Genomic DNA, 55,471 nt, shown 5'->3' on the forward strand with positions numbered 1-55,471 from the left:
GGGAGCGGTGGCGGCCCCAGCCAGGACGGCACGGAGGGCAGGGAGCAGCCATCAGCGGTGAGGACCACCGACACGGCGTCGCCGGGCGCGGGACAGCGCCCGGCGACCGGGGCAGTAGATCCACGCCATGCGTGGATGCAGTTCAGTAGATCCACGCCATGCGTGGATGCAGTTCAGTAGATCCACGCCATGCGTGGATGCAGTTCAGTAGATCCACGCCATGCGTGGATGCTCCTCTCAGAGCGCCAACACCCGCCGGTAACTCAACGGCCCGCGTCCATCACGCAACCCCAACCGCAACTCCAGACCGGTCGCCGGCAATACCTCGCCCTGGCTCGGCAGCATCGCCCAACCCACCCCCGGCTGCCATGCGCGCACCTCGAAGCGCTGTACATCACGCGCCACCAGCAGCCCGCGCGTCGGCTCAGGCGCAGGCAGCGGATAATGATCGGACGGCGCACCGCTGGCACGCCACAACGTGCTGCCTTGCCGCCACCAGCGAACGCGCTGCCACTGCAGCCCATCACTGCCGACACTGCGGGTGATCTCCAGGGTGAAGCCACCATCGGGGTGGCGCTCACTGGTCAACGACGGCGGCAGCAGCCGCGCGGGTTGATCGGCCGGGCGCACCGCACCGTTCATCAGCGCATCGTCGGCCCGCATCTCGATATCGCGCTGGAACTGCTGCAGCACCCGCATCGCCGTACTGGTCTCGGCATCGGCCTGGCGCAGGCGCTGGTCAGTGTTGGCCACGCTGTCCAGTGCGCGCCAGCAGATCACCGCCAGCACGCCCATGATGGTGATGGCGATCATCACTTCGATCAGGGTGAAGCCCCGCGCAGCGCGTTTCATGGCGCCGCCGTCCATGGCAGCTGCAGGCGCGCCAGCGACTGCTTCGGTGCATCTTCGGCCACCACGCCCAACTCCAGCTGCGGTTGCCCGTCGGCGCCGCTGCCCAGGTGCTGCTGCACCAGGAAACGGGTGCGCCCCTGCAGGCACAGCAGGCGTGCATCGCCGGGTGGTTGCGCGGCCAGGCGCAGCTCCTGCCAGCGGTCCTGCGCGCACAGCAGGGCCAGCCGACGGTCACGCAGACGCGACTGGTCATCGGTCGCCACCGCCACCGAGCGCATCACCGCTGCCAAGGCGATGGCCACGATGGCCAAGGCGATCAGCACCTCGATCAACGTGAATCCGTGTTGCGTCCGCTTCACTGCATGACCTGCAATTGTCCGCTGCCATCATCACGAAGACGCAGTCGACGGCCGTCCAGCGACAACGCCAGCTCCCACGGCACGCCGATCCATTCGGGGCTCAACTCGATGGCAGCCTTTGGTTGCACTTCAATGCCGCGGGTCTGCCATTGCTGGGGGCGCAGCAGGTCATCGCGCCGCAGCTCGACCCAGCCCTCGCTGTCGCGGCGGCTGAAGCGATAGCCTTCTGCGCTGGCCTGCCAGCGGATCGGCCGACCATCGATGCGTGCTTCATCGCGCGCGACCTGCAGGCGCTGCGCCAACCGCTCCGATTCCTGGCGCAGCTGCCGCGCAGGGTCGAGCAGGCTGCCAAGGCCAAGGCCGATACCCGCCGTGCAGATGCCGATGATGACCAGTACTACCATCAGTTCAATCAGGGTGAAGCCGCGTGGCCTGCGTTGCATCGGACATCGCCTCCCGTCCTTGCCGATACCTGCCAGCGTAGGTGCGGATGATGAAACAAAAGCGTCAGCGACAGCTGCTAGCGTGGCCGCACAGGACCCTGGCGAAGGTGCGGAACATGGACGGCAGGCGTTGGGATCGCAATCGCACGTTGACCCTGCTGGCGGCCATGCTGCTGCTGGCCGTGGCGGGATACTGGGGCATGGCCCTGTTCATGGCGCCGGCTCGCGTGGCCGCGGCCGCGGTGCAGGTTACCGTACCCGCTGCCCCGGCCGTCGACGACGCTGCCAGCGCACCGCTGGTGCGGCTGCTCTCGCCCGGCGCGGTGCAGACCGATGTGAGCGTGCTGGGCGTAATGGCTGGGCGGCAGGCGCCGCTGGCGCTGCTGTCGGTGGATGGGGCGCCTGCGCAGGCCTATGCTCCAGGCCAGCGGCTGGGTCCATCTACCGTACTGGCAGCGATCAGCGCCAACGCGGTTGAACTGCAGCAGGCAGGACAGCCGCGCTCGCTGCCCGTGCCCGAACTGCCGCCCCTGCCCACCGATGGCATCGTTCCCGCCGCGCTGGGGCGGCACTGAACACGGCTCAGCGCGCCGGGCGCTGTGGCACCACCGAACGCCCGAACGCATCGCCCATGCGTTGCCGCGTGCCTTCCAGGTTGTACTGCAGCATCTGGTTGCCGGGCTTGCGCATCACGCGTTCGGCTTCGGGAAGAGCAGGGCGGGCGGCTGCGCTCTCCGTCGGCGCCAGCTTGCGTTGCAGGCAGTCCCAGGCGGGGATGCGCTCGCCATTGACCTGTACTTCGATGCATGGCGCTGCGTCTGCCTGTTTGGCGGCCTGGTCGGCCCGCGCCCAAGGCGAAGCCAGCCCCAGGACCAACGCCATACAGAGGGCACGGCGGTTCGGCGTAAGCAGGGTGGCGTGCATCTTGAATCTCCCGAGGCAGCAGGCGCTCTGCAATGAAGACGTGCACCAGGCGAAGTGTCCGCCTGCGCCTGTTTCAGCATCGTCAACAGATGACAGTGCTGTCACAAAACTGTTGGCGGTTTTGACGCGGCCTGCACGTCCTGTTGGTAGACCCACGCGCCGCTCCCTGGCCATTCCCTTCGATACGACGCGATGCCTTCGATGACTCCCGTTCCGTGCCGTGCCGTTCGCCTTCCGCTGCGCCTGCATCCTTTGTTGCTGGCCCTGGCGTCGTTGCCCTTTTCAGTGCTCGCGCAGGACGCCGCGCCAGCGCCCACGGTGAACATCAACGAGTACATCGTGCGCGGCAACACCGTGCTCGATGCGCGCCAGATCGAACGCGCGGTCGAACCGTTCCTCGGCCCCGGAAAAACGCTCGCCGATGTCGAGAAGGCGCGTGATGCAGTCAACGCGCTGTACCAGCAGGCCGGCTACCAATCGGTCTATGTGGAGCTGCCCGAACAGCAGGTCAACGCGGGCGTGGTGCTGCTGAAGGTGCAGCAAACGCCCATTGGCCAGCTGCGCGTGGTCGGTGCCCGCCATGACTCACCCGAACGCATCCGCGAGCGGGTACCGGCGTTGGCTGAGGGGCGGGTGCCGGACTTCGACCAGGCGCAGAAGGAACTGACTGCGCTGAACGAAGGTGGTCGTCGCCAGGTGCTGCCGCTGGTGCGCGAAGGCCAGGTGCCGGGCACCATGGATGTGGACCTGCAGGTGGAAGAGAAGTCGCCGTGGCGCGCGAGCGCGGCACTCAACAACGATCACAGTGCCGACACCGAGAAGCTACGGCTTAGTGCATCGCTGGCCCACGACAACCTGTGGCGGCGTGGACACAGCGCGAGCATCGGCGTGTTCATCGCGCCGGAAGACACCGACCAGGCAAAGGTGTTCTCTGCGTCCTACACGGTCCCCTTCGAGGGCACGCCGTGGAGCCTGGAGGCATCGGGCTACAAGTCCGACAGCCGCGTACTGAATGCAGGCGGGCAGGTCGGTACCGGCACCGGCACCAACGTGATCGGCAACGGTCATTCCATTGGTCTCAAGCTCAACTACCGCCTGGCCGGCAGCAGCCAGTGGTGGCGCCAGCTCAGCCTCGGCGTGGACTTCAAGGACACCGAAGAAGACACGCAGATGGGCAAGGACAGCCTGAAGACGCCGTTGAAGTACGCGCCGATCACCCTGGCCTTCGTCGGTGTGCGCCAGGGCGAGAACGATCAGCTGAGCATCAACACGCAGCTGGTGGCGGGAACCCGGCGCCTGTTCGGTTATGGCAGCAACGCCACCGATTTCGGTCAGAAACGCTACTGGGCCGACCCGAGCTTCGTGGCGTTCAAGGCGGATGTCTCCAATACGCACACCTTCGGCAACGACTGGCAGTGGTATGCGCGTGGCTCGCTGCAGGCGACCGATGCACCGCTGGTCTCGGCCGAGCAGTTCGCCGCCGGTGGCATGTACACCGTGCGTGGCTACCTCTCGGCCGAAGCGATCGGCGACTACGGTGGCCTGGCCAACCTGGAATGGCGCACCCCGGCGTGGTCGCTGTGGAGCGGTACCGACCTGCGCCTGTACAGCTTCGCTGACGCGGCCTACCTGCGCCTGCGTCAGCCGCTGCCGGAACAGCGCGACAAGTACAACCTGGCCTCGGTCGGGCTGGGCGCGCAGCTGCGCCTGGGCGAACACCTCCAGTTGCGCCTGGACTACGCCTGGCCCTACGCCGATGGCCCGGTCACGCGCAAGGACGACCCGCGCCTGCATTTCAACATCAGCACCAGCTACTGACCCTTCCCTTGAGATGCGTTCTCCGGAGACCTTTTGCATGGACCGTCTGCTTTCCCGAATGTTGCTGCTGCTGGCTGCGCTGATCGCGCTGCCCGCCGCCGCGGCCGATGCCAACTGGTGGCAGGCCGAATGGAAGTACCGCAAGCCGATCACCGTCGACGCCGGCCCACAGGGCGCGGCGTTGGCCGGTAATCCCGGGCGTACCCCGCTGCTGCTGCGCCTGCATACCGGCAATTTCGGTTTTGATGGCACCCAGGAGGGTGGCAACGACCTGCGCTTCGTTGCTGCCGACGGGCGCACCGTGTTGGCCCATCAGATCGAGCAGTTCGACCCGAACCTGGGCCTGGCACTGGTCTGGGTGGACGTTCCAGCACTGACCGCCAGCGCGCCGCAGACGATCTGGATGTACTACGGCAACGCGAAGGCACCGGCCAGCGGCAATGGCCAGCAGGTGTTCGATCCGGACTACACGCTGGTCTACCACTTTGCCGAAGCCAATGCGCCGGCGCGTGATACCACGGCCTACGGCAACACGGCCGGTGCAGTAGTGCCTGCGGCGGAAAGCACGGTGATCGGGCGTGGCGTGCAGCTGGGCGCGGGTCCGCTGCCGCTGCCGGCCAGCGCTTCGCTGGCACAGGAAGCGGGCGCGCCGCTCACCGTTTCGGCCTGGATCAAACCGGGCGCGCAGACCACCGCGCAGGCGATCTACGCCCGGCGCGATGGCAGCGCCGAGCTGGTGGTGGGCATCGACAACCGCGTGCCGTTCGTGCAGCTCAACGGTCAACGCAGCACGCCGGCACAACCGATCCCGGAAGGACAGTGGGCGCATCTCGCGCTTACCGCCGAGAAGGGGTCGCTGCAGCTGTATCTGAACGGTCGCGTGGTGGCCCAGCTCAGTGGTGAACTGCCGGCACTGAGCACCGCTGCGGTGGTAGGTGCCGATGCACCGGGCGCGACGCAGCCGCTGGCCAACTTCGATGGTGCGCTGGATGAACTGCGGATCTCACGCGTGGCGCGCCCGGCGGCGCTGCTGCTGGCCGATGCCACCGCACAGGGCGCCGACTCGCGCCTGATCAGCTACGGCGCCGACGAGCAGTCGGCCGGGCAGAGCCACTTCGCCTTCATCCTCAAGGCGATGCCGTTCGACGCCTGGGTGGTGGTCGCCATCCTCGGCCTGATGATGCTGTTGTCATGGGCGATCATGATCGCCAAGAGCCGTCATTTCGGCCGCACCAGCAAGGCCAATGCAGTGTTCACCGAGAGCTTCAGCAAGCTCTCCGGCGTGCCGCTGCGCACCTTGTCCGAGATGGACCGGCAGGGCAAGGTGCCGACGGCGATGCACGACGGCTCGCTGTGGCGCATCTACCAGGTGGCCATCGATGAAATGCAGCAGCGCCATCAGCGCGACGGCAACTCCGGCTATCTGAGCGCGGCCACCATCGCCGCCATCCGCGCGTCGATGGACGCGGTGATGGTGCGCGAACAGGAGGCGATGGCGCGACGCATGAACTGGCTGTCGACCACCATCGAGGGTGCACCGTATGTGGGTCTGTTCGGCACCGTGATCGGCATCATGCTGGTGTTCGTGGTGGCGGCGATGGCCGGTGCGGTGGACATCAACTCGGTGGCCCCGGGCATGGCGGCAGCGCTGCTGTGTACCGCCGCCGGCCTGGGCGTCGCGATTCCGGCGCTGTTCGGCTACAACTGGCTGGGGGCACGCGCCGAAGCGATCGGCGCCGACATGGCGGTGTTCATCGACGAGTTCGCCGCCCGCCTGGCCGAAGAGCAGGACGGACGCGGCCCGGCCGCGGTCCAGGGCTGAGGGACCGGCCATGGCCTATAAGGCGAAGTTCGGCATCAAGAAACGCGAGAAGGGCATCAACGTGACGCCCTTCGTCGACGTGCTGCTGGTGGTGCTGGTGATCTTCATCCTGACCAGCAACGCCTCCATTCCCGGCATCGAGGTCAACCTGCCGAAGGCCAGCAACAGCACCGCACTTGAGAAGCCCAAGACCAAGGCGATCACCATCGACCCCAGCGGCCAGGTATTCCTGGATGCCTACCCGGTGACGATGGCCGAGCTGGAGGACCGCCTGCGTACCGAACGCGCAACCTCGCCGGATTTCCCGGTGATCGTGCGCGGTGATGCGCAGGTGCAGTACGCGCGCGTGGTCGAGGTGCTGGACCTGCTGCGGCGGCTGGAGCTGGCCCAGGTCGGCCTGGTCACCGGCAAGGCGCAGGGCTGAGGCATGGCCGGCCATCGACCACCCCTGCAGGAGCCTGGTACGCGCGGACGCCAGTTGCTGGTGACGATCGCGCTGGTACTGGCGGCGCTGCTGGTACTGGGTATTGCCCTGTGGTGGCTGCTGTTCAAGGACACCGCCAGCACCCGCCGGCCGGTGGTGCAGCCGCCGATGCTGGCGTTGCCACCACCGCCACCACCACCGCCGCCACCGGAAAAACCGCCCGAGCCGGAGACGCCGCCGGAAGAGACCGTGCCTGAGCCGGAACCGCTGGACCAGCCAACGCCGGCCGAAGAGCCGACGCCGACGCCGGACAACGCCGACCCGGTAACCATGGACGCCGATGCGCAGGCCGGCGGCGACAGCTTCGGCATCCAGTCGGGCAGCGGCGGGGGTTCGTCCGGTGTCGGCCGTGGCGGTGCCGGCAATGCCAGCTATGGCCGCTACCTGGGCTATCTGATGCAACAGGCGATCTCGCGCGATGCGCGGGTCAAGCGCCTGGCCTTCCAGCTGCAGGTGAATGTGTGGCTGGCGCCGGATGGCCGGCTGGAGAAGGTCGAGCTGGTGCGTGGCAGCGGCAACGAGGAGGCCGACGTGGCCGTGCTCGATGCGCTGCGGCAGATCGGCAAAGTCGACCAGATGCCACCGGCGTCGCTGGATTTCCCCGCGCGCGTGCTGATCCAGGGGCGCCGCCCCGGCGCTTGACCGATGACTTCCGTGATTTCCCTTCTTTCGATGAGAACCGTGATGAACGACCACGACCGCGCTCGAACCGCATCCCGCCGCCCGCGGCCGGCCCGACGGGCGCTGCTGTGCTGCGCCGTACTGCTCAGCCTGGCCGTGCCGGCCAGTGCAATGGCTGCCGAAACCACCATGGTCAAGCTGATCAAGGGGTTGATTGCCAGTGGCGCGCTCAAGCCCGAAGACGGCCAGGCGCTGCTGGTACAGGCGGAAGCAGAAGCGGCGGCTGCGCAACGTGTCACTGCGAGTGGCGCAGCCAGCAGCGGCGGTGTGGCGCTGGAAGCCGGCGACGTGCGTGTGCCGTACGTGCCGCAGAGCGTGCGTGATGGCATCCGCGATGAAGTGCGCCAGGACGTGATGGCGCAGGCCAAAGCCGAGGGCTGGGCCGCGCCGAACGAAGTGGCCGAGTGGACCAAGCGCATCAAGGTGACCGGTGACATGCGCGTGCGCAGTGAGTCGCGCTTCTACTCCGAACGCAACAGCGACATCGAAACCAACTGGGCCTCGGTGAATGCGGGCAGCGGTTTCGATACCAACAACAACACCAACCTGCAGCTGCCGCCGCTGCTCAACACCCGCCAGGACCGCCGCAACCTGTGGCGCATCCGTGCACGGCTGGGCATCGAAGCGATGATCGGCGAGCACACCACCGCAGGCGTGCGCCTGGCCAGTGGCAGCAGCAACGGGCCGGTGTCCACCACCGAACAGCTTGGCGGCGGCCTGGGCAAGAAGGACGTGTGGCTGGACCAGGCATGGCTCGCCTACAGCCCGGCCGACTGGGTGACGGTGCGCGGCGGACGCTTCGGCAATCCGTTCTGGACCAGCGACACGCTGTTCTCCAACGACCTGAACTTCGATGGCCTGGCGGCCAATCTCAGGTACGACATTGCTGAGGACGTCGGCCTGTTCGGCAACCTGGCGGTGGTGCCGTTGGAGTACACCTCCGACAGTGCTCCCAGCCAGAGCCGGGTCAAGACCCCGAACGAGAACAAGTGGCTGTCCGGTGCACAGGTGGGGGTGAACTGGCGCTTCAACGATGACAACAGCCTGCGTGCAGCGCTGGGCTACTACGATTTCAAGAACATCAGTGGCCGCCTGTCGTCGCCGTGCGCGCTGTATGCAGGCGCGGTTGGGTGCGATACCGACTGGTCGCGGCCGGCGTTCATGCAGAAGGGCAACACCCTGATGCTGATCCGCGACATCGCCCGCAATCCGCTGGATCCGGCCAACACGCCCACACCGCAGTACGTGGGCCTGGCCTCGGCATTCCGCCTGGCCACCTTCAACCTGCGCTGGGATACACAGCTCGCGCAGGACATCGGCATGCGCCTGGACGCGGACTACATCCGCAACCTGGCCTATGACAAGCAGGCCATGTTCGCCCGGGCCAACAACGGCATCGTCAACAACTACGGCGCCGGTGGCAGCGCCAGCATCGATACCTTCCGCAGCGGCGACACCGCCTGGATGCTGCAGGCCACCTTCGGCGCCACCGAGCTGAAGGAGAAGGGCCAGTGGCAGGCCCTGCTGGGCTACAAGCGGATCGAGGCCGATGCGCTGCCTGATGCTTACAACGATCCGAACTTCCACCTTGGCGGTACCAATGCGCGCGGTTACTACGTCGGCGGCGCCTATGCGCTGGATGCGCGCAGCTGGATCAGCGGCAAGTGGATGGCGGCCAAGGAAGTGTCGGGCCCGCCGTTGTCGATCGACGTGTTCCAGCTGGAGTTCAACACCGGTTTCTGATCGGACAGCGTGATCGCAGTCACGACACGTGTGGCGGGGGCGCGGCGACGCGCCCGTCTAAGGAAGGAAGACCACGCGTTGCACAAAGGAGGAGTGGATGAGCCGTCGCAAGCTGTTCGAGAGTTCCGAGCCCGCCGCACACACACTGGGCATCGGGCCGGCCTATGTCTCGGTGGAGGGGTTGCGCCAGCACCTGGCCGAATTCCTGCTGTATGCAGGGCGCCCGGTCGTCATCATGCGCGGGCGCAGCGAGGTCGGCTATTTCCTGCCGTCACGCTGCTGGCGCCAGCGCGAGGATGATCCGCTGGCTGCCGCGGCCGCCGATCAGCTGCTGGATGCCGCCGGCTTCCAGGCCGAAGACATCCAGCAGGTCGAACAGGAATTCAACGCCATGCGCCAGCGCACCGTGCTGCATTCACGGCGTTGAGGGGCCAGTAGATCCACGCCATGCGTGGATGCGCTTATGCTGCCGCCCCGCGCTCGCTGGTGATCCGTGCACCCTCGCGCATCACCAGCGTCACCGGGGTCTTCTCCACCACCTCCAACAGGCGCTGCCACTGCGCATCACTCAGTTCGCCAGTGGCATGCAGCACACGGTGCACGTGGAAGCGCCCGTCCGCATCACGTTCGGAACGCAGCTCGGCGTGGAACTCGCCCAGCTCCCAGCCCTTGCGCTGGGCATACATGCGCAGGGTGATGGCGGTACACGCGGCCAGCGAGGCCAGGTACAGGTCGAACGGGGCAAAGCCCTTGCCCTGGCCACCGAGCGAGGCCGGCTCATCGGCCGCGACGTCGAAATGGCCGTTGCTGATGTGGTGCAGGTAGTTGTCGGCGGTCGAAACAATGCGTGCGTAGGCCATGGGAATCCCCGGTTGTAGCGCCGAGCCATGCTCGGCTGCAGGAAAGGGCGGCGCCAGCCGGAGCCGGAGCCGCCACGGAATCACTCCGTACGATCGTACGAGAACTGGATGCCGGCCGTGCCACCGCGGGGCACACTGCGGCTGGCCTACCCAATCGCACTGCTGCACGTACGCATTGGCGGCATGCTGGCTGAGCGGATGTCAGTTCCCCCTCCCGGCGGAGCCCGTTGCCAGTCGTGTGCGCGCCCGTCCGCCGGGGCGGAAGGGCGGGGGGGGGCATTTATCCCCAATTTGGCCAAATTGGGTATAGTGGCCTCCTATCCTTCCGCTGGAGCCGTGCCATGACCCTCCCGCTCGACCTGCCCGGCCTCGACAAGGCCCCGGCGTCCTCGGTCAAGACCCGTGGCTGGCCCAGCCTGATGCGTACCGTGCGCGAGAAGCAGGCGCTGGTCATCACCAACCACAACCACCCCGAAGCGGTGATCGTGGACATCAAGACCTACCAGGAGCTGCTGGCCAGGGCCAGTGGCAGCGACACCGAAGAGCGCAGCGACGTGCTCTCGCGCCTGCGTACCGAGTTCGACCAGGCGCTGGCCGGGCTGCAGCAGGGTGAGGGGCTGGGCAAGGTGATGGGCAAGCCGATCCGCCGCGGCCACAAGGTCGCGCTCGGCCGTCCGCTCTGACTCATGGGGCGGATCCTGGCGTTGGCCGGCGTCAACGGCGCCGGCAAGAGTTCGCTGCTCGGTACCTGGCTGGAGGCCGACGGCCTGGGCTGGTACAACCCGGACAGCTTCACCCGACGGCTGGTGGAGGCGGGCTGGCCGTTGGCCGAAGCCAACGCTGAAGCGTGGCAGGAGGGTGCACGACGGCTGCGCCAGGCGATCGCCGACGGCAGCGATTTTGCCTTTGAAACCACCTTGGGCGGCAACACCATTCCGCGTCTGTTGCGCGAGGCCTGCAGCCAGCACGACGTGGCGATCTGGTTCTGCGGGTTGGCCACCGTCGAACTGCATGTGGCCCGCGTGGCCGCCCGCGTTGCTGGCGGCGGCCACGACATCCCGCAGGACAAGATCCGCGCACGTTTCGATTCCGCACGCGAGAACCTGCTGGCATTGATGCCGCATCTGGCCGAACTGCACGTGTATGACAACAGCGCGCCGGCCGATCGCTACGGACGTGTTGCCCCCTTGCCTGTGCTGGCGCTGGATCGCAAGGGCCTGCAGTATCCGGCGTCAGTGGTGGAACTGCTGCACACCCCGGACTGGGCCAAGCCCATCGTCATGCGCGCGATGGAACTGCATGCCGACAGCACGCCGCTCGCCGGCCCGCCTGTGCGATGATCCGACTCCGCAGATTCAGTGATCGAGGAACAGGGATGTACGAGCGGAAGCACTGGCAGGCCATCGGCCTGCGCGCGCTGGTGGCGGCCATGGCATTGACGGTGGCGGCGCCGCTGCTTGCCCAGGATGCAACGCCGGCCGACGTCAAGGACGAGGCGAAGAACGAGCCGATGAGCTACGACAAGGCACGTCGTACCGCCGAGGCGTCCCTGCGCCTGCACCCGGGCACCGACAGCCAGTATGACTACCGCCCGCTGTGGGCCGGTAATGCCGACCTCGATGGCGATGGCCGCCCGGAAATCGTTTATCTCTACACCGCGACCCAGACCGGCAGCGCAATGCAGCTCAACGAACTGGTGGTGATGACCCCGCTGGCCGAAGGCGATGCACGGGGCCAGGCCGCATCGCCGGGCAAATCCGCCTATGACGACGAAACCTACGCGTTGATCCGCGCATCCGGTTACGCCGATGACGCTGCCGTGCACATTCCCGGCGAAATGGAAACGATCACCATGGACGGCGACCGTATCCGCGTCACCTTCAACAGCACCCGCAATTCAAAGCTGTGCGTGCGTGGCAAGGTGACCTGCCCACCGGAAGGGCAGCATGCCTGGGTGTACCGCTGGGCCCCGGGCAAGCTGACCCGCGCCGAGTAACCGCATTACCGGCTGCGCCATTCACCAAGGAGAACACCATGCACGGATCTGCATTTTCCCGTTCCATCCTGTTGCCTTCCGCATTCGCATTTTGGGCGCTGGTCGGTTGTGACCCGGTATTTGCGGCATCGAAGGCATCGCCACCGAGCCTGGTACAGGCGTTCCACGCAGCCGAGGCCTCGTTGCGGCGTATCCCCGGCGATGACATCGAAAGTGATTTCCGCCCGGTGTGGACCGCCGTTGCCGACCTGGACGGTGATGGTCGTGCGGAGGTCATATATCTCTATACGTCGACCTATACCGGTGGCTCGTTCGCACAGAGCAATGTGATTGCGGTGATGACGGCGCTGGCAGCGGATGATCCACGCGGCAAGGAAAACCCCAAGAGCCTGTCGCCTGTGGAGGCAGAGGACTTCGCCGCCATCCGCGCGTCAGGTTACGGCGATGATGCGGGCGAGCAGATTCCGGGTGCCGTGCATTCCATCAGGATCGAAGGTGACCGCATCATCGTCGCGTTCAAGGTCGTTGCCGGTGCGAGCACCTGCGATGTCGTGGGCTACAAGCATGTCTGCCCGCCGGATGGCGACTATGTCTGGACCCTGCGCTGGACCCCGGGCAAGCTGACCCGCGCCGACTAGCGCTGCGCAGCCGGCAGCGCCAGGCACTGCCCGGCGCTGCCCCTGGCACTTAGGCCGGGGTCACCTGTTCCGGCTCGGCCAGGTCCGGCAACGGCGGCAGGGCGCGGTCCACCGTCACCGGCGCATCGCTCTTCAACAGCGCGGCCGCCTCCTTGTTGCAGCCCACGGCCGGCGGCGAACCGCGCAGCGGCAGGCCGGCGGTTTCCTTCACGAAGATCATCGTGATCAGGCCGATCACCGCGGCGCCCATCAGGTAGTAGGCCGGCACCAGCGGATCGCCGGTGCGCTCCACCAGCCAGGCGGTCACCAGTGGCGTGGTGCCACCGAACAGCGACACCGACACGTTGAACGCAATGGACAGCGCGCTGTAGCGCACCGGCGTATAGAACAGTGCCGGCAGCGTGGACGGCATCGAACTGGTGAAGCACACCAGCGCCAGGCCCAGCAGCATCAGCCCAAGGAAGATGAGCCAGTCGTTGCCGCTGCCCACCAGCAGCAGGCTCGGCACCGCCAGCACCAGCAGCGCGATGCAGGCGCCGATGATCATCGGGCGCCGGCCCAGCTTGTCGCTGAAAAGGCCACCGACGATGTTCAACGGCATCATCACCAGCATCACGATGATGATCAGCAGCAGGCCCTTGCTCTCGGCATAGCCCATGGTCACGCTCAGGTAGCTGGGCATGTAGGTCAGCAGCATGTAGTCGGTCACGTTGAACACCAGCACCAGGCCCATGCACACGATCAGCTGGCGACCGTGCACTCGCAGCAGCTCACCCAGGCCCGGACGTTCGTGGTCACGCTTCTCTGCTTCCTCTGCATAGGCACGGAACGCCGGCGTTTCCTCCAGCCGCATGCGCATGTACAGGCCCAGCAGGCCGAGTGGGCCGGCCACCAGGAACGGAATGCGCCAGCCCCAGTCCAGCATCTGTTCGCTGCTCAGCAGCATGTGCAGGGCGGTGACCGTACCGGCACCGGCGATGTAGCCGCCCAGCGTGCCGAACTCCAGCCAACTGCCCATCAGGCCGCGGTTGCGGTCGGTGGAGTACTCGGCGATGAACGTTGCCGCGCCGCCATACTCGCCACCGGTGGAGAAGCCCTGCACCACGCGCGCGAGCAGCAGCAGCACCGGTGCCCAGATGCCGATGCGTTCGTAAGAGGGAATCAGGCCGATGGCGAAGGTGCCCAGGGCCATCATGATCATGGTGAAGGCCAGTACCTTCTGGCGCCCGTAGCGGTCGCCCAAGGGCCCGAAGACCATGCCGCCCAGCGGGCGTACCAGGAAGGCCACGGTGAACGTGGCGAACGCAGCGATCACCTGCGCGGTGGGGTTGCTGGAGGGGAAGAACACCTGGCCAATGGTGACGGCAAGATAGCCATAGACACCGAAGTCGAACCATTCCATCGCATTGCCAAGTGCAGCGGCGCCCACGGCGCGCTTGAGCATGGGCTTGTCGACAACGGTAATCTCGTCGACCTTCAGATGGCGGCGGCGTTTGAACCAGCCGAAATGGGCATGGGCATCGGAGTTGTCCTGCATGGGGACTCCCTTGGAAGAATGGAAATGGAGTGGAATGGGCGGTACGGATGTCCCGAAAGTCGGAAACGGCGATGCTGGCGCAGCAGGCGCAGGGGCATCGAATGGAAGGCCCGGAACGGGGCGAAAGGTGTGTGCGATCAAACGCCGCGCACGCGACAAGCATTGCCCGCTGCCAGAACGCAGGACGACATGCAGGACGAACGGATGGGTCCGATTACGTGTCAGACCGCGTCAGTGCACGTGGGGTGGTGGCAGGCGCAGGGGGCAGGCGGGGCGGGGCCCGCAGGCGTCATCCGCCGGGATCCAGCGCGAGGCGATGGAAAGGCGAGGGGGATGCAATGATGGAAAGCGAAGCGCCGGTCGGCAGTGCTTCCCGCATGCCAGCAACAAGTGCTGACGCGCAGTGGGTCGTGTCGATCATGGGTTCATGATAACGGTTACAGTGTGAGCGTGCCGAGAATCGCGCTGGTACGAACGCAGCGTTCCATCTTGCCTGTTCATGCAGATGACCCACGCACATCGAATGAACATGTTGTGCTCACCTCGCTCACGCCGCGCCTTTTACGGTGGTTACGAACCAACGCAAGGAGTAACGCATGACCCGTCGCATTCCCGAAGGCACCCTGGTTATCGTCGCCGATGGTGGCTCGGCCCGCGTGTTCACCAACGTCGGCAGCGAGCAGAAGCTCACCTTGAAGCAGGAAGGCGAGCTGCGCCTGCAGGACATCAGCGAGCAGGGTGTGTCCGGACAGGGGCCGTCGGGCGCGGTGCCCAAGGATATGTCGATCTCGCAGCTGAACGAAGCGACCTTCGCCAAGCAGGTCGCCGAGCAGCTCAACGAAGACGCGCTCAACAACCGCTATGCGCATCTGGTGCTGATCGCCGATCCCACCACGCTCGGCCGCATCCGTCCGTTGCTGCATAAAGAGACGCAGGCGCGGTTGCTGGTCGATATCGCCAAGGATCTGACCAACGCGCCGCTGGAAGACATCCAGCGCACGCTGCAGGCGTAACCGCATGCCCTTCATGCGTGATCATGTAGCCGCCGAGCCGGCCCGCGCGGAGGTGGATGCGCAGACCGGTTGGCTGCTGCTGGAATTCGGCGCGCCGTGGTGCGGCCATTGCCAGGCCGCGCAACCGGCGCTGCAGGCCTTCGTGGATGCGCATGATCTGCCGCACTGGAAGATCGAAGATGGCAAGGGCAAACCGCTGGGCCGCTCGTACCAGGTGAAGCTGTGGCCGACGGTGGTCCTGTTGCGTGACGGCATGGAAGTGGCACGCGTGGTGCGGCCGGTGGATGCGGCAGATCTCGCCACACTGCAGAGCGCGCTGCCGGATTGACCGGCTCCTGTAGAGCCGAGCCCATGCTCGGCTTGCTCCATCACCAACCGTAGTGCTCGATCACACCAGAGTCGAGCATGGGCTCGGCTCTACACGCGTCAATGCAGCGTCACCCGCACATGCTGCTCGCGCAGTTCATGCAGCAACCGCCGACCATGCTGGCTCAGCGCCATCATCGCAACCGTGATCTTCTGCAGGTTGTAGCCCGGGCGCAGATGCGCCTGTGGGTCTTCCGGTTCGTTCTCGCCGATCATCATCATCGCCATGCCCTCGGCGGTGCTCAGGGCGTGCTCGATGCGGAAGAACAGGGATTCCATTTCCGGGGTCAGGATGGGCGGTTCATGCGACATGCGATGGCTCCTTGAGGGGATGTGGCCACCGCAAGGGTGGCGGGCGGTGCGGGGTTGGAACTTCGGCTGAGCTTTGGGAAAAGCCGGAGGGCCATGCGGCCGCCGCGCACCGCCCGCCGTAGTCACGGCAAGCAGCTCCCAAGGCTCATTTCGGGGTTCCACACCCGGCAGCGTGCGTTCGCGCTGCGCGGACATCCTGCACACGCAATGGCGGTCTGTTCCAATAGGGATTGCATCTCGAAGTATCCATTTATGGGCTGAGTTCTCTTCAGGAGTGCGCATTTCGACAACCGCTGGCGCGTTCGCATCGAAATGGGCCTGCCAGCCTTGGCAGCATCCATTCAATCCCAGCGCCGATCCATTCAATTGGTTGCAGAGGCACAGGTTGAAGGCGGCATCCGCACTGCAGCATGCGACACCGCCACCCCGGTGCTAGGATCTGACCACCACCTGAATCGATCCAAATGCCGATGCCCACGCTGGACCGTCGTCTCCTGATCGCTGTCGCCGCTACGGCGATGTTCGCCTCCGGCCTGGCTGCGGCTGCCCCGGCCAAGACCGCCGCCGACAAAGCCTATGCCTCGGTCGACCCGTTCATTGGTACTGGTGGTGAAGGCCACACTTACCCGGGTGCCACGGTGCCGTTCGGCATGGTCCAGCTCAGCCCCGACACGCGCATCCAGCCGCGAGAGAAGGCCTATGGCTGGGCGGCGGGCTATCGTTATGACGACAGCAGCATCGTCGGCTTCTCGCACACGCATTTTTCCGGCACCGGCCATTCAGACCTGGGCGACATCCTGCTGATGCCGTTCACCGGCAACCCGGGCCTGGAGCGCGGCGACCCCGAGAAGCCCAGGAGTGGTTACGCCTCGCGCTTCCGCCACGACGACGAGAAGGCCGAGCCGGGCTACTACGCGGTCACCCTGGACGACTACAAGGTGCGCGCCGAGCTGACCACCAGCGCCCGCGTGGGCGTGCATCGCTACGCATTCCCGAAGGGCACCGACGCCAAGGTGCTGCTGGACATGCGTACCAGCATGTATGACTACCCGGGCAAGATCCTGTGGTCGCGGGTACGCGTGCGTGGCGATGGCACCATCACCGGTTTCCGCGAGACCCGCGGTTGGGCCGCTGGCCGCCAGCTGTATTTTGCGATGCGTTTCTCGCGGCCGCTGGCCAGCCACGAACTGCACAACACCGAACAGGACATCGTCTACAAGGGCTTTGCGCCCCCGGGCGAGAAAGACCCGAAGCAGCGCGCGCAGATCGAGGGGCGGCAGCTGGTAGGTACCTTCGACTTCGGCAAGCTGGAGGCGCCGCTGGTGGTGAAGGTGGCGATCTCGCCGGTCAGCGAGGCGGGCGCCATCGCCAACCTGGATGCCGAAGTGGCCGACTTCGATTTCGACCGCGTGCGCGCGCAGGCAAAGCAGGAGTGGACGCAGGCGTTGTCGGTGCTGGATATCGACGCGCCGGAGCATGCACGTCGCAGCGCCTACACCGCGCTGTACCACACGCTGCTGGGGCCGACGCTGTTCATGGATGCCGACGGCCAGTACCGCGGCGCCGACAATGCCGTGCACCAGGCAAAGGGCTATACGAACTATTCGACGTTCTCGCTGTGGGATACCTACCGTGCCCTGCACCCGCTGCTGACCCTGGTGCAGCCGGAGAAGCGCAACAGCGATTTCGTCAATTCCATGCTGGCCCATCATGAGCACAGCCCTTACGGCATGTTGCCGGTGTGGTCGTTCCATGGCCTGGAAGACTGGTGCATGATCGGCTACCACGCGGTGCCGGTGATCGCCGATGCCTACGTGAAGGGTATCCGTGGTTTCGACGCGGACAAGGCGCTGAAGGCGATGGTGGAGACCGCCAACTACGGTCCTTACGATGGCATCGCGCAGTATCGTGAGCTGGGCTACGTGCCGATCGACGAAGAAGGCGAAGCCGCCAGCAAGACGCTGGAATACGCGTTCGACGACTGGACCATCGCGCGCATGGCGCAGGCGATGGGCAAGGCCGATGTGGCGGCAACCTTCGACAAGCGTGCCGGCAACTGGCGCAATGCCTTCGACAAGGACACCGGCTTCATGCGTGCGCGCAAGCGCGATGGCAACTTCCGCACCCCGTTCGACCCCAGCGCCAGCGGCTACGGCACCGACTACACCGAGGGCAATGCCTGGCAGTACTCGTGGTACGTGCCGCAGGACGTGGCTGGTCTGGCCGCCGCGCACGGTGGCAGCGACAAGCTGCTGGCGCGCCTGGATGAAGTGTTCAATGCCAAGGTCGATCCGGCCATCTTCGAACACATGGAAGACATCACCGGCCTGATCGGCTGGTATGCGCATGGCAACGAACCCAGCCACCACGTGGCTTACCTGTACTCGTATGCCGGCCAGCCGTGGCGCACGCAGGCACGCCTGAAGCAGATCATGGACACCCAGTACGCCGATCGCCCCGATGGCCTGGCTGGCAACGATGACGTGGGCCAGATGTCGGCGTGGTATGTGTTCACCGCGCTGGGTTTCTACCCGGTGGCGCCGGGCTCGGGCGAGTACATCCTCGGCCGGCCGTTCCTGCCGAAGACCGCAATGCGGTTGCCGAACGGAAAGACCTTCACCATCGTGGCCGAAGGCCTGGACGACAAGCACACCTATGTCGGCAGCGTGACCCTCAACGGCAAGCCGTTGCAGCGCACCTTCCTGCGCCACGATGAGATCCTGGCCGGTGGTGAGCTGCACTTCACCATGCAGGCCGAACCGAACAAGGACTGGCCGGGGCAGGGCGCGCAGCAGCCCTATTCGATGACGAGGCAGTAACGCTTGGGAAGCGCCGGCTAGCGAAGCGAGAACGGCGGGTGCCGCGGGCGTTAGGGTGTGGTGGGGAAACGTCGCCGGGCTGGGCCGGCGACGCTCCAGTGACGCGAAATCCTGTCCAGACGGTGCTATGCCGTCTCTGATTCTACTTCTGCCAGACCAGCCTCCACACGCTGCTGTTGCAACAGCCTGCCGCGTCGGCTGGATGGTTCGCTGCTGATGATTCCTGCGCATGCTTGGTCGAACTTTCTGGCCACCCACCCGTATTTCTCACTCAACAGGAACCTGCTTTCCTGGCAGAACATGATCCCGGCCGTGACCATCAACTGGAGGTCCTGGCCCTGTGCAGCCTGGAGTTCACGCTGCACTTGCTCGGTGCTCAGATTGTTCAACAGGTAGTGGTCACGACTTTCGAGAGGTCCACCTTGTACTGCCGTTCTACAGAGCTCGCGAAATGAGTGGTTGAACTGGGACCAGCGCTGATATTCGCCCACTGCTTCGTTGATTTCAGGGTCGCTGAGGGTGCCCTTGGGCCAGCGCATGGTAAATGGACGCGGTACCGGGCCATCCATGGAGGTGTTCCATTCCTTCTTGAAATGATTGATCCATGACTTTGCAATCTCTGACACGACATTGCTGAAGATCGGTTGCGCCCTGAACTGATTGACCAAGCCGTCGATATTTTCGGCATCAAGATGGTGGACGTGGGGTTTCAGGCTCTGCAGCCGGCTGAGGAACGCACTGTCGGGCTCGTCCACACACCACTGGTAGTCTCGAATGAGACGGGCCGAATCCTCAAGAGTGTTCAATCGCCGCATGTTTTCAGCGTAATGATCCAGCGCCTTCCGCAAGGGATCCATGTTGCGCGTTCGGCTGCTGATGTAAGACGCGATTCCTTCTTCAAGCTCGCTGGCGGCATGGATTTCCAGTGCGTCGAGAAGGGAGTTCCACATTGGGGCATTGGAATGCGGGACTTCATGGACATCTCCAACGATGGCCCGGCCATGTGCCAGCACATAAGCTGTAGAGGGCCCATGCGGCAACGCCCGTAGATCGATTGCACCCAGCAGAACCGCGGAGCCTACTATCCGCGTTCGTAGCTTCTGGTCCTTGGTCATCAGTTGGCCGAGCAGCGTCTCGGTGAGCCTGGTGAGTTTATGGATGACACGGATATTGATGATTCCGCAGTGCTCGATGGCCTGCCGAAGCGTCAGCAGGTCCGTCGCTGGTAGTGCTAGGGTCTGTGGCAGGACAAGTGGTTCGGCCCCACTTTTCCTACTACGCCGCGCCGCACTCTCCGCGTCCTTCTCCTCACTCGCCTTGGCCGCAGTCATGAATGCTTCGGAGGGGGTGATCGACAGCGCGATCTCCTCGTCGATGACCTTTTCCCGGAACTGCTGCCAGGCGTCTTCGTCGGCCAGGCGATCAGCGTTGAGAATGAGGACTATTCGGCAGTCCAGCGCTCGTGCGCAGTTGTCAACGAAACCGAGCAGCTCGTCTACATGCAGATCACTGTGCTTGCGTTCAATATCATCGAGAACAAGCAAGCGTCCCTCCAGCAATTTCGGCACTGCCAAGTGGGTCAACTCATCGAGGACTTCAAAGCCGGCGTGAACGCTCTTCAAGGCATCTTTCATCCAGCGCCAACTCGCAGCAACGCGTTCCCGCAGTTCCTGCGTGTCCTGTCCGGTAAGAACACTCTGCGCGATGCGAAGACCAAGCTCGCGAACGCTGGCGACGCCGAACAATGAAACAGAAACAGGCTGCTTTCCGCTGCTCTTCGAAAATTCCTTCTGCACGTCTTTCCAGAGGTGGGTCTTGCCGGTCCCCCACGGTCCAGACAGCGCTACTACCCGCACGCGCTCATCGCCGATCAGTTCTGTTAGGGCTGTTCTGCAATCCTGATAGGACACGAGTACCTTCCATTGGTTTGAGTCTCCCGAGTAATCGTATCTGGCAATGTCGTGGTACGGAACTGTCATTTATTTGGCGCAAAAGATCTGCGCCTGCGAATTGCAGTCACTCCGTCATCATGCATTACACCATCCCACCATTGGCGCGCAGCACCTGGCCATTGATCCAGCCACCATCGGCACCGGCCAGGAACGCTACCGCGCCGGCAATGTCTTCCGGCGTACCCAGCCGCTCCAACGGATTCATCTTCGCCAGCCGCTCGATCAGCTCCGGCGACTTCCCGTCCAGGAACAGATCGGTGGCGGTCGGCCCCGGTGCCACCGCGTTCACGGTGATGCCACGCCCACGCAGCTCCTTGCTGAGGATCGCCCCCATCGTCTCCGCCGCGGCCTTGCTGGCGGCATACACGCTGTAGTTTTCCAGCTTGATGCCCACCACGCTGGTGGACAGGGTGACGATGCGGCCACCGTCGCGCACGCGGCGTGCAGCCTCGCGCAGCACGTTGAATGCGCCCTTGAGGTTGATGCCGATCACGCGGTCGAACAGGGCATCATCGCTGTCGGCCAGTGCGGCCAACTGCAGCACGCCGGCACTGTTGACCACCACATCGATGCCACCGAAGCGCGCCTCGATCGCGTCGAACAGGGCATGCACGGCTTGCGGGTCGGCGACATCGGCCTGCAGGGCCACGGCCTGGCCGCCATGGGCGCTCAGTTCGGCAGCCAGGGCTTCGGCCTCGTCGCGGCGGCCGGCATAGTTGATCACCACGGCGTGGCCGTCGGCGGCCAGGCGGCGCGAGATCGCAGCGCCGATGCCACGGGAGCCGCCGGTGACCAGGGCGACAGAACGGTAAGCGGGGGAGGTCATGGCACATTCCAGGAAGGCACGCCGGCATGGCGCAGGGCCATCTTCGTCTCTCCGCCGTCGCGGATAATCAGGGATAATCCGGAAACATCATCCGGCCAGTCGAACAATGGACCGATTCACCGCCCTGCGTGCTTTCGTGCGGATTGTCGAGCGCCGCAGCTTCAGCCGGGCCGCCGAAGACCTGGGGCTGCCGCGGGCCACGGTGACCGACGCGATCAAGGCATTGGAGCAGCGCCTGGGCGTGCGCCTGCTGCACCGGACCACGCGCGTGGTGGTGCCGACGCTGGAAGGGGAAGCCTTCTATGGCCGCTGCCTGCGCCTGATCGCGGACATGGACGATGCCGAAGCCGCGTTCCGTGACGTGCCACCGCGTGGGCCACTGCGCATCGAAGTGCACGGAACGCTGGGGCGTCACCTGCTGTTCCCGCACCTGCCGGATTTCCTGCAGCGTTACCCGGACATCGAACTGGAGGTCAGCGAGGGCGACCGCTATGTCGACCTGCTGCGCGAGGGCGTGGATGCGGCCATCCGCGTGGGCACCCTGGCCGACAGCGATCTGGCCGCGCGGCGCCTGGCGTTGCTGCGCGAGGTCACGGTGGCGTCGCCTGCCTACGTGCAGGCGCACGGGCAGCCGGAGAGCATCGCGTCGCTGGCGGCGGGACATCAGATGGTCGGCTACCGTTCCAGCGCCACCGGCCAGCTGATTCCGCTGGAGTTCGAGCACGGCGGCCAGGTGCGCCATGTGCCGTTGCCGGCACGCGTGCGGGTGTCCGGTGCCGACGCCTTCCTCGGTGCCGCGCTGGCCGGGCTGGGCATCATCCAGGCACCGCGTTATCGGATGGACCCGTACATCGCGCGCGGGCGGTTGCTGGAGCTGTTGCCGGATATGCCACCCACGCCGAGCCCGGTCAGCCTGGTCTATCCGCGCAACCGCACGCCGTCGCCACGGTTGCGGGTATTCATCGATTGGGTGGCGGGTGTGTTCGAGACGGAGCGCGCGCACGGCGGCCCATCCACGCATGGCGTGGATCTACGGTAGCCACGCTGACGGGAGGGTGCCGACAACGCGGCGGAAGGCGGCGCTGAACTTGCTGGGATTGGCGTAGCCGCAGGCCATGGCCACCTCGGTCACGCTGAGGCCGCCCTGCAGTGCCTGCTGCGCCCACTGCATGCGGCGCTGGGTCAGGTAGGCATACGGCGGCATGCCAGTGGCGGCGCGCAGCGCGCGGCTGAAGGTGGTTGGTTCCATGCCGAGTACGCCGGCCAGTGCTGCGACATCCAGCGGCTGCGAACGGTGTTCATCGATGAAGTCCTGCAGCTGGCGCAGTTGCCGCGATGACAGCGATGCGGCCATCGGCGGCCGGGCGTGTGGTTGGCCGGCAAGCTGGGCCAATCGCCGCACCACTACCTCTGCACCGTACTGCAGGAAGCCGGGCACGCAGGCGTCAACCTGTGCGCTGGACCATAGCGCCTGCAGTACGGAGGCGATGACCGTGTCGCGATGCAGCCGCAGGGAAAGGGAGGGGATGTCCGGGAAGCCCCCAGGCGCATCACGCCACTGCGCGGTATCGATGGCCATTCCCAGCAGCTCCACGGCAGGGCTGGCGTAGTGTCCATGATCGCCCGGCAGTACCACGTTGAACTGGCCCGGATGCCACCGTGCCTGCAGGACCCCGCCAGTGGTGCGTTGGTACAGGTTGCCGCCACCGGCCAGCAGCAGGCCCAGGCGCAGCTGGTGCGGGTTCCCCATGGGGCCTTCGCTGGCCTGGAAGCCGTGGCGCAGCAGAACGACCGAGCCATCCTCGCTGGTCACGGTTCCGGCCATGGGCTGGGCGACTTCCCGGTGCAACTGGTCGGCGAGGGCGGGCATGGCGGGTCCAGGAATGGAGCAGCGCTGACTGCGATGGAGTGGCGGCGAACGCGAAATGTTACAGGATAACAGTTTGCGCCAGCCGGCCCGCCAGGCGCGTTTCCGTTCCTTATGAGGTTGCCCTTGAAAGCCCCCGTTTCCTCCGTTGCCCTCGTCGCAGCGTCGTTGCTTGTTCCTGTTCTTCCCGCCCACGCCCAGTCCGCCGATGCCACCACCCTCGATGGCGTGGTGGTCACCGGCTCCAAGCGCGACACGCCCTACCTGAAGAGTGACCTGTCGGTGACCGTGCTTGACCGGCAGGCGCTGAAAGAAGCCGGTGTCACCGAGTTCCGTGACCTGGACAAGCTGGCCCCCAACGTGAAGTTCAACGTGATGGGCCAGCTGAGCAACATGTTCATTTCCATCCGCGGCATCGAATCCAATCCTTTCCTGGTCAACCGTGCGTCGGTGTACATCGATGGCATTCCGTTCCGCGAGCTGAGCAACGCGGTACTCAACCAGGTGGAATCGGTCGAGGTGCTGCGGGGGCCGCAGGGCACCCTGTACGGCGCCAACAGCGAATCCGGGCTGGTGCTGGTGCGCACGCGCGGGCCGGCCGATACCCGCGAGGGTGAGGTGAACGTGCGTGGCACCTGGTTCGGCAACGGCAACGGTACGGCCTTGGATGGCTTCCTGGCTGGCCCACTGAGCAAGGACGGCACGCTGTCGGGCTCGGTGGCGTTCATGGGCTCCGATGAGGATGCCCACCTGAAGAACCTGACCCCGTACGGCGCGCGCGGCGAAGTGAAAGAGGGCTACCTGCAGGGCAAGCTGCGCTGGCGCCCCAGCGATTACGTGACCGTCAACGCCTTGGCCTATCACCTGCGAACACGCGCACCGGGCATGTTCGAGTACGAGTACCTGCCGCTGGATACCGGCCTGTACAACCGCACCTATGGCGATCGCCTCAACGGTGGCCGCCATGCGGGTGATTTCACCTACATCAACGATGCGCCCAAGCGCACCGAAAAGGACGAGACCGTTGCCGGCCTCAGCGCGCAGTGGCAACTGCAGGCCGGCACCCTGGATGTTGCCGCCTCGTACCGCAGCGAGGAAACCACCTCGGCTGGCTATGATTTCGACATGACGGCCAGCTCCGCGTTGGCCGGCTACATCTACGACAGGAAGGATGCATGGAATGCCGAGGCGCGCTTCAGCTCGCCCAGCGACCAGGCGCTGACCTGGATGGCCGGTGTATCGACCTACCGCATCGACAAGGATTCGATCCAGGGCACCTTCGTCGGCCCGGCGCTGCGCGGCCTGGACAGTTACAACCTGGCACCGCGGCAGACCTCCAAGGGTGAGGACTACAGTGTGTTCGCCACCGCCAGCTACACGCTGCCGGCGTTGCCGAAGCTGACCGCCAGCCTCGGCATCCGCCACGAGCAGGCACGTCGCTCCACCGAGCAGCGGGCTGGATTCCTCGACCTCGGCGCCGGAGGGCTGGTGCGCTACCGCGACGCCGCCCTGGCACATACGTTCTCGGCGACGTTGCCGCGCGTCTCGCTGCGCTACGACGCCAGCGACAATCTGTCGTTCTATGCGGCCTCGGCCAAGGGCTACATCCCCGGTGGCTTCAACCTGGCCGCCGCGCAGAGCGATGTGATCAACGACAAGGTGCTGCGCTACGAATCCGAACGCATGTGGAGCCATGAAGTGGGTTTCAAGATGAACCTGGCGGGCGGCCGCGGCCATATCGGCGGCGCCCTGTTCCATATCAGCTCGGACAACTGGCAGGAAATCCAGGTGGCCACCGATGCCAATGGCCGGCCGATCTCCTCCGACTACGTGGGCTCGGATGCCTCGATACGGTCGCGTGGTGCAGAGCTGGAAGGGGTGTTTGAAGTTGCGCCAGGGTTCACGGTGATGGCCAATGTCGGCTATGTCGATGCGACGTACACCAAGCTGTGGGTGAGCCCGCAGGAGAACCTGCACGGCAAGCGGGTCAAGCTGACGCCGCACTACACCGGCTACCTGGCCGCGCGGTATCAGTTCGAGTCCGGCATCTATGCCCGGGTGGAATCGCAGTTCACCGGTTCCAGCGCGCTGGACGAGCGCAACCGCGCGTTCCAGCCGGCCGTGGCGGTGCTGGGCGTGCAGCTGGGTTACGAGCGGGGCCCGTGGAGCACCCGCGTGTTCGTGCAGAACCTGACCGACAAGCGGCGCATCAACGGCCTGATCTTCGACAACCTGGCCTTCGGCCGCGATGGCAACTACTACGGTCCAGTGGACAGCCCGCGCATTGTCGGTGCCGAGGTCGGCTACCGGTTCTGAAGGAGCATCAGCCGGCGGACCGCAGGGCCCGCCGGTTGCGCAGATGTGCGACGGTCAGCATCACCCCTCCGCAGGCGGTGGCAGCGCCATGCCAGAGCAGCGATTCCTTCAACGGCAGGTACAGCGAGGCGGACAGCAGCAGGATCGCGCCTGCAAGGGCCACGCACAGCGGCAGTGCCCGCTGATGGCGGCGCCGGCCGGCGGCGGTGCTGAGCACGGCGATCGTCGAGGCCAGCAGCGCGAACAGCCATTCCCAGCGTGAGGTCACCAGCAGCGCGGTCATCGCCGCGTGGCCAGGGTGCTGGAACGAGCGCAGCGCCATCATCGCCGCGGGCGTGAAGGCCAGCAGCAGGGGCAGGGCCACGCAATGCGCGGCACAGGCCAGCGAAAGCCAGGCGCCTGCCAGATCGAAGCGGGGATGCCAGCGTGCCGAAGCTGGCGGCTGGGCGCGGGCCCTTGCGGGCGAAGTCGGGATGTGGTCCATAATGTTACATAGTAACAATACGGAGTCGCCCCATGAAACGTTCTGCCGTCCTTCTGCTGCTGTTTGCTGCCCATTCTGCGAACGCCCACGACGCGCGCCATCACGATGCGCATGTCCATGGCCAGGCCGATGTCGATCTGGCCGTGGACCAGGGAACGCTGGAGCTGGCACTGCGTGCGCCGGGGATCGGCATCCTCGATTTCGAACGACCACCTGCCGACAGCCGCGAACAGGCCGCGTTGGCGCGGGCGCGGTCGATCCTGCAGAGCGGCAGCTGGGTCACGCTGCCGGGCGCTGCGCAGTGCCGGCTGGACCATGCCGAGGCGACTGCGGAGGGCTTTGCGCCAGTGGCGGTGGCAACGCAGCCCGGCCAGCATACGCACGCCGGATTCACCGCAGCACTGCGCTACCACTGCGCCAACCCGGCGGCGCTGCGTGGGCTGGCATTGCCGCTGCCGACGCTGTTTCCAGGTCTGCATGAGGTGATCGTCAATACCGCGACGTCGACCGGGCAAGGCCGCAGCGTGGTGACCGCCGACAGCCTGCGGGTGCCGCTGGCGCCATGAACGAGGCCGCCATCATCGACCTGCAGGGCGTGCAGTTCGGCTACGCCGACCGAGCAGTGCTGGACATCGCACAGCTGCAGGTGAGCGCGGGCAGCAGCGTGCTGCTGCGCGGCACCAGCGGCTCGGGCAAGAGCACGCTGCTGGGCCTGCTGGCAGGCATCCTGCTGCCGGGTCGCGGCAGTATCCGTGTCGCCGGCCACGCGGTGAACACGCTCGGTGCCGCCGCGCGCGATCGTTTCCGCGCCGACCATCTGGGCGTGATCTTCCAGCAGTTCAACCTGCTGCCTTTCCTGAGCGTACGCAACAACATCGCCCTTGGCGTGCGCTTCTCGCCGTTGCGCAATGCGCGCATCGAAGGTGGGCTGGATGCCGAGATCGCCCGCCTGCTGCGCGCGCTGCAGCTGGACCCGGCACTGATGTCGCGTGCGGCGGGCACGCTCAGCGTTGGCCAGCAGCAGCGCGTTGCCGCTGCCCGTGCCTTGATCGGCCGCCCAGCAGTACTGCTGGCCGACGAACCGACTTCGGCGCTGGACCCCGACGCGGCCACGGCCTTCCTGCAGCTGATGTCCGCGCAGTGCCGCGCCGCCGGCACCACCGCGCTGGTGGTCAGCCACGATGACCGCCTGCAGCCGTTGTTCGACCAGGTGCTGTCGCTGGGTGATCTGAACCGGGCAGGGGGTGTACATGTTTGAGTTGGCCTGGGCCAGCCTGCGCAGCCGCGCCCTGAGCGTGAGCCTGACCGTGCTGGTCATCACTCTGAGCGTGGTCCTGCTGCTGGGGGTGGAGCGCATCCGCACGCAGGCCCACGAGGGCTTTGCCAGCACCGTCTCGGGCACGGACCTGATCGTCGGCGCGCGCTCGGGGCCGGTGAACCTGCTGCTGTACTCGGTGTTCCATATCGGCGACCCGACCAACAACGTGTCCTGGCAGTCCTACCAGGAACTGTCCGCGCTGCCGCAGGTGAAATGGGCAGTGCCGCTGTCATTGGGTGACTCCTGGCGTGGCTATCGGGTGATCGGCACCACCGCCGGCTACTTCGAACATTACCGGCATGGCGCAGGGCATCCGCTGGCGTTCGCACAGGGCAAGCCGTTCGACGACCTGTATGACGCGGTGGTTGGTGCTGAAGTGGCGCAGGCGGCGCACATCGGCGTGGGCGCTGACATCGTGCTCGCCCATGGCACCGGTGCGGTGACGCTGGCCACGCATGCGGACAAGCCGTTCCGTGTGGTCGGCATCCTGCAGCGGACCGGCACGCCGGTGGATTCTTCCGTGCTGGTGTCACTGCCGGCGATCGAGGCGATCCATGTCGACTGGCGCTCCGGCGTGCAGCTTCGCAGCCAGCATGTCAGCGCCGAACAGGCACGCCAGCTCGACCTGACCCCGACCAGCATCACCGCCTTCATGCTCGGCCTGAACTCGCGCATCGCCACCTTCGGCGTGCAGCGCAGCATCAACGAGTATCCCGACGAAGCGCTGCAGGCGATCCTGCCCGGCGTGACCCTGCAGCAGCTGTGGCAGTCGCTGGGCACCGCCGAGCGCGCGCTGCAGTTGATCAGTGCGATGGTGGTGCTGCTGGGCATGGTTTCGCTGATGGCGCTGCTGGTATCTACGCTGCAGGAGCGGCGTCGCGAGATGGCGGTGCTGCGCGCTACCGGTGCGCGTCCGGCCTATGTCGCCTGCCTGCTGGTGGTTGAAGCCGTGGCCACCGCAGCGATGGCCTGCGCGCTGGCGCTGGCCGTGCTGACCTGCGCCAGCGTGGTGGGGCGCAGCTGGGCGCTGGCCAATTTCGGTCTGTCGATCACCCACGTCTGGCCGGACGCGCGCGAACTGGCCTGGGTGGGCGGCGTGCTGCTGATCAGCGCGGTCGCAGGCCTGCTGCCTGCGCTGCTGGCCTACCGGCGCACCCTGGCCGATGGCCTGGCGCCTGGGTCATGAGCACGGGCGTCCGCGGGTTGCTGCTGGCTGCGGCAATGCTGCTGGTCGCCTGCGCGCGGCCGACCGATACCGGTGTGCAGGCACTGCCGCCGTCGCCGGTGAAAAACAGTGCCCGCACCGAAAGCGAGCAGGAGCTGGACTGGTTGCAGATGCTGCCGGGCGATGAACTGGCCGCACTGGAGCGCGGTGAGGGGCCGGAGGTGCAGCACAGCGGCAACCGGCGCATGGCCCAGTTCGGTACCTTCCGTACCGTGGACGCGGTACTGGATCGCGCGGTGCGGTTGCCGGGCTATGTCGTGCCCTTGGCCAATGCGGCAGACGGTCGACTGCTCGAATTCCTGTTCGTGCCGTACTACGGCGCGTGCATCCACGTGCCACCGCCGCCACCGAACCAGATCGTGCACGTGGTGCTGCCGCAGCCGATCGCCATGCCCGACATGTACTCGCCGTTCTTCCTTGCCGGCGTGCTGCGTGCCGAGCGGGTGGACGATGATCTTGCCGGCTCGGCCTACAGCATGGCCGACGCCGAATTGAGGCCTTATGAACCGTAGCGCGAAGGTGTGTGCCGGTGTGCTTGCTGGCGTTCTGTTGGCGGGTTGTGGCCGGCCCGCCGTGGAGGTACCGCGACCACGGGACGATGCTGCTGCCGCTCCGCCAGCGGCGAAAGCCGCAGTGATCGACCGCTGGGACGCGCTGATGCCCGGGGAGGACAGCTTCCAGCGTCCACCGCCGCAGATCGGGCTGCCGCGTGGCAACGGCATGGATGGGGTAGGCGGCTTGATTGACGACACCGGTTCGGGCTCGCTGCCCGGGCAGGCCATCGATCATTCCAGCCCTCTTCGCGCGCAGCAGTTCGGCTCGTCGGCGGTGGTCGATGGCGTGGATGGACGGACGCTGGACCTGGATGGCTACGTGGTGCCGCTGGCGATGAACGACGCGGGGCAGGTGGACGAACTGCTGTTCGTGCCGTTCTATGGCGCGTGCATCCACGTACCGCCGCCACCGCCGAACCAGATCATCCATGTGACATTGGCCACCCCGATTACGATGGGCGCGTTGTGGGATCCCTACCGGCTGTCAGGGCGCCTGCAGGTGAAGCATTTCGAGGCGGATATCGCCAGCGCGTCCTATGACGCAGCCGCGGCGACGCTTTCAGCGATCACCCGATGACCAGGCTCCGCGCCCGCAGCGTCGCGCTGCTGATGGTGGTGCTGCTGCTGGCAGGGACCGGCGTGGCGCTGCTGTGGAACGCAACGCACGCGCCTTTGCCACCGGCAGTGGCATTTCCAGCACCGGCGGCGGAAGCGCAGGCACGCATCGAACATCACCTGGCTGCCGACAACGCCTTTCGTGATGACCTGCTGTTCCTGCTGGTGGCGACGCTGCGCGACCGCTGTGAACCGACGCAGGCGGGAGTGCTGGCACGCATGGCCAACCGTGCATCGCTGCCGGTGCTGGCGGCGGTGAGCGCCGTGACCACGCAGGATGCGAGCCTGGACCGGCCGATCTACCAGTACATCCAGCACCGCGCCGATGCCACTGGCTGCGGGCAGCCCCTGAGCTTGCCTGCAGGCGATGGCGGCAGGATCGAGGTGGATATCGAACAGTACGCACGCACCTTCCCGGACAGCTACTTCGACCCGCAGCGCAGCAGTGCGCCGCGTGACTTCGGTGGGCGCCCGCTGCCAGAGCGCGCCGGCAACGCCTGCAACAGCGTGGTGTATTCGGTGCTGCCGCTGGGAGGGGTGGATTGGCGCTGCAGCACGCTGCGCAGCAACGCCCGTGCGCGGGTGCGTGCGCTGTGCGAAGACGTGATGCAGCGGCAGCACGGCCATCTGCGTGGCGAACTGGATGCTGCGGTGGGCCAGGCCATGCAGGACCCGGTCGTGCGGGCGGTCGCTGCATTGCCGGCGGAGTGCAGGTAGGCACAAGCCTTGTCGCAGCGGGCGTTGCGCCTCCCGGAAGCTGAATAACGTTCCCTGGAAGATCTATAACTATACAGGACGTCCTGTATAGTTATGAGCGTACCCCTTCCCATCCAGGTTCCCATGGCTCTCTCCCAGCCCTTGGACGGTGCTCCGTCCCTGTCGCGCGCCCGACGCTGGTCGCTGCTGTTCACCGTCGCCGCCGGCCTGCTGCTGGTCACGTTGGACAACTCGGTGCTGTACACGGCGCTGCCGACCCTGACCGAGGAGCTCTCGGCCAGTGCCGGGCAGGCGCTGTGGATCATCAACGCCTATCCACTGGTGATGGCCGGCCTGCTGCTGGGTGCGGGCACCCTGGGTGACCGCATCGGCCACCGCCGGATGTTCCTGATCGGCCTGGTGGTGTTCGGCATCGCCTCGTTGGCGGCCGCGTTCTCTGCGACTGCCGCGCAGCTGATTGCAGCGCGTGCCTTCCTCGCCGTGGGTGCGGCGGCGATGATGCCGGCCACGCTGGCCTTGATCGGGCTCAGCTTCCATGAAGCGCGCGAGCGCAACATCGCCATCGCGATCTGGGGTTCGGTGGCCATCGTCGGTGCGGCACTGGGGCCGATCATCGGTGGCTGGCTGCTGCAGCACTTCTGGTGGGGCTCGGTATTCCTGATCAACGTGCCGGTGGTGGTGGTCGCCTTCATCGCGACCCTGGTGCTGGCGCCGGAAGGGCAGCGCGACAGCACGCGGCCGTGGGACCTGCTGTCCTCGTTGCTGGCACTGGCCGCGCTGTCCGGGCTGGTGCTGGCGATCAAGTCGCTGATCGCTACGCCGCCCTCGTACGGTGTCGGCGCGGTCTCGCTGCTGCTGGCGGTCATCGCCGGCTTCGCCTTCAGCCGCCGTCAGCAGCAGTTGCCCTATCCGCTGCTGGATTTCGCCATCTTCCGTAACCCGGCGTTCCTTGCAGGCACGCTGTCGGCAGTGTTCACCCTGTTTGCGATGGCCGGGCTGCAGCTGCTCACCACCCAGCGTTTCCAGCTGGTGGCCGGCCTCAGCCCATTGCAGGCGGGCCTGCTGGTATCGGTGGCGGCGCTGGGCAGCCTGCCCAGCGCGTTGCTGGGCGGCAGCGTGCTGCATCGCGTTGGCCTGCGCCCGCTGATCTGCGGCGGCCTTGCGGCCGGTGCGGTCGGTGTGGGCGTGGTGGCGCTGGGCTTCCCGCATGGGCTGGGCTGGGTGGTGGCCGGCATGGCGATCACCGGCTTCGGCATGGGTGCTGCGATCTCGGTAGCGTCCACTGCCATCCTCAACAACGTACCGCCGCATCGTGCGGGCATGGCCTCATCGGTGGAGGAGGTGTCCTACGAGTTCGGTGGCCTGCTGGCGGTCGCGCTGCTGGGCAGCCTGAGCGCTGCGATGTACGGCGCGTTCCTGCCGGAGTCGGCGGGTATTCCCGCGGCCGCGCGCGAGGGGTTCACCCAGGCATTGCACCTGGCGCGCGAGACGGGGCAGCGTGAGTGGTTCGCACTGGCAGCCGCGGCCTACGATCGCGGTTACCAGATCGTGCTGCTGGTGATCAGCGCTGTGCTGGCGGCCGGCGCGGTGATCATCGCGCGCCTGCTGCGGGGGCGTGCCGGTGGCCGCGACGGCGCTGGCGATCGCGTAAAATAGCGGCAATGAGAACCAGCAAGCGCGAGCGCATCCTCGACGCCGCCGTCAGCGTGATCAACCGCGACGGCGTGCGTGCGGTCACCTTTGAATCGGTGGCTGCCGAGGCGCAGTTGACCCGTGGTGGCCTGCTGTACCACTTCCCGTCGCGCGAGGCGTTGCTGCGCGGCATCGACGAGCACCTGGTGCAGAGCTGGGAAGCATCGATGGAGGCGCTGCTGGGCAAGTCGGCCGGCGAGGCCACTGCGCTGGAGCGCTACCAGACGTTCGTGCGGGTTTCGGCGCAGAGTGCCACCCGTGCCGAGCTGATGTTCATGCTGGACTCGGTGGACCCTGAGTTCCCCAGCGACCGGCCGTGGGCGCCGGTAGTGCAGCGCTGGGCACCTTCTCCACCGGCCGCCGGCAGCGACGACCCTGCGGCGCTGGACAATTTCGTGGCGCGGCTGGCTGCCGACGGCCTGTGGATCTACGAGGCGATGTACGAAGGCCAGCTGGACGAGAAGGTGCGCGCACAGTTGACCGAGCGGATCGGCGGGTTGCTCTCTCCTGGGCAGTCCCCTAAGGACTAGCCGCGGGCTACAGCGTCGCCAGCCACGCGCGGGGCGAGAGCCCCAGGCGCTTGCGGAACGCCTTGGACAATGACGCGGTATCGGCAAAGCCGACCTCGGTCGCCACCTGCTTGGCCGCTGCCCCCGCGCGCAGCTGGGTGCAGGCCAGGCTAAGGCGCCAGTCCAGCAGGTAGCTGGCCGGTGTGGTCTGCATCACGTCCTTGAACACCGCCGCGAACGCGCTGCGCGACAGGCCGGCGATGGCCGCCATCTTCGGCAGGGTCCAGGCCTGCTGCGGCGACTGGTGCAGGGCCACCAGCGTGCGTGCCAGGCGCGCATCGGACAGCCCGCGCATCAACCCGTGGCTTACCCCCGCCGCATCGGGATGATCGATCACCCAGCGCAGTACCTGGATCAGGGCAACCTCGAACAGCCGGTTGGTGAGCAGGCGCGACCCGCAGCGCTGGCGGTCGGCTTCCGTGAACAGCAGGTGCAGGGTGCCGTCCAGTTCACCGATGGCCGACAGCGGCACCACCATCACCGGCGGCAGCGACTGGACGACCGGATTGCGTGCACCGCCGTCGAAATCGAGCGTGGCGCAGGTGAAATCAGGACCGTCCAGCGGCGCGTTGAGGAACACATGCCGCAGGGGCCGCGGGTACAGCAGCAAGCTGGGCGCGGTGACCTTCAACTGGCGCGTGATGCAGTCCGCGTCCGGGTGATGCACCTCCATCTCGCCCTTGCGCAGGATGTGCAGGAAGGCACGCCCCGGCTGCGGTTCGAACACGTGCCGTCCGCACAACGGGCCGGAATGGAACAGCGCTGCCTGTACCCGGAACCGTTCGAGCAGGGTCGACAGCCGGTCGGGCACGTCGTCGGATGGCCGGGCCGGAGGCGGGAGGGTGGTCATGGATGAATGGACAACATGTCTGGAGATAAATGCTCTATTCGTCCGGAGAGTCTACCTACGATGCGCCCATCGTCCAATCCCGGGCGCTATCGCAAGGAGTACTCCCATGTCCCGCATTCCCCTGATCGATCCGACCTCGACCACGCCCGAACGCCAGGCCCTGCTGGGCCAGGTCCACGCCGCCTTCGGCGCGACACCGGCGATGTTCCGTGCCGTAGCCAACTCGCCCGCCGCGCTGCAGAGCATGTGGGGCGCATTTGGCGCGCTCGGTGGCGGCCGTCTGTCGCCGCTGCTGGGTGAACAGATCGCGGTGGCCATCGCCAACCGCAATGCGTGCGAATACTGCCTGGCCGCGCACACGGCGCTGGGGCGCAAGGCCGGCGCCAGTGGCGAACAGATGGCCGCTGCGCAGATCGGCCAGTCCAGCGATCCGGCCACCGCCGCTGCCCTGGACTTCGCGCTGAAGGTGGTCGAGCAGCGTGCGCAGATTGCCGACGCTGACGTGCAGGCGCTGCGCGCGGCTGGTTTCGATGACGAGCAGATTGTGGAGATCCTGGCCCACGTAGCGCTCAATCTGTTCACCAACTACGTCAACGTGGCCTTTGACGTGCCGGTGGACTTCCCGAAGGTGGCGCTGCGCTGAGGCCGCCGCGTCAGGCAGGCGGATGGCCGTGCAGGCCATCCCCCTGCAGTTGCTCCGGGTGCGTATACACGTTGAAGCCCCCTTCGCGGGCGAACCCTACCAGGCACAGACCGGCACTGCGGGCCAGGTCGATGGCCAGCGCGGTGGGGGCCGAAACGGCAACCAGTACGCTGGCACCGGCGCGCGCTGCCTTGCTGACCATTTCGTAGCTGGCACGGCTGGACACCACCAGCAGGCCACCATCGATGCTGTGCTCGTTGTGGTGCAGCGCACCGATCAGCTTGTCCAGCGCGTTGTGACGGCCCACGTCTTCGCGCACCCAGCCGATGCGGCCACTGGCATCGGCCCAGGCCGCTGCATGGGTCGAACCACTGGCAGCATTCATCGGTTGCTGCGCGGCCAGCCCGGCCAGTGCCCGCTGCAGTGCAGCCGTCTGATACGTGCGGCGGTCCTTCACCGGCGGCAGCGGACGCAGCACGTCTTCCAGCTGACGCGCGCCGCACAACCCGCAACCGCCGCGACCAGGCAGCAGGCGCCCGTTGTCCAGATCCAGTGCGGCGCCAGGGGCGTCGGCGGACACGGTCATCTTCAGCTCGATGCCTTCCAGTTGTGGCTGCACCTCGGCGGACAGCAGCTGATCGGGCCGCTCGATCAATCCTTCGCTGAGCGAGAAACCCAAGGCGAAATCCTCCAGGTCGCACGGCGTGGCCATCATCACCGCGAAGGCGGCACCGTTGTAGCGCATCACCACCGGCACTTCTTCGGCGATCACGTCGACCTGATGCTCCTGCCCCGTGCTGCGCCAGCGCTGCAACGTGCGCAGTGCCGTACCGGCGGGCGGAGGGGAGGGCGGCGTCGATCCGGGCATGCGGCACATCCTGGGCAAAGCAGAAGGGCAGGCTACGCCCGCAGAATAGCGCAGCCCTCCAGTGAAGACGTGGCGGTAACCCTTGCCATGACAGCCTGCTGTACCACCGCTGGGCTATGGCGCCGCGGTTGCCGGCGTGCTTGACTGGCCACGGCAGCCGGGCGCGGGCCCGGCACTGCAGGCAGGCACTCCACCAACGCAGGTTCCCGACCATGTCCGAACAGAAGCCGCCGCGTTACAAGCCCTACAACCAACCGGCAGGCGGCTGGGGGGCCGCTGGTGCGACCGCCAGGGTGCTGCTGCAGCAGAGCGTGATCGGCAAAGGATCGAAGGCACTGCTGGCGATGAACCAGCCGGGTGGCTTCAAGTGCCCCAGTTGCGCATTCCCCGATGCCGACCACCGCAAGAAGCTGGAATTCTGCGAGAACGGCGCCAAGGCCCTGGCCTGGGAAGCGACCCAGCACCGGGTGACCCGCGAGCTGTTCGCCCAGCACACCGTCACCGAGCTGATGGCGCAGACCGATTACTGGCTGGAGCTGCAGGGCCGGCTGACCGAGCCGATGCGCTACGACGCTGCCACCGACCACTACGTGCCCTGCGAATGGGACGAGGCGTTCGCGCTGATCGGCCGCCATCTGCAGGCGCTGGACCACCCCGACCGGGCCGAGTTCTACACCTCCGGCCGCACGCCCAACGAGGCGGCGTTCCTGTATTCGATCTTCGTGCGCGAGTTCGGCACCAACAACTTCCCGGACTGCTCGAACATGTGCCACGAGCCGACCAGCCGGGGCCTGCCGCCGGTGATCGGCGTGGGCAAGGGCACCATCGTGCTGGACGACTTCGAACACGCCGAGGCGATCTTCGTGATGGGCCAGAACACCGGCACCAACTCGCCGCGGATGATGAGCAACCTGGTGGAAGCACGCAAACGCGGCGTGCCGATCGTGGCGGTCAACCCGATGCCCGAGCGTGCGCTGATCCGCTTCACCGAACCGCAGGACGTGGTGCAGATGGCCACGTTCGGGTCCACCGAGATCACCAGCGAGTTCGTGCACGTGCGCATCGGCGGCGACCTGGCGCTGATCAAGGGCATGATGAAGGTGATGTTCGAGCGCGAAGCGCAGGGCGAGCAGGTGCTGGATCATGCCTTCCTGGCCGAGCATACCGTTGGCTTGGAGGCACTGCGCGAAGACGTGCTGGCGCAGGACTGGGATGAGATCGTGCGGGTGTCGGGCATCGCGCAGGAGCAGATACGGCGCTGCGCGGAGATCTACATCCGTTCGCGCGCGACGGTCATCTGCTATGGGATGGGCCTGACCCAGCACCAGCAGGGTTCGCGGCTGCTGCAGCAGGTGGCCAACCTGCTGTTGCTGCGCGGCAACTTCGGCAAGCCGGGCGCGGGCATCGGCCCGATCCGCGGGCATTCCAACGTGCAGGGCGACCGCACGGTCGGCATCGATGAAAAGCCCACCGCGCGCTACCTGGATCGCGTGCAGCAGGTATTCGGTTTTGATCCGCCACGCGAACACGGCCACCACGTGGTCGAGTCGATCGCGGCGATGCTGGATGGCAGCGCCAAGGTGTTCATCGGCATGGGCGGCAACTTCATCCATGCCGTGCCCGATACCGAACGCGCCTACGAAGCCATGCGCAGGCTGGAACTGACCGTGGGCATCGCCAGCAAGCTCAACCGAGGTCATCTTGTGCATGGCCGCGACGCGCTGATCCTTCCGGTGGTGGCGCGCTCGGAGTGGATCCGCACGCCGCGGGGGGAACAGTTCGTCACCATCGAAGATGCGATGTCCAACGTGACCGCGTCGCGCGGTGTGCTGGAGCCGGCCAGCGAGCACGTGCTGCCGGAGGTGGAGATCGTCTGCCGCATGGCGATGGCGGCGTTGCCGGACAGCAAGGTGGACTGGGCCGCGTACATGCATGATTACGGTCCGATCCGCGACCTGATCGCCGCCGTCTACCCGGACATCTACGCAGGCTTCAACGAGCACATCGAGGCACTGCACGGCTTCCACCTGGATATTCCACCGCGCCGGCGCGTGTGGCCGACGCCGAACGGCAAGGCCAACATCCTGGTCATGCCGGGCCTGGAGGTGAACGCGGTGGTCGATGACCCGGAGATGCTGCGGCTGGCCACGGTGCGTTCGCACGACCAGTACAACACCACCATCTACAGCTACAACGACCGCTACCGGGGCGTGTACAACGACCGCATGGTGGTGTTCATGAACATCGAGGACCGTCTGGCACGCGGGCTCGGCAAGGAAGCCCGGGTGAGCCTGGAAACGATCAGCGACGATGGCGTGACGCGGCGCATCGAAGGCCTGACCGTGCTTGACTATCCGATGCCGCGCGGTGCGCTGGCGGGCTACTACCCTGAGCTTAATCCGCTGCTGCCGCTGGACTACTACGATCGGATCAGCGGTACGCCGGCGGCGAAATCCATTCCGGTACGGATGCGCGCGCAGATCGAGGTGACCGCGTGAGACGCCGCACCTACGGTTCCTCGTTGTCGCTCAGCACGATGCTGCCGTCCAGCAGCACGGGAACCATCTGGGTCCAGCCCTTGGCGTTGTAGTCGAGGCTGACCAGGTACACCCAGCCGCGCGCTGCGTCTTCGGCAGGCGGCGCCGCGCCGGCGGTGAAGCGCTGCAGGCTGACCTCGGAGACCACGAAGTCGTCGCCCGGATAACGCTGGCGCGCGTGGGCCAGCGCTGCCGCCGTCGCTTGATGCACCGACAGCGGCGGCTCGGCGCGTGCCGGGTCGAAGGCGGGCAGGGTATGCAACCGCGTCGCGCTAACCTGCCAGCGCTCATGGATGTCGTCAGCATCGCCGCTGGACAGCACGGTCCATTGGCGTTCGCCTGCCATGACCGGAAAGCTCAGCAATGCAGACATCAGCAGGGCAGCAGCATGGTAGCGGGCAGGCATGGAAAAGCTCCAATGAACGCCATCCATGATGACACCAGGCAGCGGCGACGGGTGCGCCGTGCGTCGGCTATCATCAGCCGGTGGATATATCCGGCCTGCTGCTGCGACTGATGCTGCTCCTGACCCTGGTGCTGAATGCACCGGCGCTGGCGCTTGCCTCGGGCGGCATCAACGGTCAGGCCGGCGATGGTCATTGCGGTGCGCCCCACGAGAGCGCCAACACTGCGATCTCTGCCGCGCCCGCCTGCTGCGATGAACGGGACGCAGGCGCGTGCAGCAGCGAGGGTTGCGAATGCGTGCCGGCCAGTGTGGCCATGCTGCCGTCGGCGCGAAGCCTTGCCGCATGGCCGCTGCGTGCAGTGCCCGGTAATGCGCTGCATAGGGGTCATCCCGCGCCTGCGCTGCCGCACCTGATCCGTCCTCCGATCGCCTGATCGCGCGCAGGCATTGCGTGCCTGCCGTCCAGCAGTACCCCCTCATCTACCTGACCCACGCGAATCCTTCGTGTGGGTGGCAGGCGCTCGCGCCTGCGATTGCAAAGGACAACCTGACATATGAACCGCACGCTTTCCCTGAGCCTGTTGCTTACCACCGTTCTGCTGGGCAGCGCTTGCGCGCGCGCTTCCGAAGAGGCCGTGTCCTCGCCCACAGCCGCCACCGAAACTGCCTCGGCGGTCGCGGTCGCGGTCGCGGCTGGGCCGACGATCGATCCCGAACTGCCGCTGGCCATCGTTCACAAGACGGCCAGTTGTGGTTGCTGTGGCGTGTGGGCCGACCACCTGAAGGCTGCCGGCTTCCCGGTTGAGATACGCGACACCGATGACATGCATCCGGTCAAGCGGCGCCTCGGCGTGCCGGCCGGCAAGGCGTCCTGTCATACCGCTGAGATCGGTGGCTATGTGGTGGAAGGCCACATTCCGGCCAGCGACATCAAGCGCCTGCTGACGGAACGGCCGACGGCGCGTGGCCTGGTGCTGCCAGGCATGCCGGCCGGCTCGCCGGGCATGGAAATGCCGGATGGCTACGTGCAACCGTACACCGTCGAGCTGGTGCGCACCGACGGCAGCACCGAGCCCTTCGCCCAGCACGGCCAGGGAGGCTGACAGTCAGTGGCGGTGCCGGTCGGTCTGACCGGCACCCTTCCACGCGGCCTGTGTAGCGCCGAGCCCACGCTCGGCTGCTTTCTGCCCGCAAGCCGAGCATCGGCTCGGCTCTACGGAATCAGCGGGCCCCGGCCGTTTGGCCAGCTGCGTGTCGAGCGCCCATTCGGCCGCATCCGCATGGGCCTTCTTCGGCGCGCCGCGTGTAGAGCCGAGCCCACGCTCGGCTGCTTTCGGCCTGCAAGCCGAGCATTGGCTCGGCTCTACGGAATCAGCGGGCCCCGGTCGTTTGGCCAGCTGCGTGTCGAGCGCCCATTCGGCTGCATCCACGTAGTCCTTCTTCGGCGCGCCGCGTGTAGAGCCGAGCCCACGCTCGGCTGCTTTCGGCCTGCAAGCCGAGCATCGGCTCGGCTCTACGGAATCAGCGGGCCCCGGTCGTTTGGCCAGCTGCGTGTCGAGCGTCCATTCGGCCGCATCCGCACGGGCCTTCTTCGGCGCGCCGCGTGTAGAGCCGAGCCCACGCTCGGCTGCTTTCGGCCTGCAAGCCGAGCATCGGCTCGGCTCTACGGAATCAGCGGGCCCCGGCCGTTTGGCCAGCTGCGTATCGAGCGCCCATTCGGCTGCATCCACGTAGTCCTTCTTTGGCGCGCCACGTGTAGAGCCGAGCCCACGCTCGGCTGCTTTCTGCCTGCAAGCGGAACATCGGCTCAGCTACAGGATCAGCGGGCCCCGGCCGCTTCCTTGGCCAGCTGCGCGTCGAACTTCTTCTCGGCCTCATCCGCATAGGCCTTGCAGCTCAGGGCCTTGGCACCGGCCTTGGCGCCAGCGCTGTAGTTCCAGTTGCTGGCACCAGGATGCGGGGTCAGCAGGATATCGCAGGGCAGCGCCCGCACCGTCGCGAAGCTGCGCTTGTAGTCCTCGATCAGGCGCGGATAGCGAGGGTTGTCCCTCAACTGGTAACCCGGTGCACTCAGGCTGTCAGCGTAGGCGATGCGCACCGGCGTGCCATCGCGGGTGTCGGTCCAGGTCCAGGCGGTACTGCCCGGCGTATGTCCCGGCATGAAATGGGCGGTGAAGTCGATGCCGCCCACCGTGACCACTTCGCCATCCATGATGATGCGGTCGGCGTTGGCCGGCGGATAGGTAATGTCATCACCGAAGTGCAGGTCGTGGCTGCCTCCGCGTGCCAGCAGCACCGCCGATTCGGCATTGGCCCCGATCTGCGCTCCTGTACTGCGCTTGAGCGCTGCAACCGGGCCGGCGTGGTCGGCGTGGGCATGGCTGAGCAGGATCAGGCGCAGATCCTGCGGCGCAACACCGCGCGTTTTCATGTTGCGCAGCAGGTGGTCGGCCATCTGCGGCATGCCGCCATCGAGCAGCACCGCGCCCTGCGGCGTCTGCACCAGCAGCGCGGTCAAGTCTTCGGTGCCGATCTGCCAGGTGTGGTCGGCAATCTGCAGCGGCGCCATCGGCTGCAGCCAGGAGGCATCCACGGTGTAGGCACGCAGCTGCGGCAGCGGCGGTTCGGCGGCAGAAGCCGCAACGGGAAGCAGGGCAACGAGCGTGATGGCGAGGGTCTGCAGGCGCATGGGAGGACACCGATGAAGGAGGCCCAGAAACTAGCATGGGCCTCCTTCGTCGCGTCACGCATAGATTTCATGGCACCCATAAGGGCGGCATGTCTCAGTAGCGATACTGCCACCCCAGCGTCAGCACACGTCCGCGCCCGGCAAAATAGCTCGGGTTGGATGGCGTGGTCTGCGAGTAGTAGGTGATGTACTGCTTGTTGGCGAGGTTCTGCACGCCCAGGGTGAAGCTGCTCTTGTCCAGCGCATAGCGGGCGACCAGGTCGAACGTGGTGTAGCCCTTGAAACTGGCCACCGGCACGCCGCGCAGGTCGAAGTCGCGGTCGAAGGCATGGCTGGCCTGCAGACGGGTGCTGAGCTGCGAGGTCCAGCTCTGCTCCCAGAACGCGGTCAGTCGGTTCGGGGCGATGTTGACGCCCGCCAGGTCGCTTTCCAGTCGGCCATCCAGATTGGCGTCATAGCGGCCGTTGGCGCGTGCATAGCCCAGGCCGAGGCGGCTGTCACCCAGGCGCAGGCGCAGGTTGGTCTCGAAGCCTTCCACCCGGGTAGCCTGGCGCTGCACGTTGTAGGCATCGATGCCGGCGTCATAGACCAGTACCGAACCCAGCTTGGATTCGGACGTGTAGTACGCGATATCGCCGCTGAAGCGACCATCGTCATATTCCAGCCCGATCTCGCGGTTGTCCGACACCACCGGCGACAGATCCACCAGGTTGTCCACGCGCTGGCCATCGCGATTGATAGCGCGCAGCACGCGGCCAACATCGGCCACGGTGTAGCCCTCTGAATACGACGCGTAAGCGCTGAGGCGATCGTTGATGTACCAGACCGCGCCGAAATTGGGCAGCGTCTCGCTCATCGTCGGTTTGCCGCCGGCCACCTTGCGTGCGCCGTAGCGGGGCAGGGTGGTGTAGTCGCCCACCTCCAGTTCGCCCTTTTCGTAACGCAGGCCAGCGGACAGCATGACGTGGTCGGTGGGCCACCACTGCAGCTGCAACAGCGGCGACAGGCTCTGGTAGGTGGTCAGCGGTACCCAGTTCAGACCGCTGGCCAGCAATACCTGGTGGGTGCGGTCACGCAGGCCATCCAGGCCCAGGGTCACGTCCAGCGACGTGTCGCCGATGCGACGCCAGCTCTGGGTCAGCTTGAAGCCACGCTTGTCCGATTCGTTCTGGGTCTGGTCCCAGGCGGCGTTGGCACCTGTGTTGCCCCACGGGTCCCACTGGCTGGCGCCGTAACGCCCCTCGAAATCCACCGCAAATACTTGAGCCAGGAACTGGCCGCCGAACAGGTCGGCATTGCTGTAGTCCAGGGTCAGCGAACGTGAGCGGTTCATCGGCGGATCGAGCGGCGTATCGCCGGGTACCGATGTGGCCGGGCGACCGGTGCGGAAGTTGCCATCCACGGGCAGGTAATTGTCCAGGCCACGCAATTCGTACCGATTGGCCATCAGCTGCAGGCGCTGGCCTTCGGCGATGTTCCAGCCAAGCTTGGCGAAGATGTTGGTCGAGGTCGAATCCATCAGCTCGCCCTGCGCATTGGTGCCGATCGCACGGCCCTCGCCGTCGTAGTACAGGCCCTGCCGCTCATGGGCCAGGCCGGCAACGAGGTCGAACTGTTCGCCGCGGATACCCACCAGTGCCGAAGCACGCTGGCCATCATCATCGCGGCGGCCCGGCGAGGCGGCGGTGAGCGAAAGGTTGCTGTCCAGCAGGAAGGCGCCCGGTTCGCTCGGCGCACTGCGGGTGATGATGTTGACGATGCCGCCGGTGCCGCCGATACCCTGCAGCGCATTGGCACCGTGGATCACTTCGATGCGTTCGATCATCGCCGGATCGATGGTGTGCGAATCACGCGAACCGTCGCGCAGCGGCGTGGACTGTGGCACGCCGTCGACCATGTACAGGATGCCGCGCCCACGCATGCTTTCGCCATAATTGGACATCTTCTCGCGCGCCGGGGCGAAGGCCGGGATCTGCGAGGACAGCACCCGGGACACATCCGAGCCCAGTGCCAGCTGTTGCTGGATGTCCTCACGGGTGAGCACGGTGATGGTGTTGGGCATGGCGGTCTCGCCCTGCGGCATACGCGCGGTGGACGCCGACACGGTCACTCTGCCGAGCGAGGTCGCGGCTGCCGGCGTTGCTGCCGTACGCGGGCTGTCCGCATTTGCCGCCGGCGTCGCGGTTGCGACCACACTGCGGATAACGAACACGCCCGGCGAGCGTTCCTCGACGCCCAGGCCCTGGCCGGCAATCAGCCGTTGCAGCGCCTCGCGTGGGGCATAGTGGCCGTCCAGCGCTGGCGCCTGGCGGCCGGCAACGCTGTCCGCCGCGAACAGCAGCTGGATGCCGCTCTGCCTGGCCACCGCATTGAGTGACTGCTGCAGCGGGGCGGCCGGAAGATGGACGTCCACCGTCGTGGGGGTGGACTGCGCCGCCACCGGAAGGGCGGCGGACAGGCTGACGGCCAGCAGGGCAGGCGTCAGGCGGCGCAGGGCGGCGGGCAGGGCAATGCGGGTCATGCAGGGTCCTTCAGAGGGGTTCTAGCAGCAGCCGGATGAGCGGGGCCACAACCCACCCTCGGTGCGGAAATCAGTGGCGCGCGGAGATGTGCACGCTGCCATCGTCGCGGGAGTGGACGGCGACCGGCAGGATCTCCGGCAACAGCGCCAGCGCGGTGGCGGCATGGTCGCCGTCGAACACGCCCGATACCTGCAGCGTGGTCAGGCCGGGTTCGTCCAGCACGATCGCGCCGCGGTGATAGCGCTGCAGGCTGCGTACCACCTCGCCCAGCGGGGTCTGCACGAACTGCAGCCGGCCCTCGGTCCATTCCCCGCTGCCGGTGGCGATCGGCTGCGGTTGCTGAGCCGGTCCGGTCCCTGCCAGCAACTGCTGGCCAGGCTGCAGGCGCTGCTCGCCATCGCGGCCAGCCACGCGCACGCCGACCTTGCCGCGCCACAGGCGGATCTCACTGCGGTCACCGCATCGATCCACGTCGAACACCGTGCCGTAGTTGCGCACCTGCACGGGGCCGGCATCGACCTGGAACCGACGCCAGCGCGACGGCGCCACCTCGAAGCGGGCGCGTCCGGAGACCAGTACGGCGCGGCGCGAACGCAGGTGGCTGCGCACCTGCAGATGGCTGTCTGCATCCAGTTGGATACGGCTGCCATCGGCCAGCAGCACGCTGCGGCGCTCGCCGATGGCCGTCTGGTAATCGCCCTGTTGCCAGCCGGGATCGAAGGCGTATAGCCCGCCCAGTCCAGCCACCAGCAGCAGGCCGAGCACGGCGCCGCCGATCCGACGGCTGCGGTGAGGGCGATACAGCTGCGCCGCATCGGGCACGGGAAACAGTGCCTTGAGGGTGTCCCGATGTTGTTCCAGCACACGATCAGGCGAAGGCGCGGCGGTCTTGTCCGGACGCGGCGGGCGCGGGCGACGTGGTGCTGTCACGTCAGCGCTCCCGCGTCCAGCGTCTGCCGGCAATCGAGCATCGCCAACCGCAGATGGCGCTCGACGGCCTTCAGGCCGATGCCCATGCGCCGCGCAACCGCTGCCTGCGGCACGTCATGGATCTTGTGCAGGATGAACACCTGGCGGCGTCGACAGGGCATCGCACGGATGACCTCGACCAGCCGTTCCAGTTCCTGCGTGGCAACGGCCTGCCTGGCCGGGCCCGCACCTTCGCAGGCGGCGTCGGGCAGTTCGGCACGGGGTTCCACCCACTGGCGGCGCAGGTCTTCGGCACGGCAACGATCAACCGCGGCGTCGTGCGCCATCCGCCGCAGCAGCGCCATCGGCTGCCGCACATCGGCCGGGGCCGGGCGTTCCAGCAGGCGGATGCAGACATCGTGCACCACCTCGCGGGCCAGCCTGGGCGAGGCGAAGCGACGACGCAGGTAGTCCACCAGGTCCTCGTAGTGGCGCACCAGCGAGGACACCAGCGGCAGCGCAGGTGGTGGGGAGTGCGGTGGCGTGGACATCCGGAAAAGCGGCGCAGGCGGGAAGGGGTGGGGCCACGCAAGACGGGCCTGCGCGGCGCCACGATAGTAATGGGAACCGTTCGCATTTGCTATCAGGTGTTCCGCGGCGACATTGTTCGTGGCCGCCGGAAAGTGAATCCACGATCACCCTCTGCCGCGCACACTCGGCCGCAGATAGGCTGCAGGGCAGCCATCGGGGAGAGTGACCATGCACGTGCTTCTGGTGATCGTCGGCGGGTTCCTGCTGCTGGGCGTCTTCGCCCTGTTCGGCAGGCTCTGGAGCACCGGCAGCTCGCAGCTGCCCACGGCGCTGTTGGCCTTCATCGGCACCTGGCTGCTGGTGTCGGTGGCCAATCTGTGGGTGGGGGTCAGCCGGGCGGGCTATACGGTGCGCGAGGAGTTGCCGATCCTGCTGCTGGTGTTTGCCGTTCCGGCGCTGGTGGCCGGTGTCATTTTCTGGCGGCTGGGCCGCTGAAGCGAGGATCCGCGATGCCGGCAACACCCCGTCTTCCTGCCCTGCGTCGTCGCGACGGCCATCATGCGCGGGTGACCTACGAAGAACTGTTCTTCGATCTGGTCTACGTGTTCGCCGTCACCCAGCTCAGCCACCACCTGCTGCACCACCTTGGCCTGCTGGGCGTGCTGCAGACCCTGGTGCTGTGGTTTGCGGTCTGGCTCGGCTGGCAGTACGCGTGCTGGGTCAGCAACTGGTTCGACCCGGAGGCGCCACGCATCCGCGGCCTGTTGTTCGTGACGATGCTGCTGGCGTTGCTGATGTCTTCGTCCATCCCCGAAGCCTTTGCCGGACGCGCATGGATCTTCGCCGGCGCGTACGCCACGATGCAGGTGGGGCGGACACTGTTCGTCCTGCTGGAAGTAGGGCGCGCGCATCCGCTGGCCGCCAATTTCAGGCGCATGCTGGCCTGGGTCAGCGTGTCGGCCTGCTTCTGGCTGGCCGGTGCGGCGGTCGAAGGCAATGCGCGGTTGGCGCTGTGGGCGCTGGCCGTCGCCTGCGAATACATCTCGCCGATGTTCGGCTTCGCGTTTCCTGGCCTCGGCCGTTCGCGGACCCGCGAGTGGACCATTGAAGGCGGGCATCTGGCCGAGCGCTGCCAGCTGTTCGTGATCGTCGCACTGGGTGAGACGCTGCTGGCAACCGGCGGCGTGCTGAGCGAAGTGGAGCACTGGAGTGGCGCGGTGGTTTCGGCGGTGCTGGCGACCTTCGCCGGTACGATCGCGATGTGGTGGCTGTACTTCGGCATCTCCAGCCGCGACGCCACCGACACCATCACCCGTTCCGACGACCCGGGTCGCATCGGCGCCTATTTCCACTACGTGCACGCGCTGCTGATCGCCGGCATCATCGCCACCGCCGTCGGCAATGACCTGGTGATGGACGAACCGGAAGCGGTGGTGACCCTGCCGTATGCCGCGATGCTGGCGGCGGGACCATTGATCTACCTGCTGGGCAGCGCGCTGTACAAGCGTGCGGTCTACGGCCACGTGCCGCGCTCGCATCTGCTGGGGGCGGCGGCGCTGGTGGTGCTCGGCTTCGTGCTGCCATGGATGCACCTGCTGGCCGCAGGGTGGCTGACCAGCATCGTGCTGCTGGTGGTGGGGCTGGCCGATACACGGTTGAAGCAGCGGCGCCTGCTGCGGGACTGACCGCCCTCCACGAGGGTGCCAGGCAGATCGCGACGGAGCGAACTCAGCCCTGTCCTATGGGGAGGGGGGCAGGGCGCCGATAGCCTCGTGATTCCATCACCGGCCCTTCCACGAGAGCGCCACCCCGGCGTTGTGCGCCGGGGGCGCCTCCTGCTCCCATGCCCTGGTTTCCCTCCCTTCCACCCCTGTTGCGCGGACGCGGCTCCTTTGACGACGAGGACTGTGACGTCAGTGCACTGCGCCGCTACCAGCACCGGGTGCTGCTGTGGGGCGGCTGCCTGCTCAGCCTCGCCATCGTTGCCGGGGCGGTCGCGCTGGTGCTGCTGCATGCCAGCGGCTTCCAGACACGTCGTCTGGAAGGACTGCAGCGCACCCATGCCGCGGTCGAGGCGCATCTGGTGGCGGCAGATGCGGCACACCAGCGCATGTTGAACATGGCCGAATATGCCTGGCGGCATCGCCCGGACAGCGATGCCGCGACCCGCCTGGCGGAGCGCGAGCGCTACCTGTCTGGTGGCCAGCGGATGATCGTCAGCGCAGGGCCCGAAAGCGCTCCGCAGATGGTGCTGGGGGTCGGTACCGACACCTGGCCGCTGGCCCGCCTGGACCGCTATCTCACGTTGGCCCATTCGCTGTCGGTGATCCGCAGGCTGAGTACGCCCCAGGGGGAACCGGATACGGCCGCCAGTGGCTTCTTCTTCGATCCCAGCCACCAGTTCCTGGTGCTGGGAGACGGACTGACCGAACAGCGCCTGCTGGCTGCCACCGGCGCCGGCCACCGCGCTGGTCTGTTCCAGCAGCTGCAACGGCTGTCGGCGCCCTCCGCAACTGCTGCGCCCGGCGCGGACAGCGCCATGCAGATCGCATTGGTGCGCCATCCCGTGAGCGCCGCCGCTTCGATCGCGGTACGGCTTTCGGCACACGACAAGGGCGGCGCGATCGGTACATTCGTGACCCTGGAACCGACAGACCGGCTCGCGCGGGTGATGGCGGTTGCAGATCGTGGCACGTCATTCGTGGTGACCGCTGACGGCCGGGTGGTTGCCGGTACCGCGGATGTCACCGGATTGCCGATGCGCAGCACAATGCGGGCGCTGCGCGCTGGCAGGCAAGGCGACGGCTCCGTGGTGGCGTTCCGGCAAGGGCTCCGCTTCTACCAGGCGCTGCGTGTGGCCGGCACCGACTGGCTGCTGGTGAATACCTATTGCGTGGGCGACATTGCCCATGATGGCAGGCGCCTGTACGTTGTGGCCGCCGTGCTCGGAGGCGGACTGCTGCTGGGCCTGTGGACGCTGCTTGCCTGGTTGCACTGGCGCGTGTTCGGCCCGGCGCTGGCGCGTGCAGCACGCGTCTACCAGGGCGAGCAGCTCAGCCGCTCCCTCATCCAGCTGTCGCCGGTGGGCCTGTGCCTGATCGATCGCGGCGAGGCCCGCCCCGTCCTGCAGAACGAGCTGATGCGCCACTATGCGGCGGCCGCCGAGCGCAGCGGGGTGCCGCTGTATCTGCAGCTGGTGCAGCTGGCATCCGAACACGAGTCCGGGGCCGGTGTGTTCCAGGCGCCGGTGGAGTTCGAGCTGCCTGTTCCCGCCAACGACAAATCTCCCGCCCGGCAACTGCTGGTCGGTGCGGTGGGTGCCACCTACCAGGGGCGCAGCGTGCTGCTGTGCGCACTGCGCGATCTCAGCGCGCGCGTGGAGCTCGAACAGCAGCAGGCGCAGGCACGCCAGGCCGCTGAAGCGGCGAGCCGCGCCAAGGGCATCTTCCTGGCGACCATGAGCCACGAAATCCGCACACCGTTGCACGGCATCCTTGGCCACCTCGAACTGCTTGGCCGGTCCTCGCTCGATGAGGACCAACAGGCCCGACTGCGCCGCATCAACCAATCGGCCGACTCGCTGCTGCAGATCATCAACGACGTGCTGGACTTTTCCCGTGCCGAAGCGGGGCAGCTGGAGCTGCAGGCCGAGACGTTCGAGCCGATCGCGCTGCTGGAGCGGGTTGCCGTGCTGTTCTCGCCGCTGGCAGAGGCCAAGGGACTGGTGATGGACCTGTCGGTGGATGCGGCAGTGCCTGCGCAGGTGGAAGGCCCGCAGGCGCGGATCGAGCAGGTACTGCGCAACTTGGTCAGCAATGCGGTGAAGTTCACCCTTTCCGGGCGCATCGCGCTGCGGGCGCGGGTGGAAGCGCAGGGCGAGACCCTGATGCTGCAGATGGAGGTGGCTGACTCCGGCATCGGCCTGAGTCCGTCGCAGCTGGAACGGCTGTTCCAGCCTTATGTGCAGGCCGACGCGAGCATCATCACCCGCTTCGGCGGGTCCGGGCTGGGGCTGTCGTTGTGCCGGGAGCTGTGCCTGCGGATGGGCGGGGAGATCCAGGCGCGCAGTACGCCCGCCGTGGGCAGTGTGTTTACCTTCGCGGTGCCGGTGGGGCGCGTGGCTGGCGCGTCGCCTCGGCCACTGGCAGGACGCAGCGTGGTGCTTGCCTCGGCGGCGGCCGGCTGGAGCGATGAACTGAGCCGGCGTTTGCAGGCGTGGGGCGCCCATGTGCAGGTGATTGATGATCCTGCTCTGCTGGCCCAGCACGATGTCGATGCGGCCACGCCGCTGGTCCTGTTCGAGCGCGGGCCGGCGCGGGAACTGCCGGTTCTTGGCGAGGACGGGCGGTGCGTGGTGCGGGTCAGTGCCGATGGCCCCCTGCGTGCGCAGCGGCGTGGCTCCACCTGGCGGGTATCCTGCTATTCCGGCGAGTCGCTGCTGCAGGCGTTGCTGGCGCCGGCCCGACCGGGGCAGCGACCGCTGGCGGTCGGGCAGGGCTTGGACTAGATTCATCGCGGGCGCCAGCGCACGACATCATTCAAGGGGAATCACCATGCATCCGGCCGCGCCTGCAGCGCCCATCAACCAGATAGATGCCCTGCGCAGGCTGCAGCGACGCCTGCTGTTCGGTGGTGGCGGACTGATCAGCATCCTGATCGTGCTGACGGCCGCCGCCAGCCTCGTCGGTGGTATCGGCGAGTTCCATTCGCGCGAGCGTCAGACCTTCCAGGAGGCGCAGTCGGCGCTGGACTATTTCCTGTCCCAGCGCGACCGCGCCTATGCGAGCAGCATCAATGCCAACGACGCATTGTGGACTGACCAGCAGGCCGAGCTGCGACGACTGGGTGCCCCTCTGCTGAGTGATTTCCTGTCGCAGGGTCAGCAGGGGGTGGTGCGGGCGGAAGGGCGCGCATCGGTGCCCTGGCTGGTGCTGGGCAATCCCGCGCAGCCGATGCCGCAGGACGAGCTCGAAGCCTACCTGGGCATGCTGCACGAATACTCGGCATACACGGCTGCGACCATCACTGCCCTGCAGACACAGGGGCCGATCACCATGTACGCGTATGAGCCGAAGGGACGGCTGCTGGCCGTCGCCGGCGTGATCGACGAGGCCCAGCTGCTGCAGACGCTGAAGGTGCCGACCCGTGCCCAGGCCTTCGAAAGACTGATGCAGATGGAAGCGGCTGTGGGCGATCGGGTTCCCGCGCCCGGTCCAGTGGCAGGTGCAGCGCAGGGGCGCCGCCTGGTGTCGTTCCTGGGTGACAACCCGCTCAACGGCCAACCTGCGTTGGTCGGCGTGATGACGATGGCGCGTGCGGACGTGCCGTACTTCCGTCGCGTGGTGTTCGAATCCATCGACAATCTCAAGGGTCGACTGGAAGCAACCGATCCCGGCAGTTACCTGGTGACCACCGGCGACGGGCGTGTGGTGCTGGCGGGCGGGGCGCTCGCGCGATCACCCGCTGCGTTGGCCGCGACGCTGGCAGATGCGCGATCAGCCGCGGGGCAGCGCCAGTACCACGATGGCCGGTTCCTGGTCAGCGGCGCGCTGCGCGGGGTGGATTGGCGCCTGACCCACCTGTACGGCTGGGCAGACCTGTGGCGCGCGCAGCATGCGGCGATCCTGCTGCGGGTGTTCACCGCACTGCTGATCCTGGCAGCACTGTGGATGCTGCTGTGGCGGATGGACCGTCGCGTCTTCGCACCGGCGCTGGCCGATGCCTCGCGGGTGTATGAGAGCGAGGCGCTGAGGCAGGCCATCATCGGTACCGCGCCGGTAGGCCTGGCGCTGCTGCGCCGACGCGACGGTGCGGCACTGCTGCAGAACCAGGTGGCGCGCGAACTGGTTGGCGAATCCGGTCAGGACCACGCCGTGCCGGAACTCTATGCGCAGCTGATCGCCCATGCACGTGGCCTGCCAGCCCGTGGCGGTGAATTCAACTGGGCGCTGGGCGCCGGCACCGACGACGCCCGTCAGTTGCAGGTCGCCCTGGCGGCAGCCAATTACCACGACCAGCCGGTCTGGGTGTGTGCGATGCGCGACGCCACCGCGCAGGTGGAACTCCAGCATACGCTGCAACAGGCGCGGCAGGACTCGGAGCGTGCGCGCGAAGCGGCCGAGGCTGCCAGTCGTGCCAAGACCGCGTTCGTGGCGACGATGAGCCATGAAATCCGCACGCCGCTGAATGGCGTGCTGGGGCATCTCGAACTCCTGGCGCGTTCGTCGTTGCAGCCGGACCAGCATGAGCGCCTGCAGCGGATTCGATTGTCGGCCGATTCGCTGATGGCGATCATCAGCGACGTGCTGGATTTCTCCAAGATCGAAGCAGGGCAGCTGGACATCGATCCACTGCCGTTCGCGCTGCGTCCGCTGATCGAACAGGCCGCGCTGCTGTACGCCCCGGAAGCGCAGCGCAAGGACGTGAAGCTGTATTTCACCATCGATCCAGCGCTGGATGAGGCCTTCATCGGCGACGTCCATCGTATCCGCCAGATCCTCAACAACCTGCTGAGCAACGCGGTGAAGTTCACTGCCTCCGGTCGCATCACCCTGCGCGCCGAGGCGGGTGCCGGAACAGGCGAGCAGCGGCAGCTGCGCCTGCAGGTGGTCGATTCGGGCATTGGACTTTCCGAGGAACAGGTGGCCACGCTGTTCCGACCCTTCCAGCAGGGCGATGCCAGCGTCTCGCGGCGCTACGGCGGCAGCGGGCTGGGCCTGGCGTTGTGCCAGCAGCTGGCGCAGTTGCTGGGGGGCCGTATCCAGGTGCAGAGCACGCTGGGCGTAGGCAGCGTGTTCACCCTCGACGTCCCCGTTCAGCGCTCAGCGGTTGCGACAGCGCCGGACCAGCCCTTGTCCGCTCGCCGCATTGCGCTGCTGTCGTCGGCGCAGGAGTGGCGGCAGGAGATCGGGCAGCTGCTGCACCGCTGGGGCGCCGATGTAACGGTGATCGAGCGACCCACCGACGGCGCCCCCGGAGCCACGCTGCTGATCTTCGGCGAGCGCCGCGCCTGGACCGATGACGAAGAGCTGGCGGTGCTGCCCAGCTATGCCAGGATCGTGCGGGCCTATCCCAGAGGGCCGCTGTCGCCGGAGCAGCGCGATGATGCAGTGCACGTCTCGTGCTATGCCAGCCCGGCACTGCTGCAGGCGCTGCGCGGGGAGTGGATGCCTGTGCCGCGGGTGCCCGCCGCTGCGCCGCAGGCCGGAGTACGCCGCACGCGTGGCCGTGTCCTGCTGGTGGAGGACAACCCGGTCAATCGCGAGCTGATCCAGCAGCAGCTGGAGGAACTGGACTGCCAGGTCGATGCGGTGGAGAACGGACAGGTGGCGTTGACCGGCTGGCAATCGGGGGCGTGGGATATCGTGATGACCGACATCAACATGCCGGTGCTTGATGGCTACCAGCTTGCACGGGCGCTGCGCGGTCGCGGCGAAACGCTGCCGATCCTCGCCGTGACTGCCACCGCGTTGGCAAGCGAACGCGAACGCTGCCGTGCGGCGGGCATCGACGACCTGCTGCTCAAGCCGCTGGACCTGGCCCGGCTGCTGGCGATGCTGGACCGCTACCTGCAGGCGCTGCCGCCGCCACCACGCTCGCTTTCGCCGGCAGGCAAGGACAAGCCGCACAAGCTGCGCGCATTGTTCGTGGAAAGCAGTGCCCGCGATCTGGACAGGATGCACGCCGCAGGCGAGAGCGGCGACGACGAGGCGCTGCTGGAGCAGCTGCATGCGCTGAAGGGCGTGCTGCTGATGATGGGTGAGAAACCGCTTGGCACGCGTTTTGGCGATGCCGAACGGTTGCTGCGCGAAGGGCAATCGCTGCCGGAGGACGAACGCGTTGCTCTGCTGTCCGATCTGCGCGATCTGATCGACGCCTATCGCGATGGCCTGCGGGACGACGTGTGAGCAGGCTGCGGCTACTCCGTATCCGGCCTGGGGGTGCGCAGCCCCAGTTCGCTGGCGAACTTGAACAGGTCGGCATCCTTGTCGATACCGAGCTTGGCCATTCCGGCGGTCTTCTGGGTACTGATCGTCTGTTTGCGGCGGTCCAGCCGGGTTGCGATTTCATTGACGCTCAGCCCCGAGACGAACAGCACCAGCACCTCGTGCTCGCGGGGCGACAGCGCCGCGATGGCGCGCGGCGCCCCGCGTGCAGGCAGCAGCTGGGTGATCGACGGCGACAGGTAGCGACGGTTGGCCCATGCTGCGGCGATCGCCGCCGGCACGTGGCTGGTGTCATCGGCCTTGCTCAGGATGTGGTCGATGCCGCTGGCGTGCAGCGCCTGGATCATCGCCGGCTGGTCGAGCCCGGTCATCACGATCAGGCGCAGGTCGGGAAAGTGCTTGCGCAGATGGTCGAGCAGCTGCAGCCCGTCACCGAAGGCGCCGCCGGGCATTGCGTAGTCGGTCACCACGACATCGCAGGCAGTCTGCTGCAGCAGCGCGACCAGGGCCGAGGAATCGCCTACCGCGCCGATGCAGGACAGGGTGGGGATCTCGTCGATGGCAGCTTCGATACCCATGCGGATGACCGGATGGTCGTCGGCGATGGCGACGCGGATGATCGGATGGGACATGGAGGGTCTCTGTTGATTAAACAGACAGAAATTGCCGTAATTGGCGCGGACCACTATAAGGCAGCCGACCGTCCCCGGGCAGGTCGTGCGGTTCACCATCAGGAGAGGAAGCGAGCATGCCGTTGAACATCGTCGTGGCCGATGACCATCCGGTCCTGCTGGCCGGCATGGAGCACCTGCTGGAGGCCGAGCCGGACCTGGCCATCGCCGGACTGGTACGCGACTCCACCGAACTGGTCGATCTGCTCAGCCGCACACCGGTTGATGTGGCGGTCTGCGATTTCTCGATGCCCAACGGCCGCTATGGGGATGGGGTTACCCTGCTGCGGTTCCTGCAGCGTCGCTTTCCGGCGCTGCACCTGGTGGTGCTGACCGGCATGGAAAGTCCCATGGTCCTGCGCTCGATCCAGCGGGCCGGGGTGTCATGCATCGTCAGCAAGAGCGATCCGCTGGAGCAGCTGGTTCCCGCCGTGCATGCCGCCAGCCGCCGGCAGGCCTTCATTTCAGCGGAGATCGCGCGGCTGATCGTCGAGGACGACCCGCACGACGATGTGCAGGAGGTCGAGGCCCTGTCGAAGCGCGAATCAGAAGTGCTGCGGATGTTCGCCGAGGGGCTGAGCGTGATGCAGATCGCCGAGCGCGTTGGCCGCAGCCGCAAGACCATCAGCACGCAGAAGATCGCCGCGATGCGCAAGCTTGGGTTGCAGCGCGATGCGGAGATCTTCGAGTACGCACTGACGCACGGCCTTGTGCAGGCGTCACAGAACGCACGCGCGGGTGCCGGTGGCGAAGGATCTGCCGACTGATTGAGGACGGGTCCGATGGACCCGCCGCTGTCCATGCCTAGGCTCGGAGAGGTATCCCTTGCTGCGGTGATGATGTGTCCGTTCGAGACGACCCCCGTTTGACTGCCCTGCTGTTGCACTTCACCCGGCTGCCCGCAGCCGCGCAGGCGCACTTCCTCGAACTGCTGAATCACTACCTGTTCGCCTCGCCGAGGCGCCGCAGCCAGCTGCGCCGTCATTGGCACCTGCATGCGCCCGCCGACGACGAGCGTGATGATGCGTGATCGGCGGGCAAACCGCGTTCAGCGATCACAGCCGAAATCTCGGCCGGGTCCGATGGAGGCAATCGCCTTCACTTCCTAGCATTCCTCCCGTAGGCCAATGAACCGGTCTGCCGGGAAGGACGCTTCTCCCCAGGTGTCCCGCCCGTTCCCGGCCCCGCCGTCCTCCCCGGCGGCGGGGCCTTTTCACCGCCTCGCGCGGATCACACCTGTGAAGAAGAATCCAACACCATGAAGCTCCTCCCGATTGCTTCCGCTGCAACCCTGCTGCTGGCCGCTGCGGCCGCCAATGCCCAGTCCTACGGCTCGGGCATCATCGAATTCACCGGTGAAGTGACCGACCTGACCTGCACGATCTCCGGCGGTGCAGGCGCCATCGGCACCACCAACATCACCGTGCCGATGGACCCGGTCCAGGCCAACCAGCTGGCAGCGGCCGGTGACGTCGCGGGCCTGCATCCGTTCCAGCTGGTCATCGGCGGCCCGGGCCAGGGCACCTGCCAGAACGGCAAGATCGCCGAACTGTACTTCGACCCGACCGCTGGCCAGGTGGACGCGGGCAACGGCAACCTGCGCAACCAGGAAGCCAATGCACCGGCCGTCAACACCCAGATCCAGGTGCTGTACAAGAACGCCGTGGTCGATCTGCGTGACCCGGCCTTCAAGACCGATCCGGTGACCATCGCCAACAACACCGCCGTGATCGACATGGCCAGCCAGTACGTCGCCGTCAACGGCGCTGCTGCGCCCGGCTTCGTGCAGTCGTACGTCAACTACAAGGTTGTCTACAACTGATGCCGCGCAGGGCCGTCGGCACTTGCCGGCGGCCCTGTGGCCGGCCTCATCGATGAGGTGATCCATGCTTTCCTTCAACCGCACGCTCTGTGCCGGCGTTCTCGCCCTTGGCACACTGTTCGCCCAGGCTGCCGACGCATCGGTGGTGATCGGTGGCACCCGCGTGGTCTATCCCGCGCAGGACAAGGAAGTCACGCTCAAATTCATGAACGAAGGCGAGCGCGCCGCGCTGGTCCAGGTGTGGCTGGATGATGGTGATGACCAGTCCACGCCGG

Annotated in this window: 55 protein-coding genes (1 of these 55 cut by a window edge); 36 read left to right on the top strand and 19 right to left on the bottom strand. The window is 66.6% G+C overall.

All coding sequences use genetic code 11. From position 1 onward, the window contains the following. Nucleotides 1–237 precede the first annotated feature (237 nt). From ACFX4F_RS02210 to gspH, 3 genes are read right to left on the bottom strand one after another with little or no spacing between them, the layout of a single operon-like run. Entirely contained in the window at nt 238–852 is a 615-nt protein-coding gene (locus tag ACFX4F_RS02210) for a prepilin-type N-terminal cleavage/methylation domain-containing protein (protein WP_099818785.1), read from the bottom strand. Continuing rightward, the gene (gene gspI / locus ACFX4F_RS02215; RefSeq protein WP_099818639.1) at nt 849–1,211 is read right to left on the bottom strand and encodes a type II secretion system minor pseudopilin GspI; all 363 of its coding nucleotides are present in this window, start codon (nt 1,209–1,211) and stop codon (nt 849–851) included. The genes ACFX4F_RS02210 and gspI overlap by 4 nt, the downstream gene beginning before the upstream one ends. Further along, nucleotides 1,208–1,654 carry a type II secretion system minor pseudopilin GspH gene (gspH, locus tag ACFX4F_RS02220; RefSeq protein ID WP_099818638.1) on the bottom strand — a complete coding sequence of 149 codons (447 nt, stop codon included), beginning with the start codon at nt 1,652–1,654 and terminating at the stop codon, nt 1,208–1,210. The genes gspI and gspH overlap by 4 nt, the downstream gene beginning before the upstream one ends. Nucleotides 1,655–1,770: 116 nt before the next feature. Here gspH and ACFX4F_RS02225 point away from each other — a divergent pair, with 116 nt between their 5' ends. Continuing rightward, on the top strand, nt 1,771–2,229 hold the full coding sequence (locus tag ACFX4F_RS02225) for a general secretion pathway protein (RefSeq protein ID WP_099818636.1): 459 nt from the start codon (nt 1,771–1,773) through the stop codon (nt 2,227–2,229). A 7-nt stretch (nt 2,230–2,236) separates the two neighbouring features. Here the strand turns inward: ACFX4F_RS02225 and ACFX4F_RS02230 are convergent, their stop codons facing one another. Beyond that, entirely contained in the window at nt 2,237–2,578 is a 342-nt protein-coding gene (locus ACFX4F_RS02230) for a hypothetical protein (RefSeq protein WP_099818635.1), read from the bottom strand. A 201-nt stretch (nt 2,579–2,779) separates the two neighbouring features. Here ACFX4F_RS02230 and ACFX4F_RS02235 point away from each other — a divergent pair, with 201 nt between their 5' ends. The 6 genes from ACFX4F_RS02235 to ACFX4F_RS02260 all read left to right on the top strand — a co-directional run bounded on the left by ACFX4F_RS02235 (nt 2,780) and on the right by ACFX4F_RS02260 (nt 9,553). Continuing rightward, entirely contained in the window at nt 2,780–4,396 is a 1,617-nt protein-coding gene (locus ACFX4F_RS02235; RefSeq protein WP_099818634.1) for a ShlB/FhaC/HecB family hemolysin secretion/activation protein, read from the top strand. Nucleotides 4,397–4,433: 37 nt separating this feature from the next. Beyond that, complete coding sequence (locus ACFX4F_RS02240) at nt 4,434–6,218, top strand: DUF2341 domain-containing protein (RefSeq protein ID WP_380651785.1); 1,785 nt, start codon at nt 4,434–4,436, stop codon at nt 6,216–6,218. A gap of 10 nt (nt 6,219–6,228) precedes the next feature. Further along, the gene (locus tag ACFX4F_RS02245) at nt 6,229–6,642 is read left to right on the top strand and encodes a biopolymer transporter ExbD (RefSeq protein ID WP_089235818.1); all 414 of its coding nucleotides are present in this window, start codon (nt 6,229–6,231) and stop codon (nt 6,640–6,642) included. A gap of 3 nt (nt 6,643–6,645) precedes the next feature. Next, a complete protein-coding gene (locus tag ACFX4F_RS02250) occupies nt 6,646–7,344 on the top strand; it encodes a cell envelope integrity protein TolA (protein ID WP_099818631.1) in 699 nt (232 codons plus the stop codon). A 42-nt stretch (nt 7,345–7,386) separates the two neighbouring features. Next, a complete protein-coding gene (locus tag ACFX4F_RS02255; protein ID WP_099818629.1) occupies nt 7,387–9,126 on the top strand; it encodes a putative porin in 1,740 nt (579 codons plus the stop codon). A gap of 97 nt (nt 9,127–9,223) precedes the next feature. Continuing rightward, the gene (locus tag ACFX4F_RS02260) at nt 9,224–9,553 is read left to right on the top strand and encodes a hypothetical protein (protein WP_099818628.1); all 330 of its coding nucleotides are present in this window, start codon (nt 9,224–9,226) and stop codon (nt 9,551–9,553) included. A 34-nt stretch (nt 9,554–9,587) separates the two neighbouring features. Here ACFX4F_RS02260 and ACFX4F_RS02265 read toward each other — a convergent pair whose 3' ends face one another. Further along, nucleotides 9,588–9,986: an OsmC family protein gene (locus ACFX4F_RS02265; RefSeq protein ID WP_099818627.1), complete on the bottom strand. Its 399-nt coding sequence runs from the start codon at nt 9,984–9,986 to the stop codon at nt 9,588–9,590. Nucleotides 9,987–10,327: 341 nt separating this feature from the next. On the opposite strand from ACFX4F_RS02265, the gene ACFX4F_RS02270 reads away from it, so the two are divergent. The 4 genes from ACFX4F_RS02270 to ACFX4F_RS02285 are packed head-to-tail and all read left to right on the top strand — an operon-like array spanning nt 10,328 to nt 12,620. Beyond that, complete coding sequence (locus ACFX4F_RS02270) at nt 10,328–10,669, top strand: type II toxin-antitoxin system prevent-host-death family antitoxin (protein WP_089235803.1); 342 nt, start codon at nt 10,328–10,330, stop codon at nt 10,667–10,669. A 3-nt stretch (nt 10,670–10,672) separates the two neighbouring features. Then, entirely contained in the window at nt 10,673–11,326 is a 654-nt protein-coding gene (locus ACFX4F_RS02275) for a hypothetical protein (RefSeq protein WP_380651792.1), read from the top strand. 35 nt (nt 11,327–11,361) lie between these two features. After that, nucleotides 11,362–11,982, top strand: a complete 621-nt coding sequence (locus ACFX4F_RS02280; protein ID WP_099818622.1) for a hypothetical protein — start codon at nt 11,362–11,364, stop codon at nt 11,980–11,982. A gap of 38 nt (nt 11,983–12,020) precedes the next feature. Then, nucleotides 12,021–12,620 (top strand): hypothetical protein, encoded by a 600-nt coding sequence (locus tag ACFX4F_RS02285; protein WP_099818620.1) that lies wholly within the window; start codon nt 12,021–12,023, stop codon nt 12,618–12,620. Between the two features lie 49 nt (nt 12,621–12,669). On the opposite strand, the gene proP is transcribed toward ACFX4F_RS02285, so the two are convergent. After that, on the bottom strand, nt 12,670–14,157 hold the full coding sequence (proP, locus tag ACFX4F_RS02290; RefSeq protein WP_099818619.1) for a glycine betaine/L-proline transporter ProP: 1,488 nt from the start codon (nt 14,155–14,157) through the stop codon (nt 12,670–12,672). A gap of 596 nt (nt 14,158–14,753) precedes the next feature. Between proP and ACFX4F_RS02295 the strand changes: the two genes are divergently transcribed. Both ACFX4F_RS02295 and ACFX4F_RS02300 read left to right on the top strand, forming a co-directional pair. Beyond that, a complete protein-coding gene (locus ACFX4F_RS02295; RefSeq protein WP_089235798.1) occupies nt 14,754–15,170 on the top strand; it encodes a host attachment protein in 417 nt (138 codons plus the stop codon). A gap of 4 nt (nt 15,171–15,174) precedes the next feature. Then, nucleotides 15,175–15,498, top strand: a complete 324-nt coding sequence (locus ACFX4F_RS02300; RefSeq protein ID WP_380651797.1) for a thioredoxin family protein — start codon at nt 15,175–15,177, stop codon at nt 15,496–15,498. 98 nt (nt 15,499–15,596) lie between these two features. Here ACFX4F_RS02300 and ACFX4F_RS02305 read toward each other — a convergent pair whose 3' ends face one another. Next, a complete protein-coding gene (locus tag ACFX4F_RS02305) occupies nt 15,597–15,848 on the bottom strand; it encodes a hypothetical protein (RefSeq protein WP_380651800.1) in 252 nt (83 codons plus the stop codon). Between the two features lie 464 nt (nt 15,849–16,312). On the opposite strand from ACFX4F_RS02305, the gene ACFX4F_RS02310 reads away from it, so the two are divergent. Continuing rightward, nucleotides 16,313–18,667 carry a GH92 family glycosyl hydrolase gene (locus ACFX4F_RS02310; protein ID WP_380651803.1) on the top strand — a complete coding sequence of 785 codons (2,355 nt, stop codon included), beginning with the start codon at nt 16,313–16,315 and terminating at the stop codon, nt 18,665–18,667. A 125-nt stretch (nt 18,668–18,792) separates the two neighbouring features. On the opposite strand, the gene ACFX4F_RS02315 is transcribed toward ACFX4F_RS02310, so the two are convergent. Both ACFX4F_RS02315 and ACFX4F_RS02320 read right to left on the bottom strand, forming a co-directional pair. Next, entirely contained in the window at nt 18,793–20,577 is a 1,785-nt protein-coding gene (locus ACFX4F_RS02315; RefSeq protein ID WP_380651806.1) for a hypothetical protein, read from the bottom strand. 124 nt (nt 20,578–20,701) lie between these two features. Beyond that, nucleotides 20,702–21,445 carry an SDR family oxidoreductase gene (locus ACFX4F_RS02320; RefSeq protein WP_380651809.1) on the bottom strand — a complete coding sequence of 248 codons (744 nt, stop codon included), beginning with the start codon at nt 21,443–21,445 and terminating at the stop codon, nt 20,702–20,704. Between the two features lie 106 nt (nt 21,446–21,551). Here ACFX4F_RS02320 and ACFX4F_RS02325 point away from each other — a divergent pair, with 106 nt between their 5' ends. Then, nucleotides 21,552–22,484, top strand: a complete 933-nt coding sequence (locus ACFX4F_RS02325) for a LysR family transcriptional regulator (protein ID WP_380651812.1) — start codon at nt 21,552–21,554, stop codon at nt 22,482–22,484. On the opposite strand, the gene ACFX4F_RS02330 is transcribed toward ACFX4F_RS02325, so the two are convergent. Beyond that, nucleotides 22,476–23,315, bottom strand: coding sequence for a helix-turn-helix transcriptional regulator (locus ACFX4F_RS02330; RefSeq protein WP_380651815.1), 840 nt, complete (start codon nt 23,313–23,315; stop codon nt 22,476–22,478). The two genes, ACFX4F_RS02325 and ACFX4F_RS02330, sit on opposite strands and share 9 nt — an antisense overlap. Before the next feature lie 123 nt (nt 23,316–23,438). Between ACFX4F_RS02330 and ACFX4F_RS02335 the strand changes: the two genes are divergently transcribed. Continuing rightward, nucleotides 23,439–25,628, top strand: coding sequence for a TonB-dependent receptor (locus ACFX4F_RS02335; protein ID WP_380651818.1), 2,190 nt, complete (start codon nt 23,439–23,441; stop codon nt 25,626–25,628). A gap of 7 nt (nt 25,629–25,635) precedes the next feature. On the opposite strand, the gene ACFX4F_RS02340 is transcribed toward ACFX4F_RS02335, so the two are convergent. Beyond that, nucleotides 25,636–26,112 (bottom strand): MerC domain-containing protein, encoded by a 477-nt coding sequence (locus ACFX4F_RS02340; RefSeq protein ID WP_380651821.1) that lies wholly within the window; start codon nt 26,110–26,112, stop codon nt 25,636–25,638. Between the two features lie 32 nt (nt 26,113–26,144). On the opposite strand from ACFX4F_RS02340, the gene ACFX4F_RS02345 reads away from it, so the two are divergent. The 8 genes from ACFX4F_RS02345 (at nt 26,145) to ACFX4F_RS02380 (ending at nt 32,763) form a co-directional block, all read left to right on the top strand. Next, nucleotides 26,145–26,678: a DUF2796 domain-containing protein gene (locus ACFX4F_RS02345; protein WP_380651824.1), complete on the top strand. Its 534-nt coding sequence runs from the start codon at nt 26,145–26,147 to the stop codon at nt 26,676–26,678. Further along, nucleotides 26,675–27,370, top strand: a complete 696-nt coding sequence (locus ACFX4F_RS02350) for an ATP-binding cassette domain-containing protein (protein WP_380651827.1) — start codon at nt 26,675–26,677, stop codon at nt 27,368–27,370. The genes ACFX4F_RS02345 and ACFX4F_RS02350 overlap by 4 nt, the downstream gene beginning before the upstream one ends. Next, nucleotides 27,363–28,616: an ABC transporter permease gene (locus tag ACFX4F_RS02355; protein WP_380651830.1), complete on the top strand. Its 1,254-nt coding sequence runs from the start codon at nt 27,363–27,365 to the stop codon at nt 28,614–28,616. Before ACFX4F_RS02350 ends, ACFX4F_RS02355 begins: the two co-directional genes overlap by 8 nt. After that, nucleotides 28,613–29,167 carry a DUF3299 domain-containing protein gene (locus ACFX4F_RS02360; RefSeq protein ID WP_380651833.1) on the top strand — a complete coding sequence of 185 codons (555 nt, stop codon included), beginning with the start codon at nt 28,613–28,615 and terminating at the stop codon, nt 29,165–29,167. The genes ACFX4F_RS02355 and ACFX4F_RS02360 overlap by 4 nt, the downstream gene beginning before the upstream one ends. After that, entirely contained in the window at nt 29,157–29,786 is a 630-nt protein-coding gene (locus tag ACFX4F_RS02365; RefSeq protein WP_380651836.1) for a DUF3299 domain-containing protein, read from the top strand. The genes ACFX4F_RS02360 and ACFX4F_RS02365 overlap by 11 nt, the downstream gene beginning before the upstream one ends. A gap of 32 nt (nt 29,787–29,818) precedes the next feature. Continuing rightward, nucleotides 29,819–30,541: a hypothetical protein gene (locus ACFX4F_RS02370; RefSeq protein WP_380652254.1), complete on the top strand. Its 723-nt coding sequence runs from the start codon at nt 29,819–29,821 to the stop codon at nt 30,539–30,541. A 123-nt stretch (nt 30,542–30,664) separates the two neighbouring features. Further along, entirely contained in the window at nt 30,665–32,197 is a 1,533-nt protein-coding gene (locus tag ACFX4F_RS02375) for an MFS transporter (protein ID WP_380651839.1), read from the top strand. A gap of 5 nt (nt 32,198–32,202) precedes the next feature. Beyond that, nucleotides 32,203–32,763, top strand: coding sequence for a TetR/AcrR family transcriptional regulator (locus ACFX4F_RS02380; protein ID WP_099818601.1), 561 nt, complete (start codon nt 32,203–32,205; stop codon nt 32,761–32,763). A gap of 7 nt (nt 32,764–32,770) precedes the next feature. On the opposite strand, the gene ACFX4F_RS02385 is transcribed toward ACFX4F_RS02380, so the two are convergent. Next, a complete protein-coding gene (locus ACFX4F_RS02385) occupies nt 32,771–33,652 on the bottom strand; it encodes an AraC family transcriptional regulator (RefSeq protein ID WP_099818600.1) in 882 nt (293 codons plus the stop codon). Nucleotides 33,653–33,758: 106 nt separating this feature from the next. On the opposite strand from ACFX4F_RS02385, the gene ACFX4F_RS02390 reads away from it, so the two are divergent. Then, entirely contained in the window at nt 33,759–34,295 is a 537-nt protein-coding gene (locus ACFX4F_RS02390; protein WP_099818599.1) for a carboxymuconolactone decarboxylase family protein, read from the top strand. A 10-nt stretch (nt 34,296–34,305) separates the two neighbouring features. Here ACFX4F_RS02390 and fdhD read toward each other — a convergent pair whose 3' ends face one another. Beyond that, on the bottom strand, nt 34,306–35,163 hold the full coding sequence (gene fdhD / locus ACFX4F_RS02395; RefSeq protein ID WP_380651844.1) for a formate dehydrogenase accessory sulfurtransferase FdhD: 858 nt from the start codon (nt 35,161–35,163) through the stop codon (nt 34,306–34,308). 212 nt (nt 35,164–35,375) lie between these two features. Here fdhD and ACFX4F_RS02400 point away from each other — a divergent pair, with 212 nt between their 5' ends. After that, nucleotides 35,376–37,661, top strand: coding sequence for an FdhF/YdeP family oxidoreductase (locus ACFX4F_RS02400; protein ID WP_380651847.1), 2,286 nt, complete (start codon nt 35,376–35,378; stop codon nt 37,659–37,661). A gap of 10 nt (nt 37,662–37,671) precedes the next feature. Here ACFX4F_RS02400 and ACFX4F_RS02405 read toward each other — a convergent pair whose 3' ends face one another. Next, nucleotides 37,672–38,106, bottom strand: coding sequence for a hypothetical protein (locus ACFX4F_RS02405; protein ID WP_380651850.1), 435 nt, complete (start codon nt 38,104–38,106; stop codon nt 37,672–37,674). 80 nt (nt 38,107–38,186) lie between these two features. Between ACFX4F_RS02405 and ACFX4F_RS02410 the strand changes: the two genes are divergently transcribed. Further along, nucleotides 38,187–38,540, top strand: a complete 354-nt coding sequence (locus ACFX4F_RS02410; protein WP_380651853.1) for a CopL family metal-binding regulatory protein — start codon at nt 38,187–38,189, stop codon at nt 38,538–38,540. Nucleotides 38,541–38,660: 120 nt separating this feature from the next. Continuing rightward, entirely contained in the window at nt 38,661–39,209 is a 549-nt protein-coding gene (locus ACFX4F_RS02415; protein WP_380651856.1) for a DUF411 domain-containing protein, read from the top strand. Nucleotides 39,210–39,925: 716 nt separating this feature from the next. On the opposite strand, the gene blaL1 is transcribed toward ACFX4F_RS02415, so the two are convergent. The 4 genes from blaL1 to ACFX4F_RS02435 form a co-directional block, all read right to left on the bottom strand. Continuing rightward, nucleotides 39,926–40,795, bottom strand: coding sequence for a L1 family subclass B3 metallo-beta-lactamase (gene blaL1, locus ACFX4F_RS02420; RefSeq protein WP_380651859.1), 870 nt, complete (start codon nt 40,793–40,795; stop codon nt 39,926–39,928). A gap of 94 nt (nt 40,796–40,889) precedes the next feature. Continuing rightward, nucleotides 40,890–43,316: a TonB-dependent receptor domain-containing protein gene (locus tag ACFX4F_RS02425; RefSeq protein WP_380651862.1), complete on the bottom strand. Its 2,427-nt coding sequence runs from the start codon at nt 43,314–43,316 to the stop codon at nt 40,890–40,892. A gap of 70 nt (nt 43,317–43,386) precedes the next feature. After that, nucleotides 43,387–44,247: a FecR family protein gene (locus ACFX4F_RS02430; protein WP_380651865.1), complete on the bottom strand. Its 861-nt coding sequence runs from the start codon at nt 44,245–44,247 to the stop codon at nt 43,387–43,389. Then, nucleotides 44,244–44,777: a sigma-70 family RNA polymerase sigma factor gene (locus ACFX4F_RS02435; protein ID WP_380651868.1), complete on the bottom strand. Its 534-nt coding sequence runs from the start codon at nt 44,775–44,777 to the stop codon at nt 44,244–44,246. Before ACFX4F_RS02435 ends, ACFX4F_RS02430 begins: the two co-directional genes overlap by 4 nt. Before the next feature lie 208 nt (nt 44,778–44,985). Here ACFX4F_RS02435 and ACFX4F_RS02440 point away from each other — a divergent pair, with 208 nt between their 5' ends. The 4 genes from ACFX4F_RS02440 to ACFX4F_RS02455 all read left to right on the top strand — a co-directional run bounded on the left by ACFX4F_RS02440 (nt 44,986) and on the right by ACFX4F_RS02455 (nt 52,664). Continuing rightward, nucleotides 44,986–45,252, top strand: coding sequence for a hypothetical protein (locus ACFX4F_RS02440; protein ID WP_099818590.1), 267 nt, complete (start codon nt 44,986–44,988; stop codon nt 45,250–45,252). 14 nt (nt 45,253–45,266) lie between these two features. Beyond that, the gene (locus tag ACFX4F_RS02445) at nt 45,267–46,442 is read left to right on the top strand and encodes a low temperature requirement protein A (protein WP_099818589.1); all 1,176 of its coding nucleotides are present in this window, start codon (nt 45,267–45,269) and stop codon (nt 46,440–46,442) included. A 158-nt stretch (nt 46,443–46,600) separates the two neighbouring features. Further along, nucleotides 46,601–49,264, top strand: coding sequence for an ATP-binding protein (locus ACFX4F_RS02450; RefSeq protein WP_099818587.1), 2,664 nt, complete (start codon nt 46,601–46,603; stop codon nt 49,262–49,264). A gap of 46 nt (nt 49,265–49,310) precedes the next feature. Next, nucleotides 49,311–52,664, top strand: coding sequence for an ATP-binding protein (locus ACFX4F_RS02455; RefSeq protein ID WP_380651872.1), 3,354 nt, complete (start codon nt 49,311–49,313; stop codon nt 52,662–52,664). Nucleotides 52,665–52,675: 11 nt separating this feature from the next. On the opposite strand, the gene ACFX4F_RS02460 is transcribed toward ACFX4F_RS02455, so the two are convergent. Next, nucleotides 52,676–53,335, bottom strand: a complete 660-nt coding sequence (locus ACFX4F_RS02460) for a response regulator transcription factor (RefSeq protein ID WP_099818584.1) — start codon at nt 53,333–53,335, stop codon at nt 52,676–52,678. Nucleotides 53,336–53,451: 116 nt separating this feature from the next. Between ACFX4F_RS02460 and ACFX4F_RS02465 the strand changes: the two genes are divergently transcribed. The 4 genes from ACFX4F_RS02465 to ACFX4F_RS02480 form a co-directional block, all read left to right on the top strand. Beyond that, nucleotides 53,452–54,141 carry a response regulator transcription factor gene (locus ACFX4F_RS02465; protein ID WP_099818583.1) on the top strand — a complete coding sequence of 230 codons (690 nt, stop codon included), beginning with the start codon at nt 53,452–53,454 and terminating at the stop codon, nt 54,139–54,141. 98 nt (nt 54,142–54,239) lie between these two features. Next, nucleotides 54,240–54,404, top strand: a complete 165-nt coding sequence (locus tag ACFX4F_RS02470) for a hypothetical protein (protein ID WP_165787230.1) — start codon at nt 54,240–54,242, stop codon at nt 54,402–54,404. 228 nt (nt 54,405–54,632) lie between these two features. Then, nucleotides 54,633–55,196: a fimbrial protein gene (locus ACFX4F_RS02475; protein WP_099818582.1), complete on the top strand. Its 564-nt coding sequence runs from the start codon at nt 54,633–54,635 to the stop codon at nt 55,194–55,196. 64 nt (nt 55,197–55,260) lie between these two features. Then, on the top strand, nt 55,261–55,471 hold the start of the coding sequence (locus ACFX4F_RS02480) for a molecular chaperone (RefSeq protein ID WP_099818581.1). Its footprint extends 530 nt past the window's final position; 211 of the gene's 741 nt are visible here — the first part of the coding sequence; the start codon lies at nt 55,261–55,263; its stop codon lies beyond the right edge, outside the window.

The sequence above is a fragment of the Stenotrophomonas sp. YIM B13575 genome (assembly GCF_042787595.1).
In the GTDB taxonomy this organism is placed as follows: Bacteria; Pseudomonadota; Gammaproteobacteria; order Xanthomonadales; family Xanthomonadaceae; genus Stenotrophomonas; species Stenotrophomonas lactitubi_B.

Bases quoted from the DNA above. Each gene is read 5' to 3' on its own strand.
- gspH (WP_099818638.1), bottom strand. From the start codon at position 1,654: ATGCAACGCAGGCCACGCGGCTTCACCCTGATTGAACTGATGGTAGTA.
- ACFX4F_RS02285 (WP_099818620.1), top strand. From the start codon at position 12,021: ATGCACGGATCTGCATTTTCCCGTTCCATCCTGTTGCCTTCCGCATTC.
- ACFX4F_RS02355 (WP_380651830.1), top strand. From the start codon at position 27,363: ATGTTTGAGTTGGCCTGGGCCAGCCTGCGCAGCCGCGCCCTGAGCGTG.
- ACFX4F_RS02450 (WP_099818587.1), top strand. From the start codon at position 46,601: ATGCCCTGGTTTCCCTCCCTTCCACCCCTGTTGCGCGGACGCGGCTCC.
- ACFX4F_RS02400 (WP_380651847.1), top strand. From the start codon at position 35,376: ATGTCCGAACAGAAGCCGCCGCGTTACAAGCCCTACAACCAACCGGCA.
- ACFX4F_RS02330 (WP_380651815.1), bottom strand. From the start codon at position 23,315: ATGCCCGCCCTCGCCGACCAGTTGCACCGGGAAGTCGCCCAGCCCATG.
- ACFX4F_RS02310 (WP_380651803.1), top strand. From the start codon at position 16,313: ATGCCGATGCCCACGCTGGACCGTCGTCTCCTGATCGCTGTCGCCGCT.
- ACFX4F_RS02370 (WP_380652254.1), top strand. From the start codon at position 29,819: ATGGTGGTGCTGCTGCTGGCAGGGACCGGCGTGGCGCTGCTGTGGAAC.
- ACFX4F_RS02255 (WP_099818629.1), top strand. From the start codon at position 7,387: ATGAACGACCACGACCGCGCTCGAACCGCATCCCGCCGCCCGCGGCCG.
- ACFX4F_RS02230 (WP_099818635.1), bottom strand. From the start codon at position 2,578: ATGCACGCCACCCTGCTTACGCCGAACCGCCGTGCCCTCTGTATGGCG.
- ACFX4F_RS02365 (WP_380651836.1), top strand. From the start codon at position 29,157: ATGAACCGTAGCGCGAAGGTGTGTGCCGGTGTGCTTGCTGGCGTTCTG.
- ACFX4F_RS02460 (WP_099818584.1), bottom strand. From the start codon at position 53,335: ATGTCCCATCCGATCATCCGCGTCGCCATCGCCGACGACCATCCGGTC.
- ACFX4F_RS02320 (WP_380651809.1), bottom strand. From the start codon at position 21,445: ATGACCTCCCCCGCTTACCGTTCTGTCGCCCTGGTCACCGGCGGCTCC.
- ACFX4F_RS02405 (WP_380651850.1), bottom strand. From the start codon at position 38,106: ATGCCTGCCCGCTACCATGCTGCTGCCCTGCTGATGTCTGCATTGCTG.
- ACFX4F_RS02340 (WP_380651821.1), bottom strand. From the start codon at position 26,112: ATGGACCACATCCCGACTTCGCCCGCAAGGGCCCGCGCCCAGCCGCCA.
- ACFX4F_RS02385 (WP_099818600.1), bottom strand. From the start codon at position 33,652: ATGACCACCCTCCCGCCTCCGGCCCGGCCATCCGACGACGTGCCCGAC.
- ACFX4F_RS02415 (WP_380651856.1), top strand. From the start codon at position 38,661: ATGAACCGCACGCTTTCCCTGAGCCTGTTGCTTACCACCGTTCTGCTG.
- blaL1 (WP_380651859.1), bottom strand. From the start codon at position 40,795: ATGCGCCTGCAGACCCTCGCCATCACGCTCGTTGCCCTGCTTCCCGTT.
- ACFX4F_RS02305 (WP_380651800.1), bottom strand. From the start codon at position 15,848: ATGTCGCATGAACCGCCCATCCTGACCCCGGAAATGGAATCCCTGTTC.
- ACFX4F_RS02455 (WP_380651872.1), top strand. From the start codon at position 49,311: ATGCATCCGGCCGCGCCTGCAGCGCCCATCAACCAGATAGATGCCCTG.
- ACFX4F_RS02275 (WP_380651792.1), top strand. From the start codon at position 10,673: ATGGGGCGGATCCTGGCGTTGGCCGGCGTCAACGGCGCCGGCAAGAGT.
- ACFX4F_RS02240 (WP_380651785.1), top strand. From the start codon at position 4,434: ATGGACCGTCTGCTTTCCCGAATGTTGCTGCTGCTGGCTGCGCTGATC.
- ACFX4F_RS02210 (WP_099818785.1), bottom strand. From the start codon at position 852: ATGAAACGCGCTGCGCGGGGCTTCACCCTGATCGAAGTGATGATCGCC.
- proP (WP_099818619.1), bottom strand. From the start codon at position 14,157: ATGCAGGACAACTCCGATGCCCATGCCCATTTCGGCTGGTTCAAACGC.
- ACFX4F_RS02265 (WP_099818627.1), bottom strand. From the start codon at position 9,986: ATGGCCTACGCACGCATTGTTTCGACCGCCGACAACTACCTGCACCAC.
- ACFX4F_RS02280 (WP_099818622.1), top strand. From the start codon at position 11,362: ATGTACGAGCGGAAGCACTGGCAGGCCATCGGCCTGCGCGCGCTGGTG.
- ACFX4F_RS02300 (WP_380651797.1), top strand. From the start codon at position 15,175: ATGCCCTTCATGCGTGATCATGTAGCCGCCGAGCCGGCCCGCGCGGAG.
- ACFX4F_RS02270 (WP_089235803.1), top strand. From the start codon at position 10,328: ATGACCCTCCCGCTCGACCTGCCCGGCCTCGACAAGGCCCCGGCGTCC.
- ACFX4F_RS02250 (WP_099818631.1), top strand. From the start codon at position 6,646: ATGGCCGGCCATCGACCACCCCTGCAGGAGCCTGGTACGCGCGGACGC.
- ACFX4F_RS02225 (WP_099818636.1), top strand. From the start codon at position 1,771: ATGGACGGCAGGCGTTGGGATCGCAATCGCACGTTGACCCTGCTGGCG.
- ACFX4F_RS02445 (WP_099818589.1), top strand. From the start codon at position 45,267: ATGCCGGCAACACCCCGTCTTCCTGCCCTGCGTCGTCGCGACGGCCAT.
- ACFX4F_RS02465 (WP_099818583.1), top strand. From the start codon at position 53,452: ATGCCGTTGAACATCGTCGTGGCCGATGACCATCCGGTCCTGCTGGCC.
- ACFX4F_RS02435 (WP_380651868.1), bottom strand. From the start codon at position 44,777: ATGTCCACGCCACCGCACTCCCCACCACCTGCGCTGCCGCTGGTGTCC.
- ACFX4F_RS02350 (WP_380651827.1), top strand. From the start codon at position 26,675: ATGAACGAGGCCGCCATCATCGACCTGCAGGGCGTGCAGTTCGGCTAC.
- ACFX4F_RS02475 (WP_099818582.1), top strand. From the start codon at position 54,633: ATGAAGCTCCTCCCGATTGCTTCCGCTGCAACCCTGCTGCTGGCCGCT.
- ACFX4F_RS02245 (WP_089235818.1), top strand. From the start codon at position 6,229: ATGGCCTATAAGGCGAAGTTCGGCATCAAGAAACGCGAGAAGGGCATC.
- ACFX4F_RS02235 (WP_099818634.1), top strand. From the start codon at position 2,780: ATGACTCCCGTTCCGTGCCGTGCCGTTCGCCTTCCGCTGCGCCTGCAT.
- ACFX4F_RS02345 (WP_380651824.1), top strand. From the start codon at position 26,145: ATGAAACGTTCTGCCGTCCTTCTGCTGCTGTTTGCTGCCCATTCTGCG.
- ACFX4F_RS02390 (WP_099818599.1), top strand. From the start codon at position 33,759: ATGTCCCGCATTCCCCTGATCGATCCGACCTCGACCACGCCCGAACGC.
- ACFX4F_RS02260 (WP_099818628.1), top strand. From the start codon at position 9,224: ATGAGCCGTCGCAAGCTGTTCGAGAGTTCCGAGCCCGCCGCACACACA.
- ACFX4F_RS02440 (WP_099818590.1), top strand. From the start codon at position 44,986: ATGCACGTGCTTCTGGTGATCGTCGGCGGGTTCCTGCTGCTGGGCGTC.
- ACFX4F_RS02325 (WP_380651812.1), top strand. From the start codon at position 21,552: ATGGACCGATTCACCGCCCTGCGTGCTTTCGTGCGGATTGTCGAGCGC.
- ACFX4F_RS02380 (WP_099818601.1), top strand. From the start codon at position 32,203: ATGAGAACCAGCAAGCGCGAGCGCATCCTCGACGCCGCCGTCAGCGTG.
- ACFX4F_RS02360 (WP_380651833.1), top strand. From the start codon at position 28,613: ATGAGCACGGGCGTCCGCGGGTTGCTGCTGGCTGCGGCAATGCTGCTG.
- ACFX4F_RS02425 (WP_380651862.1), bottom strand. From the start codon at position 43,316: ATGACCCGCATTGCCCTGCCCGCCGCCCTGCGCCGCCTGACGCCTGCC.
- fdhD (WP_380651844.1), bottom strand. From the start codon at position 35,163: ATGCCCGGATCGACGCCGCCCTCCCCTCCGCCCGCCGGTACGGCACTG.
- ACFX4F_RS02295 (WP_089235798.1), top strand. From the start codon at position 14,754: ATGACCCGTCGCATTCCCGAAGGCACCCTGGTTATCGTCGCCGATGGT.
- ACFX4F_RS02375 (WP_380651839.1), top strand. From the start codon at position 30,665: ATGGCTCTCTCCCAGCCCTTGGACGGTGCTCCGTCCCTGTCGCGCGCC.